This window comes from Ruminococcus bicirculans (ex Wegman et al. 2014) (assembly GCF_000723465.1).
In the GTDB taxonomy this organism is placed as follows: domain Bacteria; phylum Bacillota; class Clostridia; order Oscillospirales; family Ruminococcaceae; genus Hominimerdicola; species Hominimerdicola aceti.
Genome location: NZ_HF545616.1, coordinates 288,357 through 346,027 on the forward strand (window position 1 = coordinate 288,357; position 57,671 = coordinate 346,027).

The following is a 57,671-nucleotide window of genomic DNA, read 5'->3' on the forward strand; positions in this document are numbered from 1 at the left end:
AATACATAAAGTCTTTTGCTTTCACCGAAATGTGCAAAGCTGTATCTTGTGTCAGAACCTTGACAAGTGATCCTGAAACTATTGCCGTAAGAATTTGTTGAACGCTTGCTTGCCTGCCTTGGAACGCCGTTCTCATCAATTCCTACAAACACGGCATTGTGATGTTCTTTATCCTCGTAAAGTGTGTGTTGCTTTGCAAAATGAGTTATGACCTCGGGAGCGATAAACCTCTGTTTTATGAGGTAGGCATAGACTCTGTGCATATTTGTGTTTGCTTGGGGCAGTCTGAACTCTTTCTTTTCTTCCTTTGCGATAGCTTTCGGCGGACTGTGGGACAGCGGAGTTACCCTCTGTCCCAGCAGTTCCTGAACGGCTGTCTGAAAGTCCATATCATAGAATTCCTGCATAAATTTTATTGCACCACCGCCAACCTGATTTTTATGGTCGAACCATTTTGACCCACGGATAGTTATACTGTCGTGCTTGCCTGAGCTGTCGTAATATATGAGCTTATGCTCTATGCCGACACGCTCAAGCTTTTCACCTCGCACACGCAGGTATTCTGCCAAGTCTACGCTGTTAGCAAGCTGTTTTTGTTCGTCTGTGAATGGAATGTAGGGCATTACATCACCGCCTTAATACTTTACATTTTCCACAAACTGACTCATCAGCTGCGAAAAACTCTGCCTCTCCATCATATCCGTACTGAGAAAAGCACCCGACACAACGGTCAGCTTGTTTTCACTCAGCACAGCGTAGGTTTCCGTGTATCCGAACTGCGTCGCCATACCATCGGATTTCTGAACAGAGCCGTACTGCTGATACTTGCCCTTTGAAACAACACTGCTTGTCATTCGGTAACTCGAAACAAAGTCATCTTCGGTGATACCGCTCATCTGTGCGGAGGTCTGTCCGAAGTAATAATCTCCGAAGTTTTCAAGGATATATTCCATATCGTGATCAAGATCACTCTGACTTAGATCAATACACAGAACATCGATCATACCGCCGCCGTTTGAGCCTTTCAAAGTAATTTTATTCACACCGTTTGAGTTATCAATTTCGTTCTCAAAGGAACTGCCTTTCATTGCTTCTGTTACCAATGCGCTTATATCTGCAAAGCATATATTTGAATCGAAAAACTCCGCAATAAAGGTATCATATTTTACCTGTTCTTCATCGACGGTACTTTCAGCCTCCGAAGAGGCAGCCGCACTTACTGTCGGAGCGGCTGTTGTGACCGTTGTCTGCTCGGCTTTGAACGGCGGCGAGATATTTCCGCAGCCTGTAAGGATCACCGCAGACAGTACGGCGAATATAAGAATATTCTTCATTTGTCATACCTCCTTACACAATGGACCAGATATACAGCGGAGCGGTAAGTGTGAATATGAGGCAGGCGAAGATTATCGCAACAGGAGTCCATTCTATCTGTCCGTGCTTGCGGTAGTCCATATACATCGCACCTATCTTCACAAACAGCAATACCGCAAGGATAACATCAAGGCACGGAAAAACAACATTGTTCACCACCGACACTATCTGCGATCTGGCTGTGTTCCAAGTGCTTGTGACCGCTCCCGCAACATCGCCCGAAGCGTAGGCGGTGGTCGTAGGCATTGCGGCAAAGCAAAAAGCCCCTGCAAATGCCGCAGCCATTCTCTTTGTTTTGGCTCTTCTCATTACACATCATTCCTTTCATTATTCTTTCTGCTTGCAAATATTAAGGACAAAAGCATTACAGAGCCGATCATAAGATAGATACATATGCCATTGTCTGGTGACACACCTGTGTGAGGGTTGTCTGTTGTGACTGTGTGAGGCGTGTCAGGCAAGCTTGGCTTAGCCTCGTCCACCATTATGACTATGGGCGTGCCGTCTTCAGCAATCACTGCCGCATCTGCATTTTCTACGGTAACATTGCCGTAAACATCAACGCTGAACTTAATGTCCGCAGCGATAACATAACCGTCGGGTGCGGCAATTTCTTTAAGCACATATTCACCCGCACCAAGCTTTGAAACAACATGATTTGTGCCGTCGGAAACCCATTCATCAACTACATTATCCTCAGAGTCAATAAGCTGCATTTCTGCGCCGATAAGTTCCTCGCCGTAAACATTGACCTTTGAGATCTCGATTGTGATTGGCTTGTTGACAGCAGTTATTTCAACCACATCGCCGTCCTCAGAAACAGTAACAGGATAGCTCTCATCACTAAAAATATATCCTGTGGGAGTTTCGATTTCATGAATAATATACTCGCCATAGGGGATTTCGTCGAACACAAAATATCCGTTTTCATCTGAAGCGGCAGTCATTACTGCAGTATCTCTGCTGAACTTCACGCAATCGGCAGTAAACAGCCCGAACACCGCATTTTCAAGAGGTTCGCTCTTGTCATCTACCTTGTGACCCTCTATCCTGCCACGCTTGAGAAGATTTACGAATTGTCCGCAGTCAATATCCACAGTCTGAATGTCCTGTCCCATATATTCGAAGTTTACAAGATACTTTTCGCCGCTGAGAACATAGTGTTCATCGGTTGCAATTTCCTGAACATAATACCTGCCGAAAGGTATCTGTACATCAAATTTTGCGGTCATATTTTCATCAAGTGAAACTTCTGAAATCATTCCGTCCGCAGGAATAACCGTACCGTCAGCGGCAGTAATATCTTCTGCGGTGAATAGCCCGAAACGAACGCTCGTATAGTAGTCCTTGCCGTAGATCCCGAACAGTTCATCACTTTCCATAACCTTAGAAAGCGATATCCTCACGCTCTGATACTCATTTTCAAAAGCTGTATTCACAGTATCTCTCACCTCAAATTCCTGCCCTGCATATGTCAGCTCAACATCTTTAGGCTTATTGTTCAACACATAACCGTATGGAGCTTTGGTCTCTCTGACCTCATACTTGCCGAGATAAAGCGGCTCGGTTTCGGCATAGCCGTTTTCGTCTGTCGTGATCTCCGAAACAACATCTCCTGCATAAGCTCTTGTTGTACCGTCGAGTGTAACGATATCCTCTACAGCGATCACCTGAAATACTGCGTCGCTGAGATCTCCGTCTGCAAACACGGGAGTGTAAGTTGTTGGATTCACGATCATTTCACCGTTTTCATTGGTGTATGCGGAGGAAGCCGTTGCCACGCTTGTGAAAATATCGCCTGTTTTCCGAACGCTGATTTTTCCTTTCTGAGCGGTGTTTTCTTTGCGGACTTTAATAACCGTCAGGGCATTTTCTTCCTCTGCGTTATCAGCAGAAACTGTGAAAGACACAGGCGTACTGTCCAGAACATAACCCACAGGAGCCTGAACCTCAACAAGCGAATATTCACCGTAGGGAAGAACTTCGGGAGTGATCAGATAGCCCTCGCTGTTTGTGTAGAAAGTGTCGATTGTGGTTGGGGTAGGGTATGCAAAAGTCATTGAGATCTTCTGACCGTTTGAATCATAGATCTCAAAGCCTGCACCCTCGTAAGGAATGGTTTTTCCCGTTTCGGAATCCACTTTTACTACCTTGATATAGCTTTTAAATTCTGCATTGTTGATGAGGTAGCGATAGGTCTGACCGTCAGCCGAAATTTTCACATCAAAATCAGCCATAAACTCAGTACCTTCCCAGCCCTTGGTCTGATGCACGGTGTAAATTCCGTATGGCATATCCTTGGTTTGTGCAAATCCGTTTTCATCGCACGTCAGGTAATCACGTTCTGTTTCAACAGCATTTGCATAAGACCCCGAAGATTTCAGATACACCTCAAATTCAGCTCCCACTTCGGGAGTTTCTATCTGAGTAGAGCCGTCATCGGAATGCTTGATCATTGCGATATTTCCCTTGATAACGTCCTCAGTCACTGTCATAGAAAGTGGGTTATGCTCAATGAAATAATTCTCAGCTTCTGCACCAACTGAGTAAACTGTTTCATCAAGCAGATAGCCCTCGCTTGGCGAAATTTCCTGAACAGTGTAGTTTCCGCAGACATACTCTTTTGTCTTGAAATATCCGTTTTCATCGGTCGTATAGGTATCTACGAGCTCGCCGTCCTTGTACAGTCCGTAAACTGCTCCTGCAAGCGTTCCATTGCCCTGTGCTGATGCTGTTTTGGAATCCTGCTTTTTCACCTCTACAGTAAATTTCTTGAGGATATTTTTGAATGTCTTAGTTGTGGTTGCGTCAGCAGTAAGAGTTGCTGTCTGATCCGCAGGAACTACATATCTTATTGGAACATTTTTCTCGGAAATGGTGTACACGATCTTCTCGTTTCTGCTGTTGTAAACGGGAATATCGGAAAGAATTGCAACACCGTCCGAACCTGTTTTAATTGTGTAGGTCTTACCGTTGCCCGTAATAGTGAACTCCCTATCACCGTTCTGATTATCCTCAGACTGCTTATTTATCTTTATCGAGCCCGTTTTAAGTTGATTGTTGAACTTTACATTCACAGTCAGATCAACATCTCCGCTTGTAAGCGTAACATTCTGAGCCTTAGGAACTTCGTATCTTGTATCTACATTGATCTCGGATACGGTGTAGGTGATCGCTTTGCCCGTAGATGTGTTGTATACCTTTAATCCGTTAAATTCGGCAACGCCGTTTGCATTGGTTTTCTTGGTGTAACTGCTGCCGTCGTTTCCTGTGACCTTGAACTCTCTGCCGCTTACGATTCCATCTTCGGCGGTCTTGTTGACCTTAATTGTGCCTCTCGTAAAATCTTCGGTCACAAATATATTTTCGTCAGCCTTTAATGCGAACACTTCTTCAGAGATACTGTAACCTGTCGGTGCGGAGATCTCCTTAACGTAATACTGCTTTTCGGGTAACTGAATGGAGCCTGTTCCGTCCTTGCCGATAGTGATCTCGCCGACCTTGTTTTTACAAGCCTTATCGGTATATACTCCGTATTTTGCAACCGTGCCGTCCACCTTGCTTGTACCTGAAATTTTAACCGTTTTGTCCGAAGCAAGAACCTTGGTTATTTCAAATTTCACATCATTTTTTGTGATCCTGAACGCCGACATATTCATAGCGGTAGCGGTCTTACCGTCAGTCTTGTTGTTGATAACAACGCCCTCAGAACCGTTTGATTCGATTCTCCAGTGTGTACCTCCTGCGCCTGTGCCGTCCCCGACTGTTTTGGAATTGATAAGACTTTCCGAAACGCCGATAGACTTAAGGTAGCTTACCACATCGTTTCTTGAATCAAATTCGCCCATATATATCCAAGCGTGATCCTCACCACTCGGATTCTGAGCGACCACCACAGAACCTGCTGTAATAACCGAACCATCAGCACACTCCCAATATGGGCGGTCTGTTGTTTTGATGTTTTTCTTTTCGACTTCAACCTTTGAAGTCTTTCCGTCGTAAGTTATGGTGCAGTTATCATTGACTGTAAGCCAATGATCTGTGTCAACAGGCACAGGGTTGTTCCATGAAAATCCCGAAGTTTTGTATCCGAGCTGTGTAAGCGTGTAGTATACAAGACCCGAACAGTCGATGCCAAGATTATTTATTGTTTCGACCGACAGCGGAGTGTACTGTCCCTGATTGTATGCGTACCAGTAGCCTTTGTTTCCAAAGGTATACGGCGAGCCGAGCAAGGTTGCCGCTTTTGCAATCACCGTATCTGCCGACGGAAAAGCTGAGTTTTCAGTCGAAGTACTTGCCGCATTCGCTGTGATAACTCCGCTCATAGATGAGCCGAGCATAGAAAAAGCGCAGAGTCCTGCCATGAACCCTGCACCGAGTTTCTTTAATATTTTCGATTTTTTGAACATAAAGTGCATTTCTCCTTTCCATTTTTGCAAAGAAAAAGAGCCGGATTTCGGCTCTTTTTTTATCTTATTTATCACAATGTTCTTTTGCTTTCAAATAGATTTCCTGAAACATCTCCGTATCTCTTATTTCATCATACACACTCCAATTCAGATAGCCCAGAAGTTCTTTGCAGCATAACGTGGGCGATGAAACACTTATGTCATACATATCATATATAAGCTTGTTTACCGCAAGCGAGGTGTATGGCTTTCTCTCAGGCAGTTCATCAACGGCAATGGAATAATTCAAGGCTTTTCTCAGATTTTCAAATGCCTCATCGTAGTCCTTTGCCCGTACTGCAACCGCAGCAATGTGAGTGCATACCAAACACATAAGCCTGTAATGGAAATTATAATCTTTATTTTCAAATATCACCTCAGATACATCAACGATCTTGTTCAGAATTTTTAACCTGTCTGTATCTTCAAGCTGCGGATCATTCTCACAGTTCACATCAGCTCTGGTAAGCAGAGAATAGCAAAGCTCCTGCAAATGAAGGATAATATTTTTCTGAGAAAGCACCATTTTTTCATCACCTGCTAAAAGAAATTCTTTGACCGTATTTTTTTCAGCAGCAGGCAACTCCTCAGCACGCTTCAACGCCTTTTCCTTGTTCCCTGCCCAATAGTAGTAATAGCATATATCCACTCTCATCCAGTCAGTGATCTTTCTGTCAGTACAATTTGCCAGAATATATTCCGCAATTTCAGCAGCCTCCGACGATCTCGTCTTGCTTGTTTCTTCGCCCTTACTCTCAAGACAAAACAAATTTGCCGCAAGCTTGGCTGACATCATATAGTTATTCGGAAATCTTTTCACCGCCTCGTGCAGCAATGCTACATTTTCCGCACGCAGACCCTTGCTCTCGTTCTCATCGACCTGTGCTAATATTTTTTCAGCCTCTTCGTTGCTGCATATTTTCTGCATACCCACCAGCTCATCAAGGGACACGCCAAATATCTGAGCAATCGAAGGCAGCATTACGATATCGGGATAACCATCTCCGCACTCCCATTTAGACACCGCCTGAAAAGACACATTCAAACGTTCAGCCAGCTGCTCCTGCGTAAGACCCTTTTCTTTACGAAGCCGTTTCAAGTTTTCACCTATAAATAAATTCATAATAACCTCCTGATATTCAAATAATATTCAACAGTACTGCTATGATTTTATTATAAAGGAGAACCGCCGAAAAATCAATAAACCGGTATTTGAATATTGTTCAACGTAAGGTTGAAATTTTCGATAATACGTTTAATTTTGTTTCAGAACCTCACTTTCACAATACTCTTTCAGCGGACAATCGCCGCAGTCATCAAACATTGCACAGGTACGCTGTATCTCCTCTTCGGATATCCCACAGTCAAAATGCTGCTTTTTCTGCTCGTCCTGCCACACGATAAGTGAAACACCGTTGCTGTCACGTTCGACCTCCACTATTACAGCATTTCCGTGCCTGTCATAAAGCCCTGAAAATTCTGTTTTGCCTTTTGCTGTTAAAACCTGTGCCAATATTATCTTCTTCATAAAAACCTCCTAATCAAAAAGCGAAAGCTGTTTGATAGCTTTCGCACGTTCGCTTGTGTCATAATTTGATATGAGCAACTCTGCATACTGACAGCCGCCGTCATACCGCTGTGCCAAATTGTTCAGCCTACTTATCTCTTCAATGTGAATGTTTGGTTTATGCCATATCTCACGGATCTCAGGGCAATCGTTATACGAAACCAAAAATCTGCCTTTGATGTCAAGCAGAGCGTCACGCAGTCTGATATGGTCTTTTGCAGTAAAACCTACGTCCTTGTAGTAATTTTCAGTCGCAAAATACGGCGGATCACAGTAAAAAAAGCTGACGGGTCTGTCATACTGCCTGATAAGCCTTTCAAAATCCTTGTTCTCAACAACTACTTTCTGTAATCTTCTTGCGGCAAGGTCGATCATAGGGAAGTCCGACCACATCGAATGTGGCTGACTTCCAAAGCTGTCAAGACCGCTTGCATAGCTGTAACGTATAAGCTGATAAAACTTAGCCGCTCTGTCAACATCACGAAATCTGCTGAACAGACCTCGCTTGTGCAGACTTGCGATCCAGTCAAAATCCTCACGGGAATTGAGGACATACCGCAACTTGTATTTCAGCTTATTCGGTTTATCCCGCACACACCGATAAAGATTTGAGAGATTTCCGTTAAAATCGTTATACACCTCAAAATCCATACCCGGCGGTTTATGAAACAGCACCCAGCCTGCTCCGCCGAAAACCTCTATATACCTTTCATAGTAAGGTGGAAATCTTGCAAGAACCTCGTCACGAAGATTCTTCTTTCCCCCTACCCATGACATAAAACTGTTCATGTTTTTCCTTTCTGCCGTTAGAACCAACAGCAGAAAAGTCGCTTTGCAAGCACCAGATTTTTGATCTGCTGTTGGCAAAACGACCTTAATAAATATTAGATTTTACGCTGTTTTCAGCCCTTGATTATCGGGTCAACATAGCTGAATATTATGCGTTTCTGTTCAAGGTAGCCGTCGGCTTTGTTTACCTCATTACACAGCTCCTTGTATTGCTTTTCCGAAAGCACAGGCTTTGTTGCTCTCAGCATTGCAGGAATATTACCCATACAGAACTTGAAGTCTACTTTCGCTTTAACTCTGTTTGTGTGCATCTTTGACCTCCTTATCAAGACGTGCGATCTCTTTTTCCGCAAACTTAAAAGCAACGGCAAGAGAACCTATCGTTGTTCCGATGATAACGCCTATCATCATTCCAATGAACAAATACGTCATTTACATCATCTCCATTTCAAAATCTTCGGTTTCTTCCTCATCAACCGAAGTAATTTCCACGTACTCGTCAATAATACTCAGCGCCTCATCATAGCTTCCCGAAGAGGTGATTCGGCTGCACATTTCCTTGGATTCATTCGACATACCATTTCTTTTCAGTGTTCTTGAAGCAATGCCCATAAGATTAAAGATATTTCCGTTCTGACCTATGAGCGGACATTTTGGCTTTTCGTACATTACGCAAGCTCCTTTCCGTAATACTTTTTCAGCAATGATATAACGAAGAGCTGCCCCTTTCCGGTCACAAACGTCTGCTGATAGGTCTTTTTCATGCCGTCAACCTCAAACACTGATTCCTTAACTGCAAAATATCCTCGGTCGATATATCTCTGATACGGCAGATTGTTTGACATAAGCACTCCCATTTCTTTCAGCCAGCGAAACAGTCTTGTTCTGCCGATATTGAAATTTTTATCAGCCGCAAGCTTTGCCATAGCATTCATATCTATGAGATCCTCGCTGTCGGCAACGTGCAGAGCGAAATCCACGAGTGGCTTATCATTTCTGATCCGTTCATTCAATTTGCTGATAAACGTCATCTGCAGACGGAAAAGATTTTTGTACGGTTCGTCGAGGAAGGGCAGGTAGTTTTCAATAAACATTTCTTCGTTTGAAACATAGCCGCCTGTTCTGCGGATAGTTGGGAGGATATCATCAAATATCCAGCTTTCAAATTTTTCAGCAGAGGGAAGTCTGGAGTGGGATATAAGGCGGTACACATCACCTTCGGATATCATTTTCATTTCCTGTGCACCGCCATTTGTAAGGAGGCGGCGTTTTACAGCCCCCTTACAATGAGCATTTATCGCATCTTTTGGCCTTCTGTACCCTAATGCCTTTGCAACATCAGAGCCGCAGAAAAGTATTTTCCCGTTTTCCTCGATAGTTCTCACCGAGCCAAACTCCTCATTCACAAATGTTTTCACCATATTATCCATTCGCATTCTCCTTATCAATGTCTAAAATATACTTTGCCAGAGCCTCAATAACATTAGTTGTCACCGCATTTCCTGCTTGCTTGTACAGCTGTGCATCGGACATTCCTGTGGCTTTCACCCTTTCAAACTGCTCATCTGTAAAGCCCTGCAGCCGCCAGCATTCCAACGGCATAAGCTTTCTGATATACCCGCAGTACACAACGCCGTGTCTGTCGGTAACGGTCAAAGTAAACATCGGCTCGTTGGGAAGTTTAAATCTTCTGCCTTGCTGACGGACTTTTTCCTTTTCGGGAGTAAGCACGGCTATCGGGTCTGTTATGAGGACAACTCCGGATTTTTCGCCTTTGTGATGACCAATACCGCTGTCCTGCCTTGCGGTGATACATCTTGCAAGCTCTGTGACTTTCGGCTCGGGATTCATATCTATCCCCAATGCGTAATATCCCTGATTACAGCTTGTTGTAAGGGTATGGGCTATCTCCTTGCCCACTCTTCCACGCCTTGAATTCATATCGGGATAGGCAAGATCTATGCTGTCGCCCGGCAAGGCAATCTGATAGCCTGTTTTGGTTTTGACCTTTATAGGCAGTCCTAAAATTTCATAAAGCCCTGTTTTTCCGCCGAAACCTCCTGCCTGGCTTGTAAGCGTTATGCTCAGTCCCTCAACGGAGTAGACTCGGTTTCCTTCCTTTCCGGGAATTCTTTGGACAAGAGTTTTTGGATTTGCTTCTGTGAAAGACAATACTTTTCCGGAACACTTTTCTCTATGAAATCCGACAATGAACACTCTTTTTCTTGACTGGGCAACTCCAAAATTTGCGCTGTTAAGCACCTGCCATTCGACATCGTACCCCAGTTCATCCAATGTACCGAGGATGGTCGCAAACGTCCTGCCGCCGTCATGCGATAACAGTCCGGGAACGTTCTCAAGCAGCAGATATTTAGGTTTTTTGACGGCAGCAATTCTGGCAATTTCAAAGAAGAGAGTTCCTCTTGCATCGTCAAAGCCGCCCCTTTTTCCAGCGATTGAAAAGCTTTGACAAGGGAATCCTCCGCAAATAAGGTCGAGATCGGGCAGTTCGTTTGGGTCAATTTTTCTTGCGTCATCGTAATACACCTCGTTTTCCGTATCATACAACGTTTCGTATGCTTTTTTAGCATACTTATCTATTTCGCAGTATCCGACGCACTGAAAGCCGCCTGCTTTTTCAAGTCCTGAGCGAAATCCGCCGATACCTGCGAAAATATCAAAATATTTTATCATTTACCACGTTCCTTTCTGCAATAAAAAAAACGGCCAAGCTTTTTTCAAAACTTGACCGTCACATTGATATATTCATTTCTTCAGATTCTTCAATATCCTCAGTTTCCGTAATTTCTTCTGTTTGCTCATCGGTCTGAGTCTGTTCCTGATCAATTTTATGGAACTTATCCACATCGGGAATAACTCCGAGCGTTCTTCCGTTATCGAATTTGCAATGGAGAGTACCTGCATCATCCACAAACTCAACCGTACAACAGGTTCCGCTTTCAATGGGACAGTAGTCGTCCATCGAGTCAACGCAGATCCTTGTTCCTTCCGGATATCTCTGTCTCAGTATTTCTACCTTGTTTTGGTTGTATATCATATTGCCTCCTGTTGAATTAATTTTTGCTCTCTTTTAATGGTATACCTGCCACATTGGAATCACCCTCTCTCTTGTGCTAACAAAAAAGACTGTTTCGTTTAACATCACATTAATTCGTGATATTAGACAAAACAGCCTTTAAAACTTTGTGAATTTTTTTCATAACAAAACGGCAGGCTCAGAGCAAAATCTGCTCAAAGTCTGCCGTTTTGTTTGACGATGTTTAATTGTTGAGGGTTCAGATCCTTTTTTAACGAAAAAGCATCTACCGTTTTACACCTGAAATTTTTACCCTCAAAACGCAAAAAAAGCTCGTAAATACGAGCTTTTCGAGGTGTGCATCTATTTTATTGCACAAGTATGAACTGTCTGTACGAAATTGACTGCGTGAGAAAAATAGATTAAGAAAGCCGCATCATGGGATTGTTATCTGATGCGGCATTTCATTGTAATTCTGATAAATTTAAATGCCGATTCCGTAAGTAATTGTCATACATTAACTGCGGATCAAGCATGCGTACTTCAACGACACCAAGACCGAGTTGTTTTAATATGTCTATTTTTACAAATCCCGGGATTTTATCTTCGCCTTTGCGTTTGGGCATCAAGAAGTAATTTCTTACTTCGCTAACCTTATATCTTTCCAATACATCTCGGTAGGCAAGATAATATAAATATTGTTTTGAAACATCTTCAACGCTCGGTTGCCCTGAAATTGAATCATCTGTCCAATTTGGACAATAGTACTTAGCATCAAGGATATAAAAAACATAGTAATCGGGATTTGCTTTGCGTTCAAAGCGCAGATAATCTGGTTTAAATGTGTCTTTTGGAATTCCGCTAGCACCTTTACGATATCTTTTCCATATAGGTTGTTTTATTAGTTCAACTAGGGTAGGGGTCTTACCCTTGAAATTTTTGTTTATCATTGAGTGATCAATGTAAGGTTCGATCTTGTTTAGAGAATCATTTTTTTGGCTTGTAAATACTTTCGCACAAACTTCTTCCCATATAGTTTCAAAAGATCGCGTACCAATAAGTTGTAGTTCATTTTCTCCAAGCAAGACTTTTCCGCTGTTGAAATATAATTTCAATGCTGTAAGCACCGAAAGTTTTCTATCATCGAATGTTTGCGATATTGTGCTTTCAAGCACATTTAAAATCTGTTCTTCATCTCCAAATGCACTCTCATCTTCATCAGAAACATAAACGGATGGAAGGCTAAAGAAATTTGTTAGCGAAGTTTTTTCTATTTCTTGAGAACATTTTGTAATAACGAACTCATGTAGACGTTTTAAATAATCGAAATCATTATTAACATTTCTGCGAGTGTATAGTTCTACATAATATGGTCTGTTGTTAGATAGTATGGGATAAGTCTCATCAATTGTTTTTTGCCAAAGGATTTCGTCGCTTCCGTTAATTTCAATTATTGTCTCATCCGTTTCGTATGCACCATTTGATGCATAATCTTCCAAAAGAAAGAGCATGACTGAAAGAAGTTTGTCTCGATTATGATTTCCTTCATCAGCAAAAAGGTCTATGTTATAGATATCCTGTTTTGATTTCTCTCTACTGTACTTTTCAATTACTCTAAGAACCTGTGCCAATTCTCTTTGCGGATTATATGAAGGGAGCTTTTGGTTTTCACCAATATATTTTGGGTACACATAAATAAGCCTATTATGACAGATAACTATACCAACAAATGTAAATTTATATACCGCATTTAAATAGGTTTTGTCATTATAATTATTGAAATCAACATCTTCGTCTTCATCGACATCATTATCCAATTTGCTCTTGAGTTTTATGATTTTTCGTGCAAGTAAATCCTTAACGAATCTAACAAAACTATCTTCATCACTTTCAAATGAAAACATATTCTTGCTTCTTAGATCGGTAGCAGGATATAGCCAGTCCTCTCTAACGTAAGCGGATATAATACTCATAAGACTATACCTCTACAGATTAACATTCTTTTTCCATTTTTGCGGCATCACGCTCTGCTATCTGATTTGCATATTCTCTTGATCTGAAATCTGAACCAAATATAGCAAGACCTCTTGATTTAAACTCTGCACAAATGTAAGAAAAACGATTTAATTTATCGCTATCGCACCCTTCAAAAAGTTCCTTATGTTTTGTCTTTGCTGCATCCTCAAATAAATACATAATAACTTTTTCACAGAATAGTGTACTGAATTCTTCATCCTCATGACCTAGTGTGAATAAACACGTTCCGGTAGAATCTTGTGTTTTCATAAAAAATGGTCCCATCAGCTTATCTTCATGAGCTTTTATTCTGTCATTTGACAACTTAGCATTTATCGCACGACGTAAAACATTCCACTCAACGGCTCCGTCGGCAAGATTAAACGTTCCACTTTGACATTCTGTAGCAGTTTTTACACCAGTTGAGGGATCAATATTTACCTTGAATTCTTCATCATCAATGCCAATATAATTAAAGTTCCACCTACGCTTAAATGCTGTATCCATTGGGAATACACCCTGATCCGCACTATTCATAGTTGCGAAAATATACATATTATTTGGAATCGCCAATTTGGAATAAGCGGAAGCTGCACCGCCAAAGTGTTCAGCTAAATATGCCCGTATATCCTCACTTGCGTTTATTGAGTATTCACTTCTTCCGGTATCATCCCTGTCGAGCAATTGAAACATATCGCCAAAAACAGCCGCAGCCTTAGCTCGGTTTAATTCTTCAATAATAAGATAATGTTTGTGAGGGGCTGTGGTTGAAGCATTTTCCAACGCCGCGACAAGCGTTCGCATAAATGGACCAGGAACGAATTTATAAGTTATCATACCACCAACGTCTACTGGCTTATATGTTCCTATAAACTGCGAATACGAATAATCTGAATAAAAGGTTACTCGTTCATAATCATCAGATGAAACATGATGTTCATCTAAGTATTTCTTAAAAAAGTAGCTTTTGCCAGTTCCTGGAGCCCCGAAAGCAATCACATTGCGCTTGTCCCTTTCGTCAAGAGGGGTATAATTAAATGTCACTAATGACGGGATAAAATACGGTCGCATATCAAAAATATTTAGATAATCTGTTACTTCTGCAGGAATTATAGCAGTACCACCATTTGATATTCTGAGAAAAGATGCCTGATATATGCCACAAGCATGATCACCATTATTACAACGAATACAATTAATGGGCGCAGAGGATGCTGCAACTTTCCCATCTAGCCACTCATACATGCTTCTTATGTCCATGCGTCCAGATATAGATGAGACATTGGTTTCAAGCGAAACAATGTACTCAGAGGGGGTTATATGTCCCAAATAAGAAACATACGCTGCTGCCTTACTATATATGGTAAGGAAAAAGAATCGTTTTTTCTCGCTTCGAGCAATGTGATATCCATTTGTAGCGTTATCAGTAAATATCCTAATCTGAGGTCGAGCTCGCTCCGTTCCAGTGATTGAGATATCAGCATATGAAATAATTATTGTTTCTGTTGAGGGTAGTGTAACCTCATCTATGTCCCCAGCTCGATTTACTCTGGGATAGTGAAGTTGATTATCAATATAATTGCGAATAATTTCTGTAGAATTCATAATGTTCTCCTTTTAGTAGTTTGTAACAACAATATGGGAGGCATCTCCTGTAAATCTATTTCTAATATTTACCGAATATCTAATTGGATATTCAGCCACCACATTTTGCCCATAGAGTTCTGTAGTAAGAGGTGTTCTACTAATTACCATTAGTGCTCGACAATTCAAATTATAGAACGCTCCTGCTAACCGTCGTTGTTCAGCTTCATTGAAATCATCTGTTAAATTTCCATATTCATGAAACGTACAATCATATGGTGGGTCTAAGAAAATAAAATCATTCGTTTGTGCCAAGTTGAATACATTCTCAAAATCATCGTTTAGAATGTGCGTTCTTTGGAGCAGATCTCTGTGACCTTCGGTAATAATGTTTACATTAAAATGCTTGTATCGCCCATATGGTACATTATATTGCCCTTGAGCATTAAAACGTAACATTCCCGAATAAGCTGTCTTATTAATGAAATAATATAATGTTGCAGGCAAATATTCCGAAGGGATAATGCTGTTATACATATCTCTTAATCTGTAATAGAGTGGTTCGTTCCCATTTTCTATTCTAATTTCTGGATTGCGCATTTTTTTTGTACTGTATACATCTTCATTATGCTCATAGATTTCATGCAGAGTTTGTAATTCATCCATAACTCGATCATACTGAGTTGCCAGCTGCCTATAGAAATTTATAAGAGGTTCATTTATATCATTGATAATGGCATTGTTGGGTTCCTGTTGAAAAAAGACAGCGCCTCCACCAAGAAAAGGCTCAATGTAAGTATCGTAATCAGCGGGAATAAAATTTATGAATTGGGGGATTTCCCTTCGTTTCCCTCCACGGTATTTGATAATAGCATCCATTGATATTGCTCCTAATTACTATTCTTTTAATTCATTATCATGAACCGACTGGTTTGGCTCTGGTAAAAACTCTACGATATCATCTATCTTACAGTTTAGCACCTGACATATTTTTTCAATCGAATCGAGGGACACATACTCATCACGGTGCATACGTGTTGAAATATTAGTGCCATACATACATTATATCATATCTTTCATACATACATTATATCATATCTTTGTCGAAAAAGCAACCTCAATCCCCGATTTTACGCTATTTCAAACTTCGACTCCACTGGAATCAAAGTACCTCTCAAAAAAGAAAAGAGCCAAGCAGCAAATTCCTCAGCTCCATAATCTTATTCTATCCCCGTAAACATCACCTGATAATTCAGCCCTAATCCTGTATAATAAAACTTGACACATACAAGACAATCAAAGTATAATAAAAAACAAAGGAGTGTGTCATCAATGGGAACAGGAAAACAATATGATGAAGAGTTTAAAAAGCGGGCAATAAAGCTCGCAAGCTTCAGGCAGCAAACAAGCGGATCAAAGAGCTCGAAAAGAAAAACCGTGAGCTTGAAGAGCTTAATGAATTTCTGGAGGAAGCATCTGCTTTTTTCGCTGCGAACCGTCGGAAGTCAGGAAAGAAGAACGGTTAAAGTTCATTTCCAAAAAGACTGATGACGGTAGGATCACAGGAAGGATCAGTTTTTACTGCAAGGCTTTAGAGGTTACAAGACAAGCATTTTACGATCATCTCAGCCATAAAAACGCCCCCTGGAAGTATCAGGCACTTGCAGATGAAATGATGAAGATCCACGAAGAAGACCAATATAATGACTGCTACGGCAGAGAGCGTATGTATCTTGCATTGCAGCAGAGAAAGGATGCCGGGAAAACTGACATTGACATTCCATGTGAAACTACTGTACGCAAGGTCATGGTGCAGATAGGATTGATACACAAGCCTCGCAGAAAGCCAAACGGGATAACCAAAGCTGATCGGCTTGCTCAAAAATCGGATGATCTTCTCAGACGTGATTTTTACGCAGACAGGCCTTTGAAAAAAGCTGTGACCGACATGAGCGAGGTGAAGGCAAAGGATGGAAAGCTCTATGTTTCAGCGATATTTGACTGCTTTGATCTGATGCCGCTGGGGATAGCTATTGAAGATAATATGAGAGCTTCGCTCTGCTGCCATACTCTTGAAAACGCAAACAAATCATATCCTGATATAAAAGGCTGTATCATACATTCGGACAGGGGCAGTCAGTATACAAGCGAAGAGTACCGAGCTGCTGTAAAGAAATATGGGATCATTCAAAGCATGAACAGTGCCGGTGGAAGATGTCATGATAATGCACGCTGTGAAAGTATGTGGGCAAGAATGAAAGAAGAGCTGTTCTACAGCCGTGAGGACAAGCCGGAGAACTACACTATGAAAGAGTTGAAGACCATGATCTGGAGATATTTTATGAGTTACTGGGCCAACAGAAGAATCTGCACCGCCAACGGTGGTCTGCCTCCGGCAGCCCGAAGAAAGCTCTACTATGATCATATCTTTCTCGTTGCATAATTCTTGTTCGAATAAAATGTGTCAAGTGATATTGACAAAACCAAATATACACTCTTTTTCTGGATTGGGGTACACCAAAATCTGCGCTGTTAAGCACTTCCCATACGACATCGTACCCCAATTCATCCAACGTACTAAGGATGGTCGCAAACGTCCTGCCTTCGTTATGCGATAGCAGTCCGGGAACATTTTCAAGGAGCAGATACTTAGGTTTTTTAATGGCGGCAATCCTGGCGATCTCAAAGAAGAGAGTTCCTCGGGTATCGCTGAATCCTTTCCGTTTTCCAGCGATCGAAAAGCTTTGGCAAGGGAATCCTCCGCATATAAGGTCGAGATCGGGCAGTTCGTTAGGGTCGATCTTTCTTGCATCATCGTAATACACCTCGTTTCTTGTATCGTACAACGTTTCGTATGCTTTCTTTGCATATTTGTCTATTTCACAATAACCGACGCACTCAAAACCTCCTGCTTTTTCAAGTCCTGAACGGAATCCGCCGATACCTGCAAAGATATCGAAATATTTTATCATTTACCACGTTCCTTTCTGCAATAAAAAACGGCCAAGCTTTCTTAACTTGACCGTTACATTGACATATTCATTTCTTCTTCCTCGGTTTGTTCCGATCCTTCTCTGATAACGTGAAAATCGTCCACGCCTGGGATCACGCCGAGCGTTCTGCCGTTGTCAAAGATACAATGCAAAGTGCCGATGTCATCAACGTGATCGACCCTGCCAAGAGTACCAGACTCAACAGGGAATGGATCATCATTCATTCTGTTAAGGCAGATGCGAGTCCCTTCGGGATACCGTTCTTTCAGCCATTCTACTTTCTTGTGATCGTAATACATTATATATTCCTCCTTTTTCTACAAATGAAAAAAAGGCTGTTCTATCATCGTCACTTAAATTCGTGACAATAGACAAAACAGCCTTTAAAACTTTGTGAATTTTTTTCATAACAAAACGGCAGGCTCAGAGCAAAATCTGCTCAAAGTCTGCCGTTTTGTTTGACGATGTTTAATTGTTGAGGGTTCAGATCCTTTTTTTACGAAAAAGCATCCACGGTTTTACACCTGAAATTTTTACCCTCAAAACGCAAAAAAAAGCTCGTAAATACGAGCTTTTCGAGGTGTGCATCTATTTTATTGCACAAGTATGGTGGGAGAAGGTGGATTCGAACCACCGAAGCTAGAAGCAACAGATTTACAGTCTGCCCCCTTTGGCCACTCGGGAATTCTCCCATATGAATGAAAACAAAATAATGGAGCTGGTGGACGGACTCGAACCCCCGACCTGCTGATTACAAATCAGCTGCTCTACCAACTGAGCTACACCAGCTTGTATTGCTTGATCTGTCGAACTGACGGTATCTATTATATCATATCTCCAAGCACTTGTCAAGCACTTTTTATTTTGTTTTCATTTTTTTAATAAAGTGGTCGAGGCGACAGGACTTGAACCTGCGGCATCTTGGTCCCAAACCAAGCACTCTACCAAACTGAGTTACGCCTCGTAGTTGACGTTGCACACGGTGGGGAAAAGTCTCCAGCCACGGAAAAGTTCCAAGCTTTGTGTGCCTTGAGCTTCATAGATGTTTCTGTGAAGCATTTGTCTGCGTCATCAGACAGCTTAATTATTATACTCCCCAATGCCCGTTTTGTCAATAGGTTTTTTATCACTTTGTATACTTGCACAATTACACCCTGCTCAAAAGCGACACAAATGTCATTCTTCAACAAATTATACCGTGATATCATACGAAAACATCAAAAATAATGTCCATAAAAGAGCCTTTTTTTAAAAGAATGGTATAATTTGATGATATTTTGGTGAAACCTGTTGATTTTTAAAATGGTTTGTGTTATCATTATATTTAACAGATAATATTCGGGAGGAAAGTAAAAATGAAAACAAAGGAATGTCCTTTTTGCCATAAGGAAATATCCGAAGAAGCAATACTCTGTAAGTATTGCCATAACCTGCTTATAGACGAAAGCACGCCTGTTACGGAAGACAGCAAGCAGGAGGAACAGAATTTCACCTCTGCTGACGATGCTGACAGAACAAGAGTGTTCACAAAGCAGGAGGCACAGGAGTATGAAGAGAAAACAAGAGCCTTTACCGTGCCTAAACAGCCGGAAGAGCCTACAGAGTTTTTCTCCACACCAATAGCTGATAGCCATGATAATAATGACGGCTCTGAGAATTATCAGGATAATTATGATAATGGCGGTTATTCTGACGATGAAAACGATTATTCCGATGATGATACAGAGGATAACGATGACGCTTCCAGAAAGAAGCTCTTTGCAATTACTGCCACTATCACAGTGGGTATACTTGTGGTGGTCATTCTTGCTATAGTTGCAGGCTATAAGATCTTCGGTTTTGGCGGAACAAATAATAAGACCACTACTACTACAAAGCCAAAAACAGCTGTTGCCGCTGATGACGACAGTAAGGGAGGCGTGTTCGTCGATACCGAGAGCAGTGCAGTTTCTGCTGACACAAATACCACTACCTCACAGCCGGCTGACGAAAGCTCAACACCAGCCACCGAAACTTCTGCACCTGATACAGAAACAACGACAACTACCACAACAACTGCCTCAGATACAGAAACTACAACAACTACCACAACTACAGCAGACTCAAAGCCTGACGAAACTACAACAACTACATCAGCCGAGAGCGGAGATTCTGCAAAGGCTGTCGCCGCTATCACAGCTCAGATAGACGGCAAGGTGTCTTCATATGAATACAGAACTGAGGACGCAGGCTTCATGTACTATTACGTCTTTACAGAAGACGGTCATGGCTACAGCGCCGCATATAATAAGGCAGACGGCTCAGTTGTACTTGTACAGAGCTACTGATTTTAAATAGAATATCACCGATTTTACAAAGTGCGTTTTCCTTGTGAGAACGCACTTTTTGTTTATACAAAAGTATTTTACATTGTGCATAGCAGTGTAAAGCCCGTTTTTGTGTGTAAATTCCTTTGCAAACATCTTACAATGACTTTACTTTACTTCGGTTACTGATTTTACAATGCTGATGTATCATAAGTATATCACCTGAATAGAAATAACATGAAGACCTGCACACAGGGTGCAGAGAGAAAAGGTGCAAATCAAAAAGCCCAAAGGGCAAGTATAAGAAAGAGGTTTTATATCATGAAAACAAGAACATCAAAACTGGCAGCGATCTTTACATCAGTTGCACTTGCAGCCACAATGCTCGCAAGCTGCGGAGGAAGCTCAGATAAGATCACAGTTATCTCCCGTGAGGACGGCTCAGGAACAAGAGGCGCATTCATCGAGCTGACAGGTATCGAGGAAAAAGACTCTAACGGCAACAAGACCGATAACACAAAGAAAGACGCTCTTATCTGTAAGTCAACAGACGTTGTGCTTACTCAGGTGTCAGGAGATAAGAACGCTATCGGCTATATCTCATTCGGCTCACTGAACGATACAGTAAAGGCTCTTAAAGTAGAGGGCGTTGAGCCTTCTACGGCAACTATCGAAAGCGGTGATTATAAAATAGTAAGACCTTTCAATATCGCTGTTAAAGACGGACTTTCAGACGCCGCTCAGGACTTTGAGAACTATATCCTCAGCTCAGATGGTCAGGATATCATCGAAAAGGCAGGCTATATAAAGATCGACAAGAGCGCAGCAGCTTACGCTTCAAACAACGCTTCCGGTAAGATAGTAGTCAGCGGTTCATCATCAGTAACACCGGTTATGGAAAAGCTTGCAGAAGCATATCAGAAGGCAAACACAAACGTAACAGTAGACGTTCAGCAGTCAGACTCCTCAACAGGTATCAAGGATGCTATCAACGGCACATCTGATATCGGTATGGCTTCAAGAGATATCTCAGACGACGAGCTTTCACAGGGTATCAAGTCTGTAACTATCGCTCAGGACGCTATCGCAGTTATCGTAAATAAGGATAACGCAGTTGAAGATATCACAATGGACGAGATAAAGGCTATCTATACAGGCTCAAAGACAACATGGTCTGACGAAAGCAAATAAGCTATCAAGTTAATTCTCCATAAAGATTTGCACAAGACAAAACTTTGGGCGGCACAGCAAATTGTCGCCCCCTTTGTCTGAGCAAAAAACAAGTGAAAAATTTTCAGAGGTGATAATTACGTTGACGGAAAACACAGCGGTGTCAGCGAATACAGCCGCTCAGAAGCCAACAGCAAAACAAAGTTCCCACCTGCTTGAGAAAGCGATGAAAGCATTGTTTTTCCTTTGCGCCTGCGTTTCAGTTGCGGCAGTAATAGTAATATGTATCTTCATGTTCGCTAAAGGCTGTCCTGCGATCGCAAAAATAGGTGTTGGAAACTTCCTCTTCGGAACAGACTGGAGCCCAAGAAACGTCCCTGCTTCATATGGTATCTTCCCTATGATAGTCGGCTCTCTCTACTGCACCGCAGGAGCAATAATGATCGGTGTGCCGATTGGACTTTTAACAGCGATATTTATGGCAAAATTCTGTCCTAAAAAGCTTTTCAAGTGGCTCATGCCTCCAATAAATCTTCTTGCAGGCATACCGTCCATTGTATACGGCTTTTTCGGCATGGTAGTTGTAGTTCCTATCATAAGAAACCTTTTCGGCGGAACAGGAAACAGCGTGCTTACAGTTTCCATTATCCTCGGTATCATGATACTTCCTACTATCGTGGGCATGAGCGTGAGCGCACTTAAAGCCGTTCCTGACAGTTACTATGAGGGCGCAGTCGCCCTTGGCGCAACACACGAAAGAGCAGTTGCAACAGTCGTTTTCCCTGCCGCAAAGTCAGGCATACTCGCAAGCGTTATCCTTGCAGTGGGCAGAGCAATAGGCGAAACAATGGCAGTCATCATGATAGCAGGAAACTCCACTATCATTCCACACTCCCTCCTGGACAGCGTCCGTACCCTCACAGGCAATATCGTAATCGAAATGAGCTACGCCGAGGGACTTCACTATGACGCTCTTATCGGAACAGGCGTTGTGCTGTTCGTGTTCATTCTTCTTCTGAACCTTTGCTTTAACCTTGTCACAAACAGAAAGGATAAAGGGTGATAAAAATGTCAGACAGAATGAAAACCTATAAAACACACCCCATGTCATTGGTGTTTAATATCCTAACCAAAATAGCAGTTGTGCTTACCATAAGCGTGTTCGTTCTTATCGTGGGCTATGTGGTGATAAAGGGCGTTCCTTATCTGAAACCGTCCCTCTTCGCAAAGACCTATACCACCGAGAATGTGTCAATGCTCCCCGCTATCGTGAACACCTTTGAAATGCTTCTGGTGTCCCTGGCAATAGCCGCACCTCTGGGCATATTCTGCGCAATATATCTCGTTGAGTATGCAAAGAAAGGCAATAAATTCGTCAGAGTCATAAGACTTACTACAGAAACACTCTCAGGTATCCCGTCCATAGTGTACGGACTTTTCGGAAATATGTTCTTTGTGCTTGCCCTTAACTGGAAGCTCTCCATGCTCTCAGGCGCTTGCACATTGGCAATAATGGTGCTTCCGCTCATAATCCGTTCTACCGAGGAAGCGCTGAAATCTGTAGACGACAGCTTCCGTGAGGGCAGCTACGGACTTGGTGCAGGAAAGCTCAGAACTATCTTCGTTATCGTCCTGCCTCCTTCAATAAGCGGTATCCTCTCAGGCGTTATCCTTGCAATGGGAAGAATTTTCGGCGAAACAGCCGCCCTTATCTATACCGCAGGAACTATCGCCAAGTATGCAGGCCTTACAGACTCAGGACGTACCCTTTCTATCCATATGTATTCACTTTCAAACGAGGGACTTTATATGAACGAAGCAAGCGCTACAGCAGTTGTCCTGCTGGCAGTAGTCCTGCTTCTTAACGGACTTGCGTCCCTTGTTGCCAGAAAGCTTTCCAAAGGAGGAAACTAATAAATGATACAGCCAAAATTGCAGGTGAAAAACTGCGATCTCTTTTATGGAGATTTTCAGGCTCTCAAAAATATAAACTTGTCCATAGCCGAAAAGGAAATAACCGCATTCATAGGCCCTTCAGGCTGCGGAAAATCCACTCTTCTTAAGTCCCTCAACCGTATGAACGACCTTGTAGAGGGCTGTAAGATAACAGGCGATTTTACCCTTGACGGGGAGAATATCTATAAAGATATGGAAATAACCGAGCTTAGAAAGCGTGTGGGAATGGTTTTCCAGAAACCAAACCTCTTCCCGATGTCTATTTACGATAATATCGCATACGGCCCAAGAACTCACGGCATAAAGAAAAAAGCCGACCTTGACGAGATAGTCGAAACAACTCTCCGTCAGGCTTCCGTGTGGGACGAAACCAAGGACAGACTTAAAAAGTCCGCCCTGGGTATGTCAGGCGGACAGCAGCAGCGTATCTGTATCGCCAGAGCACTTGCCGTAAAGCCGGAGGTGCTTCTTATGGACGAGCCTACATCAGCCCTTGACCCTATCTCCACTATCAAAATAGAGGAGCTTGCCACAGAGCTTAAAAAGAATTACACTATCGTTATCGTCACCCATAATATGCAGCAGGCGACCCGTATATCCGATAAAACAGCCTTTTTCCTCCATGGCGAGATAGTCGAGTTCGACGAAACTCAGCGTATCTTCTCCAATCCTAAGGAACAGAAAACTCTCGAGTATATCACAGGACGTTTCGGATAAACGCTTTGGAAATATAGGTGAAAGGAAGAAATATCTATGCGTGCGAATTTTGACAATAAGCTCAGCGAGCTTAATAAAAAGCTGCTTTCTATGGCAGCAATGACAGAGCAGATAATCGCAATGTCAATAAAATCTCTTGAAGAGCAGGATACAAAGCTTGCCCGTGAAACGGTGGAGTTTGACGCCAAGATAAACGAGGCGGAGCGTGAGGTAGAGAGGATCTGTCTTAACCTGCTCTTGCAGCAGCAGCCTGTTTTTGCCGAGGATCTCAGACGTGTGTCCGCTGCACTTAAAATGATAACCGATATCGAGCGTGTTGGCGATCAGTCAGCAGATATTGCAGATCTGAATATCCAGCTTATAAAGAAAAAGCAGAAATGGGATCTTAGCGATATCAGTGAAATGGCAAGAGCCGCCACACAAATGGTGAACGACGCTATCGACGCCTATGTGAACGACGACGAGAACCTCGCCCGAAAGGTCATAAGCTCTGACGATAAAATAGACGAGCTTTTTGTAAAGACCAAGGATAAGATAATCGACGAGATAGCAGCCGATAAGGCAAACGGTGAAAAAGCTATAGATACCCTCATGGTGGCAAAATACTTCGAGCGTATCGGTGACCATGCGGTAAATATCGCAGAATGGGTGGTATTCTCCGTAACAGGCGTCCATAAAACAGAAAGGATCATGTAAAATATCATTATAAAAGGCGGAAATACCGCCTTTTTGCTCTTCTTGTACGATTTTACTCAGATTTTACTCAGCCTGATTTGTTATTTTACAATTATGTTGTATAATGTTCATTGTAAACATTGTAACAATAGTGTAAAATTATTATCAGGGAGTGTCAGTATGACGATTTTTAATGTTCTGACCCTTATAGGCGGTCTTGCAATGTTCCTTTACGGAATGAATGTAATGGGTAACGGGCTGGAAAAACTCGCAGGAGGAAAGCTTGAAAAAATATTTGAAAGGCTCACCTCAAACCCTATCAAGGCAATGTTGCTTGGACTTTCTGTAACAGCGGTCATTCAGTCCTCCTCAGCCACTACAGTAATGCTGGTGGGCTTTGTAAACGCAGGCATCATGAAGCTCCATTCCGCCATAGGCGTTATAATGGGCGCAAATATCGGTACTACCGTAACAGCGTGGATATTGTCTTTGTCAGGACTTAACGGCGACAGCTTTATTATCAATATGCTCAAGCCGTCCTCGTTCTCGCCTATCCTTGCGATAATAGGCGTTGCAATGCTGACGTTCTCAAAAAACGATAAGAAAAAGGATATCGCATCTATACTCGTGGGCTTTGCAGTGCTCATGTTCGGAATGGACTCAATGAGCGGTGCAGTCGCACCTCTTAAAGACGTTCCTGAGTTCGCAGAAGTGCTTCTCTGGTTCAAAAACCCTATTCTGGGCGTTCTTGCAGGCGCACTTCTTACCGCTATCATTCAGTCCTCATCTGCTTCCGTTGGTATCCTTCAGGCTCTCTCAGCCACAGGTGCGATAACCTTCGGCTCAGCGCTTCCTATAATTTTAGGACAGAATATAGGTACTTGCGTAACAGCACTGCTTTCATCAATAGGCACAAGCAAGAACGCAAAGCGTGTGGCAGTCGTACATCTCTATTTTAATATAATAGGAACACTGCTTTTCCTGACAGTGTTCTATCTGCTCAATGCCTTTATCGGCTTCTCGTTCGTTGACGGAGTTGTTGGCGCAAAGGAGATAGCTATTGTGCATACTATATTCAACCTGTCAACATCTATCATACTTCTGCCATTTATCAAAGTCCTTGAAAAGCTTGCCTACCTCACTGTCAAAGACAAAGAGGGGGAGGAAAATAAGAACAATATCGAAGAGCAGTTCAAGCTTCTTGACGAAAGATTTCTCCAGTCACCTTCTTTTGCAGTTGAAAAGTGCAGAGAGCTTACAAACCGCATGGGCGAGATAGCAAAAGAAAGCATAGACATGGCAATGAGCATCTGCGTCGATAAGTACGATAAGGAAAAGGCAGAGCAGATAGCCGCAAATGAAGCAGCTGTCGACCTCTATGAGGATAGACTCGGCACATATCTTGTAAAGCTTTCGAGCCGAGATCTTTCTGCAAAGGATTCTCAGTCAGTTTCAACTATACTTCATGTTATAGGCGACTTTGAGCGTATCTCCGATCACGCCATGAATATGGTGTCCGTTGCCGAGGAAAAACAGCAGAAGGATCTGAATTTCACATCACAGGCAACAGCCGAAGTAAAAGTCATGTGCAGTGCCGTAAGAGATGTTTTGGATATCGCCATGGAAGCCTTTGAAAAGCACGATCTGGAGCTTGCCACAAGAGTTGAACCGCTTGAGGAAGTGGTGGATAAGATAAGAACAAAGCTTAAAAACCGCCATGTCAAAAGGCTTCAGACAGGCGAGTGTACCATAGAAATGGGCTTTGTGTTCTCCGACCTGCTCACAAATTTGGAAAGAGTTTCAGACCATTGCTCAAATATAGCGGTCTGCCTTATACAGGAAAACGACGAAAGCTTTGACGTCCACGAGTATGTTCAGATGCTTAAAAATTCAGGCGAGGGCTTTGACGGACAGGTCAAGCGCTACAGCGAGAAATACGCTCTGCCTGCTAAAGAGTTTTAACGAAAAGGGGTAAGATCTATGGCACTTATATATTGTGTAGAAGACGATGACGGAATAAGAGAGCTTATATCCTGCGCGCTTAAATCAGGCGGATATGAGGTGAAAGCATTTCCAAAAGCAAAACCGTTTTATGAAGAGATAAGAAACAAAGAGCCTTCGCTGGTGCTCCTTGACATAATGCTTCCTGACGAGGACGGATATTCCATACTTTCAAAGCTCAAAAAAGACAGCCACACTCAGGACGTCCCTGTTATAATGCTCACCGCAAAATCAAGCGAGCTTGATAAGGTGTCAGGTCTTGAAATGGGCGCAGACGACTATATAACAAAGCCGTTCGGCGTAATGGAACTGCTTTCAAGAATAAAAGCCGTTTTAAGACGTGCAGGCAAGCAGAACGCCGAAGCCGATGTCATAGAAGAACAGGGCGTATCCCTTGACGCTTCAAGACGTATATGCTCTTATAACGGTCAGGAGGTCGTTTTGACCTATAAGGAATTTGAGCTTTTGATGTATCTTATGCGCCATAAGTCCATAGCCGTGAGCCGTGATAAGCTTATGGAAATGGTCTGGGGCTATGAGTTTGCAGGGGAAACAAGAACTGTTGATATGCACATCAAGACCCTCAGACAAAAGCTTGAATCCGCAGGCTGTACGGATCTTATCAAAACAGTCCGTGGCATAGGCTACAAAATATAAAAATTTTCAGATAAGGAGGAACAGCATATGCAGAAAAAACTCTATAAAGTCATGACGATACTTGTTTCATGTACAGTGCTGTTTTTCCTTTTAGTAGCAGGCTCTCTTGGATATTCTACCTATCAGCGTTTCACTAAAAATGAGCTTAAATCCGCTGCAAAGCTCGTTGCCGCAGGAAACAATAAACCCTCAGAAATGGCTGATATTTTGGAAAGATCAGTAGAATATGATGTCCGTGTCACCTTTATCGACGCACAGGGCAATGTAAAATATGACTCTGAAGCAGATCCCGCCAAAATGGAAAACCACTCCGACCGTGAAGAGTTCAAAGAGGCTATGGCAAATGACGAGGGCGAATTCACAAGATTTTCCAAAACCCTTGGATATACTACATATTATTATGCCATAAAATATGACGGCGGTGTGCTGAGATTTTCTACAGATAAGGAAAACCTTGCAGGGGTGTTCCTTGCAGTGATACCAATGCTGGTGGTGTTCGCAGGAGGAATAATCTTTATCACCACCATAATCTCCATAAAGCTTTCAGAAAGCATGATAAAGCCGATAAATTCCCTTGTAAAACAGCTTGACCTGAGGAACGAGAATATCGGTCAGTTTGAAACGCCTTATGAAGAACTTGAACCTATCATAAAAAATGCGGACGTTCTTATGGGACGAATACATAAGAACATGAATAAAATAAAGGCAGAGAGAGAAAAAATATCACTTATCACTGAAAATATGGTTGAGGGCATGATACTTCTTGACGAGGACATGACAGTGCTTTCGGTAAATAAGAGTGCCTTGAAAATTCTCGGCAACAGCTTTGATCCTACGGAGCATACCAAGATAGACCATATGACAAACGATCAGCAGATCATAGGTCTGCTTGAAGAAGCCAAGGAAAGCGGTGCAGCAAAAGGTATCATCACAGAAAAAAGCCGTTTTTACCGTACCTTTGCAAATAAGGTCTACAGCGAAAATACCCTTGATTTTGGTATCATAATCTTCTTTGTTGACGTAACAGAGGAGATACAAAGCGAGCAGATACGCCGTGACTTCTCAGCCAACGTATCTCACGAGCTTAAAACTCCGCTTACCACCATAAAAGGCTTTGGCGAGCTTCTTGAAAACGGCATTTTCACCAAGGAAGAGGACGTGAAGAAATACGGCGGTATGATATATCGTGAAAGCGAAAGACTTTTGTATCTTATAAACGATATTATAAGGCTTTCCCAGATAGAGGAGCAGGAACACGTTTTAAACGATAAGATAGACCTGCTGAAAACCGCCCATGACGTAGAGGAGATACTCCGTCACAAGGCAGATAATAGAGAGGTCACAATGACCATTGAGGGCGAACCTGTTCAGATATACGGCAATCAGAGCTACATCACAGAACTGTTTTTAAATCTCATGGACAACGCCATAAAGTACAATCATGAGGGCGGAAGCCTGAAAGTAACGGTCGGCATAGAGGACGGCAAAGCCGTGGCAGTGTTCAGCGACACAGGCATAGGTATATCCGACGAACATCAAAGCCGAATCTTTGAACGTTTTTACCGAGTTGATAAAAGCCGTTCCAAGAAGATAGGCGGCACAGGCTTAGGGCTTTCTATAGTAAAGCATATAGTCGCATATCACAGCGGTGAGATATCCCTTGAAAGCGAGCTTGAAAAGGGAACTACCATAACAGTGAAGCTGCCTTTCAACGAGCCTGAAACTCAGCAGGCTGAGGAAACAGCGGTAACAGAATAATAACCACGCCGTTCTGACGAGAAGTCGGAACGGCGTTTTTGTCAGGTACATGGTATACAAATTATTAAGGGGAAGGGCGATAAAGAAAGGACAAAAAAAAATCATCGCCGCAGGCGATACCATAATTCCTCATTCCTCACTCCTCATTCCTCATTTACCTCCCCCTGTTGCATTTTCTCCCCAAGTGTGCTATAATGACCTCAACAGACTTTATCTTATGGAGGTAACAAAATGTCAGAAGAAAACAAAAACGTTCAGGAAACCAAGGACGATAAAAAGGAAGGCAACGTCCTTGCAGGCTTCGTTCTCTACACAGACGCTAACATGGATTGGCTCAGATTTAAAAAGTTTCTGAAAGACGATTGGAACATCGTTCCGCAGGACGATGTAAAAGACAACGCTATGGTATTCAAGGTTGGCGATATGGTGGTCGCTTGCTCACTTATGCCTAACCCAGTTCCTAACAAGGAAGCTGAAAATGCGGCAAAGTATAATATTCTCTGGAAAGAGGGCGCAAACGAGGTCGCTAAGCATCAGGCGCACGTTATGCTCGCTGTAATGAATAAAACAAGCGCTGTTGAGCAGGCTATCCTCTTTGCAAAGGTGGCAAGCTCTCTGCTCAAGCTCGATAACGCTATCGGTATCTATAAAGACCCGACAGTTTATGAGAAGAATTTCTATGTGAACTTTGCTGAAACTATCAAAGACGGCGAGTATCCGATGCCTATTCTTATCTACACAGGTATGTATCTTGCTAAAACAGGTCTTTGCGCTTTCACATCAGGCATGAGATTTTTCGGATATGAGGAAATGGAGATAGTTGACTCTCCAAAACAGCCTAACGACCTGCTTGGATTTTTGCTTTCTATCTCCGAGTATGTGCTTTCTGAGGGCGTTGAGCTTAAAGACGGCGAAACTATCGGCTTCTCTGAGGAGCAAAAGCTCCCTATCACTCTGTCAGACGGCGTGAGCGTTCCGGGCAAGACCCTGAAAATAAAGTATTGATAAATACTATCAATGTTATTGTAGGGGAGCGGTGCAATTTCTGCTTTGCAGAAATCCGACGTCCCGTTTGTGCTTGCCCTTTCAATTTGTAAAGAATAAATTTTCATATTATTCTAAGCCGTACAATTTGTGCGGCTTTTTTTGTGCATAACCGAAAAACTTTCCGCAGACCTCTGTTTTAATTGACTTTTAGTGTGTTCAGTGATATACTTAAATGTGTATCGCCTTTTGTCGGAATAAGCCGACAATGGCTGTTTTATCAATTTTTGTTAGGAGTTTTGTTGTGGTATTTGCAGATCTATTTTTCTTGTATTTTTTCCTGCCTGTGTGCCTGATATGCTATTTTATCACACGCAGTACAGCCATAAGAAATGCAGTGCTGGTGGTGTTTTCACTTATCTTTTACGCATGGGGCGAGCCTGTCTGGGTGAGTATCCTCATAGTTTCCTCCCTTGTGGACTACATAAATGGTCGTGTGATAGAAAAACACCCCGAAGGCTGGCAGGCAAAAGCGGCGCTTGCATGGTCGCTTGTCTTTAACCTTGGAGTGCTGTTCGGTTTCAAGTATACGGCGTTCTTTGTGGAAAATCTCAACAATTGGTTCGGTCTAGGCATACCGGTGCCTAATATCGTTTTGCCTATCGGTATCTCTTTCTATACGTTCCAGACTATTTCCTATACCGTCGATTGCTATTGGGGCAAGGTCAAGCCGCAGAAAAACTTCGGCAGATTTCTTTTGTATGTATCCATGTTCCCACAGCTCGTTGCAGGACCTATCGTAAGATACTCCGTTATCGGCGAGGAGATAAACGAAAGAAAGACCACCGCCAAGGATATCTCCGACGGCTTTTCAAGAATAATCCTCGGACTTGGTAAAAAGGTCATTATCGCAAATAATCTCAGCACCATTGTAACAGCCCTTTTCGGCTCTGCTTCAAACGGCTATGAAAATATAAAGACCCTCTCTGTGGCAGGCACATGGCTTGGCGCAATTCTTGTGGGTCTGTGGTATTATTTTGACTTCTCAGGCTATTCAGATATCGCTATCGGTCTTGGCAGGATATTCGGCTTCCACTTTGATGAGAACTTTAAATATCCTTTTATCTGCAAAACTATCTCAGAGTTCTGGCAGAGGTGGCATATCTCCCTTAGCTCATTTTTCAGAGATTATGTGCTTTATCTCCCTATCTTCGGCAAAAGAAGAAAATACGGAGGACTTTTCCTTGTATGGTTCTGCACAGGACTTTGGCACGGCGCAAGCTGGAACTTTGTTTTCTGGGGACTTTACTATGGAATGTTCATATTCTTTGAAATGCTCATAGGCAAAAAGCGCATGAAGAAAATGCCTGTACCCCTTGCACATATCTATACAAAGCTTGTTATTTTCATAGGCTTTGGAATATTCTATTTTGAGAACCTTGGCTCGCTGGGTACGTTCTTCAAGGCACTTGTTGGAGCAAATGGAAACAAGCTGACCGACACAGTTACACAGCACCTTTTCATGAACAATATCTGGCTTTTTGCAGCGGCAGTGCTTTTCACAATGCCTGTTATACCAAAGATCAAAGAAAAGGCGCTCTCTGCAAATGGTACAGCCTATTTTATGCAGTCAGCAGGTATCCTATGCAATGCGGCGATACTTGTTCTCTCAAGCGTTCTGCTTGTGAACACAACAAACAATCCGTTCTTGTATTTCAGATTTTAGGCAGGTGAAAGAGTATGGCAAATAATAAAGATTTTGAAAAGGACTTCAAACTGCCTGATACAAAGGCTCTTTCAGAAGCCTATACAGAGTATCTTGACAGCGTTACTTTCGGTGGAAAGCCTATAGGCGAGGAAAAGAAAAAGCCTGAAGCTGTCAGCATGGCAAAAGTTGACGAAACGGAGAAAAGCTCCACTGTCCATGACGAGATAGTAGAAAAGATAGTCAGAAAAAACAAGGCTCTCAGCCACAGCATTTGGACGGACGAGCCTGTTTTGAAGCCAAAGAAAAGCGTATGGCTAAATACTGATGATGATAATGAAGAAGCATTGAAAAAAGCTGAAAAAGTTGAAAATTCTCAGTCTGTACAAAAAGCTCAGGAGAAAAATGCTGAGGAAAAGGCTTCTGATAATGAGGTCATTATTCCATTTTCCAAAGAGAAAAATCACATAAACGGCACTAAAAAAGAGATATCTGTGGCAGTTTCAGCAGACGGAACTGTGAAAAAGCTGCCGAATAAGAAGAATTTCGTGCTGAAGATCCCTGACAGCTATTATAGGGAATATGACGCAGCGGCACAGGATAAAGGCCCTGTTATCGCAGGAAAAAGGGTCGAGATAATCGACAAGAGAAGCCCTGAGAAAAAGCCTGAGAATGCTCAGAAGCCCAGCAGGGTAGAGGCAACAATAAATGTCAGAGTGCCTGTTCAGAAGCAGGAGCCTGTCAGGAAAGCTGAAAAAAAGGCTGAACCTAAATCTGAGCCGAAACCTGATCCTGTGGAAAAAGAAGAAAGCGACGCTAAGGCAGAGGAAGCTTACAGAAAAGGCATCGAAAAGGCAAAAAAACGTCGTGAGGAACGTGAAAAGGCTAAGAAAAACAATATTCATGAGCTGGAGTTTAATGTTATAAATTCTGTTGTTTGCCTGCTTATTGTTTTCGGCGTGTTTGCGGCACTGCTTGTGATGAAGCGTGAAAGCGGTTTTATACAGTCAGAAAACAGAAACCTTGCGACTTTTCCGAAATTTTCGCTGTCATCATATTTTGACGGTGACTTCACAAGCGGAATAACCGAATATTTTACCGACACTGTTCCAAACAGAGAAAAGCTTAAATCTTTCTGCTCTGATTTCACGAATATGCTTGGAATAAAGCTCAACGATACTGTTATAACGGGCGACTTCAAAACGGTGGAAAAAGAAGAGCTGGATCAGGATAAGATCGCAAAAACAACAACTGTAACGGCTTTTACAGGTTCGAGGACCACCACCACTGCGGATACAAAGGCCACCGACACAAGCACAACTACGAAAAAATCAACTGAAAGCGAAAAGGTAGTTGACGTGCCTGATAATCTTGACGACGGTCAGTGGGAGGGTGACGTTATAGTATCCGGCAAGGGCGAAAACGTCCGTGCAATGGGTGCATACTATGGCACGTTCGAGAACGGCGACAAGTATGCGAACACCATAAACAAATGGAAGGCTGACCTTGGGGACAGCGTGAACGTATACAATATGTCTATCCCGACTTCGGCGGCTTATTATATGCCGAACAATCTCAAGGACGCTGTTTCAGATCAGAAAGACAATATCGACAACATTGCCGCAGGTCTTAACGGAATAATCAACACCGATGTTTATGACGCTCTGGCTGAGCATACAAAGGAATATATCTACTCAAGAACGGATCATCACTGGCAGCCTTTGGGAGCATATTATGCGGCGCAGGTTTTTGCCGATCAGTCGGGAATAGATTTTCCAGACCTTGATACCTACGATAAATGGGAGATAGACGGCTTTGTGGGAACGATGTATGCTTACAGCAATTACAACAGCGAGCTTCAGAAATATCCTGACAAGTTTATTTACTATAAGCCTGACAATAATGATGACCTGACGGTAAAGTATTATGATACGGAGTTTAAAAACCCTGTGGAGTCTACGCTGTTTTTTGACTATGCAGAGGGCGTGAACTGCTATTCTGCGATACTCAACGTGGATCAGGAGATAGCTGAGATAGATACGGGCGTGGATAATGGCAGAGTGCTTGTGGTGTTCAAAGACAGCTTTGGAAATGCTCTGATACCATTTTTCACCCATGGCTTCTCGAAAATTTATGTTTGTGATTTCAGATATTTTGATATAAACGCTATTGATTTTTGTAAAGAAGTGGGTTGCACAGACCTGCTGTTTGCAATATCGTTGACGAGCTGTTCAACGCCTAGTAAGGTGGATTGTTTGAATAATATTAGGATACAGTAGAGTTAAGTGAGGAGTGGATTAAGTGAGGAGTGAGGAATGAGAAATGAGGAATGAGCATAGCAGACCAAAGTAAATTACAAGCATAAAGTAAAATAAAGCACCGAGCGAAGCGAGAGATAAAGCGCACGCTCAAGCCCGGCGCTAGAGGGCTTGTGGGGTCTAGGGGCAAAGCCCCTAGCGGAGTATGAGGCAGAGCCTCATTCGGCGCAAGCCGACAAGGTGCAGATTTAATGAAAAATAGCATAAAGAAGTCAGATATTAGATGAAAGTGATATTGGAGAATTAAATCTGCACCGCCTTTCTAGTCCATAGCAAAACGTAGGTACGCAAAGAGCGGAGCGATTTTGCGGAGGAATAAACTATCCCGAATATCTGTAGGGGTGAACAGCGTTCGTCCGTGTTTAGAATTTGTTATAATTTCAGAATTGTAGGGGGACAAAGGCTGTCGAGGGGTCGGGACGTCGGGGGCGCCGTCCCCTACATGGTTTGTGAAAACATAAATGTTGTTGGGGATAACACACATTGTTGACGTATGTTGTACGGATAACGCAAGGTTTGTCGGGCGACCAGAGGTCGCCCCTACAGGTGTGTAGCCGTAAGATTGTGGGTTTAGTCGTTTTTTTATTCAATTTTCAAGTTACGTTCGGGGTGCGACATTGGGTATTATGCCCTTGGTTGCGTATACACAAAATACCGCAATGCACACCCACGTTTTGACACAAGTTCTCTACAGCCTGTTCCAGAAACTCACCTCGGTTTCACTAAGTCGCAGGGCTTGTACGTGCCCGCAAGTATCAAAACGCTTTCTACTTATCCCGAAAATCACCACTTTTGTTGCATAAAAAATGCAACAATTGCAGAAATGTTGCCAAATTAAAATATAAATCATTTGTTTGCACAAATTTGCGGGGCGATTTTTGTGCAGGATGATGATAAAATGTGAGTTATCAGAAAATAAAAAATAGATGCTTTTGGCATAGGGGGTATGCTTATGAAGAAATTTTTGGCTATAGCGGCTCATGTTATCAGCGGTCTGGGAAATGACCTTTTGGGCTGGGTGGTAATCATTAGCTTTGAGCTGACAGGCAGTGAGGGGAAGTTTCAGGACGATGTTTTTCATTGGATAATTTTTGCTTGTGGTTTGATACATATTGCGGTGAGCGTGCTGTACAGTTTGTTGGTTTGGAAAAAGGGTACGGCGAATGGTCATGCTCTGTCGGGAAAAATTCTTGCAGTTTATGATATTGTTATGACGCTGGTACCTTATGTGTACTGGTTTGTGGTTTGTGTGCTGTAGGTTTGGGTAAGGTGAAGCTAACGGACGAGGTTTGCCGTATGGCTTTGGATAATATGAGATAGGCTGGAGGTTGAGCGTTATGAAAAAATTTAGGACGGTGGCGGCTGTTGTTATCATGTTTTTTGCGGCTATGGCTGGCTATTTTGTTGGGGCAGCATTGCAGGAGGAAATGGGCGGTGCGATACTGTTTGCGGTGATAGCCGGGTTTGCTTGCGTTATTTACAATATGGATAATCGGGAATAGAGTTGGCGTTGTTTAACGGATAGAAAGGTGAAAATATGGAAAATACGTTTAGTGTGAAGATGATATTTCACTTTATGGCTTTGGATAATATGAGATAGGCTGGAGGTTGAGCGTTATGAAAAAATTTAGGACGGTGGCGGCTGTTGTTATCATGTTTTTTGCGGCTATGGCTGGCTATTTTGTTGGGGCAGCATTGCAGGAGGAAATGGGCGGTGCGATACTGTTTGCGGTGATAGCCGGGTTTGCTTGCGTTATTTACAATATGGATAATCGGGAATAGAGTTGGCGTTGTTTAACGGATAGAAAGGTGAAAATATGGAAAATACGTTTAGTGTGAAGATGATATTTCACTTTATGGCTTTGGATAATATGAGATAGGCTGGAGGTTGAGCGTTATGAAAAAATTTAGGACGGTGGCGGCTGTTGTTATCATGTTTTTTGCGGCTATGGCTGGCTATTTTGTCGGGGCAGCATTGCAGGAGGAAATGGGCGGTGCGATACTGTTTGCGGTGATAGCCGGGTTTGCTTGCGTTATTTACAATATGGATAATCGGGAATAGAGTTGGTGTTGTTTAACGGATAGAAAGGTGAAAATATGGAAAATACGTTTAGTGTGAAGATGATATTTCACTTTTATCACAGTGTGGTAAAGGCGGAGCTTAAAAGGAGAGGCTTTCCTAAAGAGGTGGCTAAGAAGATAGAGGAAGAACATGGGAAGATAGTTGCGAGGGCTAAGGATATTGGTAAGTCAAAGCTTTTGAGTTCGTACATTATGGCGAGCTATTACATTGCGATGAACAGGAGCACCGGGAAGTCTGCGGAGGAGAATTACGAGATATTCCGTGACGGGCTTTGCGCTTCAAAGCTTTTTCACAAGGTCATGGGTGATGTGGACAGCTATCTTGACCCTAAGAAGATGCCGGGGCGTTTGAAATGGTCGGAGGACAGTCACAAGAGGTTATATGAAAACGACTGGGTGGTGGATATTCTGCCGGGCAATGGTGAATATGACCTTGGGTATGATTATCACGAATGTGGGGCGTGCAAGCTTTGCAAGGACGAGGGGTGTCCTGAGCTGGCGGCTTACATATGCAGAATGGATTTTGTGCTGGCGGACATGATGAACATGAAACTCGTTAGGACGGGAACTATTGCTGAGGGTGCACCATACTGCGATTTTAGGTACAGCAGGAAGAAGTGATAGGCTCATAGGGGCTGAGAGTTATTTAAGAGAAGGTAAAAAAGAATGAAAGAGTTGGAGTATCCATTTGACAATGGGTTTATAATGAAAAAGAAAAGGTCGCTGAAAAGGCAGCTTTTGGGCGACGGAGCGGTGCGGCTGAAAAAGAGGGTGGCTGTGCTGGGCGGCTCGACTACGGACGATATCGTGTCGGTATTGGAGCTGTTTTTGCTTGACATGGGCTTTGAATGTGAGTTCTATCGATCGGAATACGGACAGTTCTGGCAGGACGCTGTGTTCTCAAACGAGGAGCTTGACCGCTTTAAACCTGATATCGTTTATATACACACGAGCCTTAGAAACCTCAGCTTTTCACCTACCCCCAGGTCGGGTGAAGAGGAGATAGAGCAGGGGTTGAACGCTGAGCTTGACAGGCTTTCTCAGGCTTGGGACGGAGTGAAAGAGCATTTCGGCTGTCCTGTGATACAGAACAATTTTGAGCTTCCGTTTTTCCGCCTTATGGGAAACATGGATGCTTCCGACAGGCGTGGAAAGGTGAACTTCGTCACAAGGCTCAATTCGGCTTTGTATGACAGGATAGCCCAGAGGCCTGAGGTTTATCTCAATGATATAAACTGGCTATCAGCGGCATATGGGCTTGAAAAGTGGAGCGAGCCGAAGTATTGGTATCTCTACAAATATGCCCTAAATATCGAGGCTATACCTGAGCTGGCTTTTCAGGTGGCGAGTATTATAAAGGCTATCTTTGGCAAGAATAAAAAGGCGCTGGCTCTTGACCTTGACAACACTCTTTGGGGCGGCATCGTTGGTGACGACGGTGTGGAAAATCTCGAGATAGGCAAGGAAACGGCTGAGGCAATGGCTTATTTTGAGTTTCAGCAGTATGTTAAGGCGCACAAGGACTTGGGCGTGCTTTTGACGGTATGCTCCAAAAACGAGGAAGAGAACGCTTTGGCTGGGCTTTCCCACCCTGAGGGCATGCTAAGGCCTGATGATTTTGTGGCGATAAAAGCCAACTGGCTTCCAAAGGACAAAAATATCGTTGACACGGCGGAGGAGCTTAACATTCTTTCTGAGGCGTTTGTTTTTGTGGACGATAACCCTGCGGAGAGGGAAATAGTCAGGGGACAGCTTGGGGGAACGGCTGTGCCTGAGATAGGGGAGGTCACGGACTACATAAGAGTGCTTGACCGTTCGGGATATTTTGAAACTGTTACGCTGTCGGAGGACGATCTCAAACGCAATGATATGTACAGGGCGAACGCTCAGCGTGCAAAGGCGCAGAGCAGGTTTGCGGATTATCATGATTATCTTTTGAGTCTTGAAATGACGGCGGAGATAGGGGATTTTTCGCCTTTGTATCTGCAAAGGATAACTCAGCTCACCAACAAGAGCAATCAGTTCAATCTCACCACAAAGAGATACACTGCGGAGCAAATGGAGGCGGTCTATAACTCTGATGAATACATAAGGCTGTATGGAAAGCTTTATGACAAATTCGGTGACAACGGCGTTGTGGCGGTGACTATCGGAAAGACAGACAGCGAGGACAAGGGCAGGCTTGATATCGAGCTTTGGCTGATGTCATGCCGTGTGCTGAAAAGGGATATGGAGCTTGCTATGCTGGATAGTCTGGTGGAACAGGCGAAAAAGCGTGGCATAAGAGAGATATACGGGCATTATTACCCTACGGCGAAAAATAAAATGGTGGCAGGGCTTTATGAAAGCTTCGGCTTTGAGAAGATATCTCAGGACGAAGAGGGCAACACGGCTTGGCGGCTTTTAGTTGAGGGGTATGAGGATAAAAATACTGTTATAAAGGTGAAGGAGGAGCATTATGCTTAGCAAGGACGAGATAATTGAAAGACTTGATGATGTTTTCAGAGATGTTTTTGATGATGATACTTTGGAGGTAGACGAGAACACCACGGCTGATGATATCGAGGATTGGGACTCTATCGAGCATATCACTCTTATCGGTGCGGTGGAGGACGAGTTCAAGATGAGATTCAAAATGGGCGAAGTTTCGGGTATGAAAGATGTGGGCGAGATGATCGGCATTATTGAGCAGAGAGGCAAGTAACAGGCTGTTTGCGAAATATGCGTGAGAACGCTGTTCTTTTTCTGGATTTTGTGATTTCTAGCGGCGGTATGGCTGAAAGGCTGTACTGCCGTAAACTTTTAATGTAAATTCATAGGTTATACTTGAAATATCTGCGAAAATGGTTTATACTATTGGTAATAAAACTATTTTACGGAGGATATTATGGAAGATAATTTTACCCTCTGTCAGGGCGTATCTGTGGGCGGAGCGGAAAAGCTGAGGTCCTGTTGCCACATTCAGGGGGATAATATAAGGGGTGTGCTGAGTTGTGACATCATGGCGAAGGTCGCCTGCGGTGTGATAGAGAAGCTCGCTGAGCCTATATTCTTCTTTCTGGAGCTTCCTGACAGCGAGAGAGATGGATACAAGACCTATTATCTTGATAACTGCACGAAAGAGGTCGTCCTTGCCATAATGAAGCGTTACGGCACTGTGCTTGTAAATGACGGAGTATCGAGATTTGGATTTGGCTCGCACAAGAATGACGAGGAGATATATTTCACAGACTATCAGGAATTTCAGATATACTCACGCAATCCAAAGAAGCTTGAGAAGCTTTTTGACAGACTTGGGATAGACGTTGTGGGTGAAGATGAAGTTGTAACACTGTGGGACTTGATAAACGAGGACAACGCCGGTTGTATCTCATGCGTTGAGGCGGACGGCGAAACGGTTTTTGACATACCTGAAAATCTGAAGTCTGAGGGTATGTACGAAGCTGAATGAAAATACAGGAGGAATGTACATGAACATCTGGCATGATATTTCACCAAAGGTGATAACAAAGGAAAAATTCACGGCGGTAATAGAGATACCAAAAGGCTCAAAGGTAAAATACGAGCTTGACAAGACCACGGGCCTTCTGAGAATGGACAGGATACTTTACACATCGACCCACTATCCTGCAAACTATGGTTTTATCCCTAGGACGTATGCAGAGGACGGCGACCCGTTGGACGTACTGGTGCTTTGCTCGGAAACGCTTGCACCTTTGTCTTTGGTTGACTGTTATCCTATAGGCGTTATCTCCATGCTTGACAATGGTGCGGCTGACGAGAAGATAATCTGCATTCCGCTCAATGATCCTACATACAACATATATAAGGACATTTCAGAGCTGCCTAAGCACATTTTTGATGAGATGTGTCATTTCTTCTCGGTATACAAGGCACTTGAACACAAGGACACTGTGGTCGATGATGTTAAGGATCGTGAACACGCTACTGAGATCGTGGCACAGTGTATCGACAGATACATTGAGAATTTTTGCAAGTAAATAACTGAGGCTTGGCGGACGCACCGAGGTGCGTCCGTTTTTTTTGTTTTCTGATACAAGGTTGTGAAGCCAACGGGCGAACGATGTTCGCCCCTACATTTTGGTGCTATGGTTTGCTATGCCGCAAAATCGCTGCGCTCTTTGCGGATTTACATTTGCTAAGGGATAGGGAAAACGGTGCAGATTTTATGCTCCAATATTACCTTTATTTGATATCGGGCTTTTGTGTGTTTTTTGTACCTTAATCTGCACCGCTTGGTCGGCTGTCGCCGAATGAGGCTCTGCCTCAAACTCCGCTAGGGGCTTTGCCCCTAGACCCCACAAGCCCTCTAGCGCCGGGCTTGAGCCTGCGCTTTATCTCTCGCTACGCTCGGTGCTGGGGGCACGACTTTGGTTAGCTATGCTCATTCCTCATTTGAACGTCGCTTTCCACTGCATATTGTATCTCGTGGTTTGTTGTTGCCTTTTTTGCCACTTTATTTTGCGGTTTTGTGCAATTTTACTATTATTTTTGGCTGTTTTAACGTTAAAAACCCTCTCTCATGCTCCATTCCTCTTCAAACTTTATTTTCTTTATCTAAGCAATGAAAATTTACAAAATCGGATAGTGTAATAATTAAATTAGAAAACAAATTTCCTTGTTACCGAATTTTAACCTTTTTGCGACACTATATTCTACCGTTCATCACCCTTCTTGCTTTTTCTGTCACAGCGTAAGAAATAATTGTGCTTTTTTTCGCAAAACCTATTGACGTATACTATATGTTGTGTTACAATAACTTTATAAGGTCAATACGATGTGAATGTATGGGAGTTTTGCGGAAATATCTGCTATCTTTATACAGGTGCAAATGTTTAAAGTGCCACAAGATATTGTATGACGTAAAATTAATTAAAAGTTTACAAATTACAAGACGGTGACAAATTAAAAGGTGAAAGTTACAAAATCCCCCTAAAATCTCTCTTAAATTGACCAAGTGTCCAAGAAAAATCCCTTGCAAAAATTCACTTTGGGAAATATTACTGTTGCAATTTTCTATAATATAGTGTATAATTATTGTACGGTGGTTAAAAGTGCAAAAAAGTGGTGATGAGTGCTTCAAATGTGGCATTTCATTGCTTAACTCGGTCAAGGGAGGTGAACGGCTTGCTGGCGTGCTTGCTTAAAGGAACTTACAATCAGACTATGGACGCTAAGGGAAGAATGACTTTTCCTACTAAGCTCAGAGAGCTTATCGGCGAGCGGTTCATTGTAACTAAAGGTATAGACGGCTGTCTGTTCGTTTATTCTCTTGAGGATTTCGAGAAAAGAGCCGAAAAGATCAGAAGTCTGCCTATGGCTAAGGCGAGAGCTTTACAGCGAAGCTTTATGGCGTGGGCATGCGAGGTCGAGCCTGACAAGCAGGGCAGGATACTTGTTCCGCAGTCACTGAGAGAGGTGGCAGGGCTTGAAAAGGAGATCGTTGTGGCCGGAGTATCTGACAGATGTGAGATATGGGATAAAAAGCGCTGGGACGATTTCAACAGCAGCATTGATGATAACGAGCTTATGGAAGCTCTGGAGGGGCTTGATTTTTAATGGAATTTAACCACATTCCCGTACTGCTTGATGAGTGCTTGGAGGGTCTGAACATTCGGCCTGACGGCATTTACTGCGACGGCACTGCCGGAGGAGCAGGACATTCGAGAGAGATCGCTAAAAGGCTTGACGGCGAAAAGGGCGGCAGGCTTGTGGCTATAGACAGAGATCCCGAGGCGGTGAAAACTGCGACTGAACGGTTGGCAGGCTATCCTGCGACTGTTGTGAGAGGGAATTACTCTGAGATAGACGAGATATTTGAAAGGCTCGGCATAAGCGGTGCTGACGGCATTCTTATGGATCTGGGTGTTTCTTCTTATCAGCTTGACAATGCGGAGAGAGGTTTTTCCTATCACAATGACGCGCCTCTTGACATGAGAATGTCAGGGGAGGGGCTTTCCGCCAAGGACGTTGTGAACGGATATGATTATCAGAGCCTTGCGAGGATAATTTTCGAGTACGGTGAAGAAAAGTTTTCAAGAAGCATTGCTTCTAAGATAGTAAAATACAGAGAACAAAAACCGATAGAGACAACTATGGAGCTTGCCGAGATAATAAAAAGCGCAGTTCCGCAGAAGGCAAGGCGTGAGAAAAACCCTTGCAAAAAGACTTTTCAGGCTATCAGGATAGAGGTAAATAAGGAGCTTGAACATTTGAATATCGCTCTTGACAAGGCATTCGATTGTCTTAACGTGGGCGGCAGGCTTTGCATAATCACTTTCCATTCGCTGGAGGACAGATTGGTAAAGCAGAGATTTCAGAGCTTCTGCAAGGGCTGTATATGTCCGCCTGATTTTCCCCAGTGCATATGTGGAAGAACGCCTAGGGGAAAGCTTGTGAACAGAAAACCTATAGAGGCTGATGAAAAGGAGCTTGCGGAGAATAACAGAAGCCGCAGTGCTAAGCTCAGGGCGATCGAGAAGATCAAGGACTGAGTGAAATTTGTGTGAAATTGGGAATGTGTAAATAACGGGCTTGCCCGTGGATCGTGAGAGGTGTTTTACCGCAATGGCAAAGGTACATAACTTGGCATTTGATTACAGTGCCTATGACAACGCTCAGGAGGCGGAGGCTCAGAGAGCCATAAAATATAAGAAAAACCCTGCACTAAAGCAGAAAACCGTATCGGTAGTAGCTGTGATAGGTATTTGTCTGCTGGTGGCTGTTGTTCTTGGAACGATGATATACGGCAGAGTCGAAATATCAAGCCTATGTTCGGAGCAGACCAGACAGGAGGAACAGCTTGCTCAGCTTCAGGGAGAGAATGTAAGTTTACAGTCAGAGCTTGCTCAGAAGACCAATATGTCAAAGGTCGAGGAGTATGCTGAGAATGAGCTGGGACTTAAAAAGCTGGATAAATCTCAGATAGAGTATGTTACTGTGGAGTCAGACTCGGTGGCAAAGGTGGTAAAGGCCGAGGACGACAATGTGTTCGTTAAGATAAAACACTGGTTCAGCTCTGTTCTGGAATATATCGGGGCTTAGTGAATAAAATAATTATGGGGAAAGTTAGGGACAAGATATTTGTGCTTAGCTTTCTTGTTCTATTAATTTGTATGTGTGAAAATACGATATTTGCCGTATTGTGCTAAATTATTGAAGATTTTGTATGTGCGGTGATGTCCTGAGAGGAGATATTTATGACCGACAGACCAAGTGCCAGAATGAAACAACGTCTGAATATTTGGCTGAGCCTGCCTGTGGCGGCGATACTTATATATACGGTTGCGACCATCTTTTCGGTGTCTATAAAGGACGGCAAGAGGTGGCAGTCCCTTGCAAACGCTCAGCAGCTTAAAAGCACGGCTGTTTCAGCGTCAAGAGGCACTATTTATGATTCAAACGGAACGGTGCTTTCTCAGAGCGCAACGGTCTATACTGTTTATGCAGACCCTCTTATGCTCAAAGAAAAGCTTGATGACAACGACAAGAAGATAGAGGAGCTTAAAGGATATATAGCCAAAGAGGACGACGCGTCCAAGAAGGCTACATATCAGCAAAGACTTGACGCAACGAAATCAGGGGACGAATGTCTTGACGAGCTTGTGGAGTTTTTAGCACTCAATCTTGAGATAGACACTAACACTGTGAGAGAAAAACTAACTAAGACGGATACTCAGTACATCGTGCTGAAAAAAGAGGTGGAAAAGACCGTTTCCACGGCTATCGAGGATAAGCTCACGGAGCTTGGCATTGACGGCGTAAGGTGCGACCCTACCACAAGGCGACTTTATCCACAGAATACTCTTGCTTCTGTTGTTCTTGGTCACACGGACTATGAGGGCAACGGCATATATGGTCTTGAAGCTTACTATGACGATTATCTCAGCGGCATTGACGGCAGGATAATCACTGCAAAGGCAAGCGACGGAACTGAGATACCATACAGATACAAGCAGAGCTATGACGCTCAGGACGGCGACGATCTTAATCTGAATATCGACGCCAACATTCAGTATATCCTTGAAAAAGAGCTTGCAAAGGCTGTTGAGGAAAATCAGCCTACTGACAGAGCCTGCGGTATCATAATGAATCCTAAGACAGGTCAGATATACGCAATGGCGACTTCTGATCCTTATGACCCTAACGAGCCTGCGGCTATCTCCGATGAAAAAACGGCGGCGGAGCTTGCGGGGCTTGATGAAGATTCAAACGATTACAAGCAGAAACAGCTTGACGCATGGTCCCTTCAGTGGAAGAACAAGGCGGTTTCAGAAACATACAATCCGGGTTCTGTATTCAAGGTCATAACAGGTGCTTCGGCTTTGGAAGAAAAGGCTATCACTCTTAATGATACTTTTGGCTGCGGCACTCAGATACAGGTGGAGGACACGACTTTCCACTGCTGGTCAACTACCGACCACGGTTCGCAGGATTTTGCCCAGGCAATGCTAAACTCATGTAACCCTGTATTCATTCAGATAGGCATGAAGCTTGGCTCTGAAAAGTTCTGTCAGTATTACAATGCGTTCGGTTTCAACGAGCTGACAGGTATCGACCTGCCTGCGGAATCAAATTCTATCAGTATGCCGCTTAGCAACATGGGCCCTGTTCAGCTTGCTTCATCTTCATTCGGTCAGACAAATAAGGTAACGCCGATACAGATGATAACAGCTTACTCGGCGGCTATAAACGGCGGTTATCTTGTTACACCACAGGTAGTGAACAGTATAACTGACGAGAACGGCAACATTGTAAAGAAAATGGACACTGTTGTAAGACGTCAGGTCATTTCTGAGGACACCTCAGCATCTATGAGAGAGATACTCGAGGGCGTTGTTGAAGGTCAGCCTGGCTCTAACTGCTATATAAAGGGATACAGGATAGGCGGTAAGTCGGGTACTTCACAGAAAATGGACGAGGACTCAACCGGTCAGACGTATGTTTCTTCATACTGTGCATTCGCTCCTGCCGACGATCCGGAGATAGTAATGCTCGTAATGGTAGACCACCCGACGGGCGAGAAATTCTACGGAAGCCAGGTGGCAGCACCTATATGCGTGAACGTGCTTTCAGACGTTCTGCCTTATGTGGGGATCTTCCCTGAGTATGACGAAAGCGAGCTTGCAGACTTGCAGGTATCAGTACCTAGCGTTCAGTATTATACTGTTGAGGAAGCCAAAAAGACACTTGAAGATCTTGGACTTGAGGTCAAGGTCAAGGGCGAGGGCGACACTGTTGTTAAGCAGACGCCTGTTGCCGCAAAGATAGAGCATGGCGGATCGGTCGTGCTTTACACAGAAGCAAACGCCAAGGAAGAAACTGTTACGGTGCCTGAACTTAAAGGACTTACAAAGGAGCAGGCAAGGGCTACGCTTGATATGTATGGTCTTAACTTGACGGCAGAAGGCTCAGGCTATGAGGAGGAGGGTGCAGTTGCACAGTCCGATCAGAGCGTGGGAGCAGGACAGAGCGTTCCAATGGGAACGGCTGTGTCGGTAACATTTGCAGTGACCTCGGTAGGCTCACAGTAAGAAACCATGATAAGGAATGATAATTATGAAACTATATGATATCATAAAGGACGTTGCGAAAACTTCTCTGCCTGATATGGAGATAAGCGACGTTACGAGCGACACAAGAAAGGCTGTCAAGGCAGGCTCGATGTTCGTGTGCATAAAAGGAAAGACCTTTGACGGACATGACGCTGCTAAGGACATGATAGAAAAAGGCTGTGCGGTTGTAGTCTGCGAAAGAGATCTGGGGCTTGACTGTCAGATAATCGTGGAGAATACAAGAGAGGCTTTCCCTCTGCTGTGTGCGGCATTTTTCGGTCACCCTGAAAAGGAGCTTACTCTTATCGGTGTAACAGGCACTAACGGAAAGACGACTATCACAACTGTTATAAAGAAGGTGCTTTCTTCATTCGGCTGTAAGGTCGGTCTTATCGGCACTTGTCAGAACGAGATAGGCGACGACGTTTATCCTACTGCAAGAACGACTCCTGAGCCTTATGACCTTTATGAGCTTTTCAGAAAAATGGCTGATGAGAAGTGCGACTATGTTGTTATGGAAGCTTCCTCGCAGGGATTGGAGCAGAAAAGACTTTCAGGCTGTCATTATAAGGTAGGCGTTTTCACTAATCTGACGCAGGATCATCTTGACGTTCACGGCACGATGGAAAATTACTATCAGGCTAAGAAGATACTTTTCACTATATCTGACAACGCTATCATCAACATAGACGATGAATACGGCAGAAGGTATCTCAAAGAGATAAGCTGTCCTGCGAAAACTTATTCATGCTGTACAAAGGCTGATTTCAGAGCAGAGGATATCCTGCTTTCAGCAAGCGGTGTGAAGTATGTTTTCACTGACGGAAAGATAAAGCACAATGTTTCATTCAATATGCCCGGACTTTTCAACGTTTCAAACTCACTGGCTGTTATAGCCTGCTGTGAGACCCTTGGATTTGACGTTGACAAGACTATCAGAGCTTTGGGCACTATGCAGGGCGTAAGAGGAAGAGCGGAGATAGTTCCGACGGGCAGAGATTTCACTGTTATATGCGACTATGCTCACACTCCTGACGCACTTGTGAACGTGCTTTCGGCTATAAAGAACAGTGCAAGCGGAAAGGTAAAATGCCTTTTCGGCTGTGGCGGAAACAGAGACGCTTCAAAGAGAAGCCTTATGGCTGCGGCTGCGGCGGACAATGCTGATTTTCTTATCGTCACTTCCGACAACCCGAGGAATGAAGATCCGCAGGATATCATAAACGATGTTCTGGTAGGTCTGGAGGGCAAGACGACCCCTTACATAACTATCGTTGACAGGCGTGAGGCTATCCACTGGGCTATACATCATGCGGAAAAGGACGATATCATCGTGCTTGCCGGCAAGGGTCATGAGGATTATCAGATACTTGCAGGTGGTGTGAAGATACATTTTGACGAGAGAGAAGTCGTTGCGGACGCTCTTAAAGAGCTTGAAGCTGAGGGCAGATAAGAGAAAAATGTAGGGGTGAACAGTGTTCGCTCGTGATATGCAAAGTGGCTGTGGGCGGTTTTGCGATAAAGATATATTTATAAGATAAGGGAAAGGAGACACTGCCGAGAAATTGGCGGATAAGAATTAAAATGGAAAAATTAAGCTTACAGGAGATAATATCGGCGGTTCACGGAAGCTACGGCTATCCTGCTGACGTTGAAATTTCCGATATCTCCACCGATACGAGAACAATAAAGCCAGGCTCGCTTTTTATTGCACTAAAGGGTGAGAATTTTGACGGACACAACTTTGCCGCAAAGGCTATGGAGCTTGGTGCGGAGGCTGTTGTCACGGAAAGACCTGTGGAGGGTGCAAGATGTATGATAGTTGACTCCACTGCAAGGGCATTGCTCGACATTGCGGGATACTACAGGTCTAAATTCGATGTTAAGGTAGTTGGCGTAACAGGAAGCGTGGGAAAGACCACCACTAAGGATATGATAGCCCTTGTTGTGGCGCAGAAATACAAGACGCTGAAAACTCAGGGCAACCACAACAATGAGATAGGTATGCCACAGACGCTTTTCGGTCTTGACAGCAGTTATGAGGCGGCTGTTATCGAAATGGGTATGTCACATCAGGGCGAGATATCGAGAATGTCAATGTCATGTCAGCCTGACGTGGCTGTTATAACAAACATCGGCATTTCACATATTGAAAATCTCGGCACGCAGGAAAACATTCTCAAGGCGAAGCTTGAGATACTTGACGGTGCGGCTTATGACGCTCCGCTGATACTTTGCCGTGATGATAAATTGCTTGCAGGGGTGCAGTTACATTCTGACAGAAAGGTTTATTACTATTCTGTATCAAAGAAGGACTGCGATGTTTATGCAAGCGGTGTTAAGACTGTTGACAACAGCATAACATTTACTATAAACTATGAGGGCGGAAAGATAGCCGCCCAGATAAACTGCTTGGGCGAGCATAATGTAAAGAACGCTCTTGCGGCGTTCTGTGTGGGCCTTGCACTGGATATTCCTCCTGAGGATATTGTAAAGGGCATTGCTCAGTTCAAACCGGAGGGTTTAAGACAGAATGTTACCGTCATTGACGGAGTTACATATATAGTTGACTGCTACAATGCTGCGCCTGACTCAATGAAAGCGAGCCTTTCGGTGCTTTCGCAGGCACAGGCGGAGGGCAAGCGCATTTGCGTGCTTGGAGATATGCTGGAGCTTGGCAAGAACTCAAAGACCTATCACAGAAACGTGGGAGAGTATGTTGCGGCTTCAAAGGCTGATCTGCTTTACTGCTTTGGCGAGGACTCAAAGTGCTATATAGAGGGTGCTGAGAAAAAGGGCTTTGCAAAGGAAAGTTGCAGGCACTTTGAAAGCAGAGATGACCTTGCGGCGGCTTTGAAAGAGGTAGTTGCAAAGGGCGACGCTGTGCTTTTCAAGGGAAGCAGAGGAATGAAGCTTGAAGAAGTGTTCAATGCACTGACAAAATGAGTTGGAGCGTGCAGGCGGTGATACTGGGGTGTGAAATGGTGCTGGGATATGTTCTCGGCAGAGTTTTCATACCATATTTCCGCAGGATAAAAACAGGTAAATTCGATTTTTATATAGGCGACAGGTTCGCAAAGGACGGCTCTGAGCCGAAATTCGGCGGAGTTGTCATAATGCTCTGCGTTATATTCGGCATTGTTACGGGAGTTATATTTTATGACTCGCAGGCGGTGCTGAGTTTTGAGAACGGAGAGTTTTCAAGGCGTGTGTTTATTGTTTTGGGCGGAGTTTTGATGCTCACGGCTATTGGGCTTTCGGAGGACTATGTTAAGGAGAAAAAGCTTGGCATAGGCATGAAGCCTTTTTACAAGATATGTATGGAGTATCTTATATGTCTTGGAGTATGCGTGGGGCTTGGATACTGCGGAGGAGTGCAGACGGCTGTGCTTATGCCTTTTCACTTGGGCTATGTGCAGTTCGGCAGGCTTTTTTATCCGCTTTTTCCGCTGTTTATGACAGTGGGGATAAACATGGTGAAGATACACGACTGCGCAGGCGGTAAGACCGACACGGGTGCTGACGGGCTGTGCGCTGTAACAGCTTTGATATTTTCGGTAGGCATTTCAAGCGGTCTTGCGGCAGGGGCAGGCTCTGACGCCGCTCAGCTTTTTGCTGTTTGCACAATGGGTGCGGCAGGAGGCTTTCTCTTTTGGGGGTGCAGTCCTGCGAAGCTTTATTTGGGCGAGTCGGGTGCGCTGGCACTTGGGGGCCTTATGACTATGGCGGTGCTGCTTTCGGGAGAGTATTTCGTTTTCCTGCTGGCAGGGGCGGCGGTGGTCGTTGACGGGATATGTGCGCTTTTGCAGTATGTGGTTTTTAAGATAAGAAAAAAGCTGCTTATGAGAGGTTACACGCTTCATGAGCATTTGCAGAAAAAGGGTCACGGGGATCACGCTGTGATAGGGATATTCGCTGTGATATCTGTGGCAGGGGCTGCGGCGGCGATAGCGTTTTTGATATATTCGGGAAAGTTTTTCATATAGAGATTTTGTTGGGAGGTTGTTTGTTTGGCTATAAGAGGTCCTAGACGTGAACGTGACGGAAGCATAGTGTATAATAGTCACGTTCCTCTTAAACAACCTGTGGCACAGGCAAAAAGAAAACATAGATTCAGATTTATACTTGCGGAGATAGACAAGCCGTTTTTCATTCTTGTAATGGTATTGCTTGTATTTGGACTTCTGATGATGTTTTCTGCAAGCTATGCGTGGGGTCTGAGTGAATATAACGATGGATATTATTATTTGGTGAGCCAGCTCAAGTCTGCCGGACTTGGTCTTCTTCTGATGTTTGCCACGAGCTATCTTGATTATCACTTCTTTCAGAACACTAAGATAGCATATATTGCATTTATCGCCACCTATCTTCTTACGTTTTATACAGCTCTTTTCGGAATAGACGTTGCCGGTGCAAAGCGTTGGATACAAATAGGTCCGATCAGCTTTCAGCCGTCGGAGCTTCTGAAGGTAACGTTCATTATTATTTTCGCATACATAATGTCGGTGAACTATCCTAAGTTCAAGGATTGGAAATTCTGTATTATACCGTTTACTGTGATAATGGGCGCGGTGGCGCTGGTGCTTATTTTTCAGAGGCATATGTCGGCTGTTATGCTGGTGGGTATCATGGGCGTGTCTATGATGTTCATAAGCGGTATGCCAAAAAAGACTTTCTGGAAATTTATCGGTGTGTGTGCTGTTTTCGGGGTGCTGCTGCTGATATATAAAATGGCGTCAGGCTCAGGCTTTTCTTATATTTCAGATCGTATACAGAGCTGGAAGAATCCTGAATCCGACCCTAGCGGAAAGACCTTCCAGACCTATGAATCTCTATTGTCTATAGGATCTGGCGGCTGGTTCGGTCTTGGATTTGGAGAGTCAAGGCAAAAATACTATCTGCCTGAGTCGCAAAACGACTTCGTTTTCGCTATTATCTGCGAGGAGCTTGGCTTCGTGGGTGCAATGGTAGTGGTACTGCTGTTTGTGCTTTTTATAATCGAGGGCTTCATGATCGCTTCAAGAAGCAAGGATCGTTTTGGTATGCTTCTTGCGGCTGGTATAACAATACAGATAGGCTCGCAGGCACTTTTCAACATTATGGTAGCCTGCAACGCTTTCCCTAACACGGGTATTTCACTGCCGTTTTTCAGCTACGGTGGTACTGCACTGATGATACAGCTTGCAGAAATGGGTATCATGCTCAACGTTTCACGTCAGTGCATCAAAAAAAAGTAAAGAGGTATTAGTTCTATGCTCAGAGTTTTACTTGCAGGCGGAGGTACGGCAGGTCATGTAAATCCTGCTCTTGCCATTGCGGAGATCATAAAAAAACATTATCCTGACGCTGAGATAAGCTTTGCGGGAAATCCTGAAAAGCTTGAGGCTAGGCTCGTGCCTGCGGCAGGATATAAGTTCTATCCTATAAAGATAGAGGGCTTTCAGAGAAAGCCTAACTGGGTAAATCTCAAAAGAAATATCCATGCGGCAGGGTGTCTTGTAAAGTCAGGAAGCACTGCAAAGAAGATAATAAAGGAAGCAAAGCCTGATCTTGTTATAGGAACCGGAGGATATGTTTCAGGACCTATAGTTAGAAAAGCCGCTAAAATGGGCATAAAGACGGCTATTCACGAGCAAAACGCTTTTCCGGGCGTGACAAACAAGATACTTGCAAAGTCTGCGGACGTTGTTATGCTCACTGTAAAAGAGGCAGAAAAGTATATGCCCGAAAATGCTAAGACGGTGGTGACAGGTCTGCCTGTAAGGGGAGCTTTCAACACCATGTCAAAGTCGGAGGCTAAAAAACAGCTTGGCTTTGATGAAAATGAAATATGTGTGCTTTCAACAGGCGGAAGTCTGGGTGCGAGAGTGCTTAATGAGAATATCGCAAAGCTTTTGAAATGGTATCAGGACAATGATGTTAAGGTGTGTCATATACATTCCTACGGCACTTATCAGGGATATAAGGACTATCCTGAAAAGCTGGAGGCTATGGGTATAGATATCAACAACAGCAGACGTATCATAAAGGATTATATCAATATGCCTGTGGCAATGGCTGCGGCTGACCTTGTTATATCAAGGTGCGGAGCAGCTTCGCTGGCGGAGCTTGAAGCAATGGGCAGAGCCTCTGTGCTTATCCCGTCGCCTATGGTGGCTGAAAATCATCAGTATTACAACGGCATGGTATTGCAAAACGCAGGAGCAGGCTTTGTTATCGAAGAAAAAGACTTGACGGAAAAGCTTTTCATTGATACTGTAAAGGGGCTTATAGAAGACCCTGAGAAGCTCAGACAGTGCTCGGAAAACGCTGCAAAGCTTCATGTTGCCGATACTGAGGACAGGATATTCAAGGCTTTAGAGCCACTTATTAAGGGATAAGGAACGTAAAATTTAAGGGGATAAAATAATGGATAAGAATTACAGACAGTATAACAAGAGGGCTTCAATGGATAGCATTGAAGTGCCTGATGTTGACAAGATAAAAAAGCTGTCAGATAAAAAGTTCAAGGGCAGCGGAGTGAACCGCACCGCCGACGAGATTTTTGACGGAGAAAAGTTCAACAAGGCAGGGGAGTTCGACCGTGCCACAAAGACTTACGATGACCCTACCAAGCACAAGGAAGAGGACGATGAGGACGATTTCCTTGAGGACGCTGCGGCTATGCCTGCGCAGGCGGTGAAAGGTCTTAGCAAGGGAGTAAAGGTGGGAGATTCATATGTAAAGCGTAGCAAGATAATAAAGACAGTTGTGGCTGTTATTATCGTGCTTGTGCTTATGGTGTTCTTCTTCCCTCCGCTGTTTTTCAACGACGCAGACAAGAGCGTGGTTAGATATGACGACAACGTGTTCAAAACAATGGGTATGACGGATTTTAAAACATATGCGCTGTCAAATTATTCTGTATACAACGAAGAAGCTTTTGGTTCTGAGTTGAGTTCAAGCTACCGTTTTGCAGATATAGTGTTTAATATTAAAAACCCGTCTCCTTTTGAGATAAAGATACCGCAGTATGAGATCAGCCATGTTTCTTCTGAATATGACAACGCGGTATGCTATGCGACCAGCGTTACAACAAACAGCGACGGTGAGGTCATAGGCGACACTGTTCCTCCGTTTTCCAGTAAGGAGGTCACTGTAAGGATACTTGTGAATATCACTGATATGGACGATAGTACGTTTGACGATTGCGTTACTGGCATGATACTTTCAACTAAGGATATGAAAAAGAAGATAGGCAAGGACTCCTATCTGCCTTGTTTGCCTGCTTTTATGCCTGTTTCAAACGCTACAGAGATATATATCAACAAATAGCTTTAACCTATATGGGCGGTCCTGCATAAGATAAGTCAAAACCTTAAAAGGAGCGACGCTTATGCAACGGCTTATCATTCAGGGAGGAAGCAGGCTGAACGGAGAGATAACCGTTCAGGGAGCAAAAAACGCAGCTCTGCCGCTGCTGGCAGGGTGTGTTCTTATAAACGGAGAGATCAGGCTACATAACTGTCCTGCACTTTCGGACGTATTTGCGGCTTGTCGCATTCTGTCGGTGCTTGGGGCAAGGTGCAGCCGTGAGGACGGCTGTGTTACTGTGGACGCAAGGGGCGCTGTAAAGACCTTTGTGCCAGATGAGCTTATGAGAGAGATGCGTTCGTCTATCGTTTTTCTGGGAGCTGTTCTTGGAAGAACAGGTGAATGCAGGCTGTCATTCCCGGGAGGGTGTGAGCTTGGTCCGAGACCTATAGATATGCACCTGTGCGCACTTAGAAAAATGGGCGTCAGGATAAACGAGGAGTATGGCGTGCTTAGCTGCACCTGCCCGAGAGGGCTTAGAGGGGCTAGGGTAGACCTTTCGTTCCCCTCTGTGGGAGCAACTGAGAACATCATGCTTGCGGCTGTTCTGGCAAAGGGCGACACGGTGATATACAATGCGGCAAGAGAGCCTGAGATATGCGATCTTGCGGAGTTTCTGAACTGCTGCGGTGCAAGGATAAGTGGCGCAGGGGGCGGAACGATAACAATAAGCGGTGTGGAAAAGCTACACGGCTGTGAATACTCTGTCATGCCCGACAGGATAGTTGCGGCGACTTTTATGAGTGCGGCGGCGGCAACAGGCGGTGAGATAGGTCTGCTTGGGGCAAGGGCAGGGGATATCCGTGCGGTCATACCTATATTTGAGCAAATGGGCTGTCAGGTATTTCTATATGAGGACAGGATATTTATAAAAGCACCTAAACAGCTAAAAGCTGTGCGGACGGTGAGGACTATGCCTTACCCGGGATTCCCTACGGACGCTCAGGCGATAGTCACGGCGGCACTTGCTAAGGCAAAAGGCACCAGTGTGGTGGTGGAAAATATTTTTGAAAACCGCTACCGCCATGTTGACGAGCTTGTGAGAATGGGTGCGGATATAAAGACAGAGGGAAAAGTGGCTGTTATCGAGGGCGTGAAGGAGCTTTACGGAGCAAAAGTCCGTGCGCCTGACCTTAGAGGCGGTGCGGCGTTAGCTGTGGCGGCGCTTTCGGCAGAGGGAGAAACATCTCTCACTAATATAAAGCTTATGGACAGGGGCTATGACTGCATTGAAAATGCTTTTACGCTTCTGGGCGGAAACATAAAACGTGTAAATTACTAGCAGTTAGGAAAGAGAAAAATGAACGGAACTTACAAGGAAAACAGAATGAACTCACAGCGGCCTGCGGCACGTCGGCAGACAGTGAATATGCGCAATGTGTATGTTGCCAGCTTTTTTGCGGCTGCGGCGCTGCTGCTGGTGCTGAGTATGTTTTTGTTTTTTAATGTGTCGGAGATAAAAATAGAGGGCGTTACCCTTTACGAGCAGGATCAGATCCTTGGCGTGGGCGGCGTTTCAACGGGACAGAACCTTGTGAGGACGAATACGGATATAGTTGAAAAGCGTTTGAAAGATACTCTTGTGTATCTTGATGATGTCAAGGTCACAAAGAAATTTCCGTCAACACTTGTTATAACCTGCACAGAGGCCGAAAAGGCGGCTGATATCGAGTATAAAAATTCATACTATGTGCTGTCTGCTTCGGGAAAGATACTTGAAACGAAAAATCCTGCTCCGACAGGGGATATACCTGTTGTAAAGGGCTTTGAGCTTAAAAGTCTTAGTCAGGGCGACAAGCTTGCTTCTGAGGATTCATTTAAGGCGGATATCCTTAAAGAGCTTCTGAATGAACTTCATGACCTGAAATTTAAAAATATAGACTCTATTGACCTGACCACCCGTTCGGATATTAAGCTTATGTATGACGGCAGGCTTGAAATAAAGCTTGGAAGCTCGGTGGATATGGAATACAAGCTTACATATCTTAAGGCGGTAATTGACAAGAGCATTACTGACGATTACGAGGGTACGCTTATTTACAATGGTGCTGACAGCGGCATTTCGGCTATTCCGAAATCGCAGGACGAGTCGTCAAAACCTGACGACACAAGCTCTGCAAAGCCAGATGACAGCAGCAGTGCGGTATCGGCTGATACTAATATTGATGACGGCAACACATGGGACAGTGATAACTCATGGTCAGGGGACGATAGCCAAGGCTACAGCGACGATACCAACGCATGGGACGGCAATGATGATGCTGACAATGCAGGCACAGATCAGTGGACAAACGAGAACGGAAACACCGACTGGGAATATGATAATGGCGGCGATCAGGGCTATACCGACAATGGATATGCTGACAACGGCTATGTGGACGATCAGACGAACACAGATTGGTAAGGGTCAGGATAACTAATTGTATAGTATACACAAATGAAACTGAAAAATCAGTCGTTTTATTGATAATTAATAAAAAGTTTATAATGGTTTCATTTAAGTTCTTTACTTTTTGACAAAAGTATGATAATATATTATTGTATCTATTTATGTGCATATTCGGCACATAGGCTTTTTTGCATTTTATTTTTGATTTGATAAATTGATATGTAAAAATACGGAGAAGTATGAAAATTCGCTTTTAGGAGGAGTTCTATTATGGGTTACGAGTATGTTGAAGAGCCAGTCGTAGGCGCAAAGATCAAGGTAATCGGTGTCGGTGGCGGCGGTGGAAACGCACTTAACTGTATCGCACAGGCCGGTATCGAGGGAAATGTTGAATATATCGCTGTTAATACTGATATCCAGGCACTGCATAAGTCAGCTGCACACACACAGATCCAGATAGGTGAGAAGCTTACTCACGGTCTGGGCGCAGGTGCAAAGCCTGAGATCGGCGAGGCTTCCGCTCAGGAAAGCAAGGACGAGATCGAGAACGCTATCAAGGACGCTGATATGGTATTCATCACAGCAGGTATGGGCGGTGGAACAGGTACTGGTGCTGCACCTGTAGTTGCTGAGATCGCACAGTCACTTGACAAGCTTACTATCGCAGTTGTTACAAAGCCTTTCAAATTTGAGGGCGCTAAGAAGATGGAGAGAGCGGAAAAGGGTATCGAGGCTCTTATCAAGCACGTTGACGCTCTTATCGTTATCCCTAACCAGAACCTTATCACAAACGAGATGCGCCTCACTATGAAGCAGTCTTATGCTATCGCTGATGAAGTTCTTAAGACAGACGTTATTGCTATCGCTGAGATCATTACAAGACATGATGAGATCAACGTTGACTTCGCTGACGTTACTACTATTCTTAAGGGTGCAGGTAGAGCGCATATTGCTATCGGTCACGGCGAGGGCAAGGATAAGGTACAGGATATCATCAATCAGGTCATTTCTTCCGACCTTCTTGAAACTTCTATCAAGGGTGCGAGAAGACTTATCGTAAACGTTACAATGAGCGAGGATCTCCTTATCAGTGATATGGACGAGCTTACTGCTGCTATAGCAGACGCTGCTGACGATAACGTTGAGATCATCTTCGGTAACGGTACAAATCCTGATACCAAGGACGCTATGGACGTTACTGTTATCGCTGCTGACTTTGTTGACAGAGATGACGTTCCTGAGACTGCTGCACCAAAGGCTGCGACAACATATACTGCAAATTTTACTCAGAAGGCTGACGACGCAAAGGCTGACGCTGAAGCGATGCACAAGGCTGGCGTTAAGGCTGCTGATAATCCGAATTATTACGACGATATCTTCAATATCTTCAAGAACAAGTAATAATGCTTTCAAAGGCGGATCGGCGTTTACGCTGTCCGCCTTGTTTGAACCAAAATCGGAAAACGTTTACATAATTAAAGAGATTTTCGTATTCTCAGAAAATTATCATGATATTGAAAATTTTTCGCAAAAGCACTTGAAATCTTACGGAAAATTTGATATAATTATTCTGTGATAAATATGATTTTAAGACATTTTGTATAAATTTCAGTTGCTATTTTGTATGGAATAATGAAATTTTTGAAAACGGCTTAAATCAGTTGAAAAATAACGTGGTTTATTGTATAATAGAGATAATCACTAATGTGGAGGGATTGAAATGGCTAGTAATGGTTATTTAAGAACGGTTAGAGTCGGCGGATTTGATAAGCAGGACGTTCTTGCTTATGTAGACGACCTTACTTCTAAAATTTATACTCTTGAGGCTCAGGTCAATGACCAGAACGAAACTATCAAACGTCTTGAGAAACAGGGCGGCGCTCAGAAGCAGGACTTCGAGGGCAAGAAGGAACTTGAGAAAAAGGTAGAAGAGGCTAAAAACAAGATAGCCGAGCTTATGGCTAATACTGATACAATGAAGGTTCGTATCGCTGACTATGAGCAGCAGGTAACTGAAAAGGATGCTGAGCTTGAAAAGCAGAAGCAGGAGATCGAGGATCTTAAAGAGAAGCTCGAAACTGCTGAGGCTAATGCCGGCACAGCCACTCCTGCATTCGATCTTGGAAGCGTGTTCATGGAAGCTCAGAACACAGCTAATAAGGTCGTTCAGGAAGCTAAGAAGGCAGCTAAGCAGATGGAAGATGAAGCTAAGCA

General features: G+C 43.7%; 56 protein-coding genes and 3 tRNA genes (2 of these 59 cut by a window edge). 37 read left to right on the plus strand and 22 right to left on the minus strand.

The window, feature by feature from the left end; genetic code table 11:
• The 17 genes from RBI_RS01290 to RBI_RS14415 all read right to left on the minus strand — a co-directional run.
• Positions 1 to 623 carry the 5' portion of a DUF3991 and toprim domain-containing protein gene (locus RBI_RS01290; RefSeq protein WP_038670473.1) on the minus strand. It extends 778 nt beyond the left edge of the window, so the window shows 623 of its 1,401 coding nt (coding positions 1-623); it begins with the start codon at positions 621 to 623; the stop codon falls past the left edge of the window.
• A gap of 12 nt (positions 624 to 635) precedes the next feature.
• Complete coding sequence (locus RBI_RS01295; protein ID WP_038670475.1) at positions 636 to 1,334, minus strand: hypothetical protein; 699 nt, start codon at positions 1,332 to 1,334, stop codon at positions 636 to 638.
• Between the two features lie 13 nt (positions 1,335 to 1,347).
• Positions 1,348 to 1,683: a DUF3852 domain-containing protein gene (locus tag RBI_RS01300; protein ID WP_081855900.1), complete on the minus strand. Its 336-nt coding sequence runs from the start codon at positions 1,681 to 1,683 to the stop codon at positions 1,348 to 1,350.
• Positions 1,683 to 5,786, minus strand: a complete 4,104-nt coding sequence (locus RBI_RS01305) for a SpaA isopeptide-forming pilin-related protein (RefSeq protein WP_051706254.1) — start codon at positions 5,784 to 5,786, stop codon at positions 1,683 to 1,685. The genes RBI_RS01300 and RBI_RS01305 overlap by 1 nt, the downstream gene beginning before the upstream one ends.
• A gap of 64 nt (positions 5,787 to 5,850) precedes the next feature.
• Complete coding sequence (locus tag RBI_RS13865; RefSeq protein WP_051706256.1) at positions 5,851 to 6,948, minus strand: helix-turn-helix domain-containing protein; 1,098 nt, start codon at positions 6,946 to 6,948, stop codon at positions 5,851 to 5,853.
• A gap of 132 nt (positions 6,949 to 7,080) precedes the next feature.
• Positions 7,081 to 7,353: a hypothetical protein gene (locus RBI_RS01315; RefSeq protein WP_038670477.1), complete on the minus strand. Its 273-nt coding sequence runs from the start codon at positions 7,351 to 7,353 to the stop codon at positions 7,081 to 7,083.
• 9 nt (positions 7,354 to 7,362) lie between these two features.
• Positions 7,363 to 8,169, minus strand: a complete 807-nt coding sequence (locus tag RBI_RS01320) for a DNA adenine methylase (protein ID WP_038672891.1) — start codon at positions 8,167 to 8,169, stop codon at positions 7,363 to 7,365.
• 125 nt (positions 8,170 to 8,294) lie between these two features.
• Positions 8,295 to 8,492 carry a hypothetical protein gene (locus RBI_RS01325; protein WP_022288247.1) on the minus strand — a complete coding sequence of 66 codons (198 nt, stop codon included), beginning with the start codon at positions 8,490 to 8,492 and terminating at the stop codon, positions 8,295 to 8,297.
• A complete protein-coding gene (locus tag RBI_RS14870) occupies positions 8,473 to 8,613 on the minus strand; it encodes a hypothetical protein (protein ID WP_158455038.1) in 141 nt (46 codons plus the stop codon). The genes RBI_RS01325 and RBI_RS14870 overlap by 20 nt, the downstream gene beginning before the upstream one ends.
• Entirely contained in the window at positions 8,614 to 8,850 is a 237-nt protein-coding gene (locus RBI_RS01330) for a hypothetical protein (RefSeq protein WP_038670479.1), read from the minus strand. It lies immediately after the preceding gene.
• A complete protein-coding gene (locus RBI_RS01335; protein WP_038670481.1) occupies positions 8,850 to 9,611 on the minus strand; it encodes a phage antirepressor in 762 nt (253 codons plus the stop codon). The genes RBI_RS01330 and RBI_RS01335 overlap by 1 nt, the downstream gene beginning before the upstream one ends.
• A complete protein-coding gene (gene dcm, locus RBI_RS01340) occupies positions 9,604 to 10,875 on the minus strand; it encodes a DNA (cytosine-5-)-methyltransferase (protein WP_038670483.1) in 1,272 nt (423 codons plus the stop codon). The genes RBI_RS01335 and dcm (RBI_RS01340) overlap by 8 nt, the downstream gene beginning before the upstream one ends.
• A gap of 58 nt (positions 10,876 to 10,933) precedes the next feature.
• The gene (locus RBI_RS01345) at positions 10,934 to 11,239 is read right to left on the minus strand and encodes a DUF4314 domain-containing protein (RefSeq protein ID WP_038670485.1); all 306 of its coding nucleotides are present in this window, start codon (positions 11,237 to 11,239) and stop codon (positions 10,934 to 10,936) included.
• Between the two features lie 443 nt (positions 11,240 to 11,682).
• The gene (locus RBI_RS01350; RefSeq protein WP_038670487.1) at positions 11,683 to 13,191 is read right to left on the minus strand and encodes an LlaJI family restriction endonuclease; all 1,509 of its coding nucleotides are present in this window, start codon (positions 13,189 to 13,191) and stop codon (positions 11,683 to 11,685) included.
• A 19-nt stretch (positions 13,192 to 13,210) separates the two neighbouring features.
• Entirely contained in the window at positions 13,211 to 14,839 is a 1,629-nt protein-coding gene (locus RBI_RS13870) for an AAA family ATPase (RefSeq protein ID WP_051706258.1), read from the minus strand.
• Between the two features lie 12 nt (positions 14,840 to 14,851).
• The gene (locus tag RBI_RS01360; RefSeq protein ID WP_038670489.1) at positions 14,852 to 15,697 is read right to left on the minus strand and encodes a DNA adenine methylase; all 846 of its coding nucleotides are present in this window, start codon (positions 15,695 to 15,697) and stop codon (positions 14,852 to 14,854) included.
• An 18-nt stretch (positions 15,698 to 15,715) separates the two neighbouring features.
• A complete protein-coding gene (locus tag RBI_RS14415; RefSeq protein ID WP_081855902.1) occupies positions 15,716 to 15,877 on the minus strand; it encodes a helix-turn-helix domain-containing protein in 162 nt (53 codons plus the stop codon).
• 273 nt (positions 15,878 to 16,150) lie between these two features.
• On the opposite strand from RBI_RS14415, the gene RBI_RS01365 reads away from it, so the two are divergent.
• Both RBI_RS01365 and RBI_RS01370 read left to right on the plus strand, forming a co-directional pair.
• Positions 16,151 to 16,366, plus strand: a complete 216-nt coding sequence (locus RBI_RS01365) for a hypothetical protein (RefSeq protein WP_038670491.1) — start codon at positions 16,151 to 16,153, stop codon at positions 16,364 to 16,366.
• 10 nt (positions 16,367 to 16,376) lie between these two features.
• Positions 16,377 to 17,261, plus strand: coding sequence for an IS3 family transposase (locus tag RBI_RS01370; protein ID WP_367576857.1), 885 nt, complete (start codon positions 16,377 to 16,379; stop codon positions 17,259 to 17,261).
• On the opposite strand, the gene dcm (RBI_RS14420) is transcribed toward RBI_RS01370, so the two are convergent.
• From dcm (RBI_RS14420) to RBI_RS01395, 5 genes are all read right to left on the minus strand, one after another.
• Positions 17,158 to 17,790, minus strand: a complete 633-nt coding sequence (dcm, locus tag RBI_RS14420; RefSeq protein ID WP_437436333.1) for a DNA (cytosine-5-)-methyltransferase — start codon at positions 17,788 to 17,790, stop codon at positions 17,158 to 17,160. The genes RBI_RS01370 and dcm (RBI_RS14420) overlap by 104 nt on opposite strands.
• Positions 17,791 to 17,843: 53 nt before the next feature.
• Positions 17,844 to 18,110 carry a DUF4314 domain-containing protein gene (locus RBI_RS01380; RefSeq protein ID WP_038670496.1) on the minus strand — a complete coding sequence of 89 codons (267 nt, stop codon included), beginning with the start codon at positions 18,108 to 18,110 and terminating at the stop codon, positions 17,844 to 17,846.
• A 308-nt stretch (positions 18,111 to 18,418) separates the two neighbouring features.
• Positions 18,419 to 18,503 (minus strand) — tRNA-Tyr (locus tag RBI_RS01385).
• Between the two features lie 21 nt (positions 18,504 to 18,524).
• Positions 18,525 to 18,600 (minus strand) — tRNA-Thr (locus tag RBI_RS01390).
• A 98-nt stretch (positions 18,601 to 18,698) separates the two neighbouring features.
• Positions 18,699 to 18,775, minus strand: a tRNA-Pro gene (locus RBI_RS01395).
• A gap of 391 nt (positions 18,776 to 19,166) precedes the next feature.
• Between RBI_RS01395 and RBI_RS13875 the strand changes: the two genes are divergently transcribed.
• The 35 genes from RBI_RS13875 to RBI_RS01555 all read left to right on the plus strand — a co-directional run.
• Positions 19,167 to 20,138, plus strand: coding sequence for a hypothetical protein (locus RBI_RS13875; protein WP_051706264.1), 972 nt, complete (start codon positions 19,167 to 19,169; stop codon positions 20,136 to 20,138).
• Positions 20,139 to 20,438: 300 nt separating this feature from the next.
• Entirely contained in the window at positions 20,439 to 21,308 is an 870-nt protein-coding gene (locus tag RBI_RS01405) for a substrate-binding domain-containing protein (protein WP_038672899.1), read from the plus strand.
• Between the two features lie 205 nt (positions 21,309 to 21,513).
• On the plus strand, positions 21,514 to 22,350 hold the full coding sequence (gene pstC, locus RBI_RS01410) for a phosphate ABC transporter permease subunit PstC (protein ID WP_038672900.1): 837 nt from the start codon (positions 21,514 to 21,516) through the stop codon (positions 22,348 to 22,350).
• Between the two features lie 5 nt (positions 22,351 to 22,355).
• Positions 22,356 to 23,201 (plus strand): phosphate ABC transporter permease PstA, encoded by an 846-nt coding sequence (pstA, locus tag RBI_RS01415; RefSeq protein WP_038670498.1) that lies wholly within the window; start codon positions 22,356 to 22,358, stop codon positions 23,199 to 23,201.
• Positions 23,202 to 23,204: 3 nt separating this feature from the next.
• Complete coding sequence (gene pstB / locus RBI_RS01420) at positions 23,205 to 23,960, plus strand: phosphate ABC transporter ATP-binding protein PstB (RefSeq protein WP_038670500.1); 756 nt, start codon at positions 23,205 to 23,207, stop codon at positions 23,958 to 23,960.
• Positions 23,961 to 23,996: 36 nt separating this feature from the next.
• Positions 23,997 to 24,656 carry a phosphate signaling complex protein PhoU gene (gene phoU / locus RBI_RS01425; RefSeq protein WP_038670501.1) on the plus strand — a complete coding sequence of 220 codons (660 nt, stop codon included), beginning with the start codon at positions 23,997 to 23,999 and terminating at the stop codon, positions 24,654 to 24,656.
• A 159-nt stretch (positions 24,657 to 24,815) separates the two neighbouring features.
• Complete coding sequence (locus RBI_RS01430) at positions 24,816 to 26,597, plus strand: Na/Pi cotransporter family protein (protein ID WP_038670503.1); 1,782 nt, start codon at positions 24,816 to 24,818, stop codon at positions 26,595 to 26,597.
• Between the two features lie 18 nt (positions 26,598 to 26,615).
• On the plus strand, positions 26,616 to 27,293 hold the full coding sequence (locus RBI_RS01435) for a response regulator transcription factor (protein WP_038670505.1): 678 nt from the start codon (positions 26,616 to 26,618) through the stop codon (positions 27,291 to 27,293).
• Between the two features lie 27 nt (positions 27,294 to 27,320).
• Complete coding sequence (locus RBI_RS01440) at positions 27,321 to 29,051, plus strand: ATP-binding protein (RefSeq protein ID WP_038670506.1); 1,731 nt, start codon at positions 27,321 to 27,323, stop codon at positions 29,049 to 29,051.
• A gap of 231 nt (positions 29,052 to 29,282) precedes the next feature.
• Positions 29,283 to 30,056, plus strand: coding sequence for a DUF4261 domain-containing protein (locus RBI_RS01445; RefSeq protein ID WP_022287580.1), 774 nt, complete (start codon positions 29,283 to 29,285; stop codon positions 30,054 to 30,056).
• 283 nt (positions 30,057 to 30,339) lie between these two features.
• The gene (locus RBI_RS01450) at positions 30,340 to 31,761 is read left to right on the plus strand and encodes an MBOAT family O-acyltransferase (protein ID WP_038670509.1); all 1,422 of its coding nucleotides are present in this window, start codon (positions 30,340 to 30,342) and stop codon (positions 31,759 to 31,761) included.
• A 14-nt stretch (positions 31,762 to 31,775) separates the two neighbouring features.
• Complete coding sequence (locus RBI_RS13880; protein WP_051706265.1) at positions 31,776 to 34,019, plus strand: DHHW family protein; 2,244 nt, start codon at positions 31,776 to 31,778, stop codon at positions 34,017 to 34,019.
• A gap of 991 nt (positions 34,020 to 35,010) precedes the next feature.
• Complete coding sequence (locus tag RBI_RS01460; RefSeq protein WP_038670511.1) at positions 35,011 to 35,316, plus strand: hypothetical protein; 306 nt, start codon at positions 35,011 to 35,013, stop codon at positions 35,314 to 35,316.
• A gap of 79 nt (positions 35,317 to 35,395) precedes the next feature.
• Complete coding sequence (locus RBI_RS15005; protein WP_167539803.1) at positions 35,396 to 35,560, plus strand: hypothetical protein; 165 nt, start codon at positions 35,396 to 35,398, stop codon at positions 35,558 to 35,560.
• A gap of 115 nt (positions 35,561 to 35,675) precedes the next feature.
• Positions 35,676 to 35,840: a hypothetical protein gene (locus RBI_RS15010; protein ID WP_167539803.1), complete on the plus strand. Its 165-nt coding sequence runs from the start codon at positions 35,676 to 35,678 to the stop codon at positions 35,838 to 35,840.
• A gap of 115 nt (positions 35,841 to 35,955) precedes the next feature.
• Positions 35,956 to 36,120, plus strand: a complete 165-nt coding sequence (locus tag RBI_RS15015; RefSeq protein WP_167539803.1) for a hypothetical protein — start codon at positions 35,956 to 35,958, stop codon at positions 36,118 to 36,120.
• A 35-nt stretch (positions 36,121 to 36,155) separates the two neighbouring features.
• Entirely contained in the window at positions 36,156 to 36,761 is a 606-nt protein-coding gene (locus RBI_RS01465; RefSeq protein WP_038670513.1) for an L-2-amino-thiazoline-4-carboxylic acid hydrolase, read from the plus strand.
• Between the two features lie 45 nt (positions 36,762 to 36,806).
• On the plus strand, positions 36,807 to 38,606 hold the full coding sequence (locus tag RBI_RS01470; protein WP_038670515.1) for an HAD-IIIC family phosphatase: 1,800 nt from the start codon (positions 36,807 to 36,809) through the stop codon (positions 38,604 to 38,606).
• Complete coding sequence (locus tag RBI_RS01475) at positions 38,599 to 38,844, plus strand: acyl carrier protein (protein ID WP_022288344.1); 246 nt, start codon at positions 38,599 to 38,601, stop codon at positions 38,842 to 38,844. Before RBI_RS01470 ends, RBI_RS01475 begins: the two co-directional genes overlap by 8 nt.
• A 183-nt stretch (positions 38,845 to 39,027) precedes the next feature.
• A complete protein-coding gene (locus RBI_RS01480; protein WP_038670517.1) occupies positions 39,028 to 39,591 on the plus strand; it encodes a hypothetical protein in 564 nt (187 codons plus the stop codon).
• A gap of 19 nt (positions 39,592 to 39,610) precedes the next feature.
• Entirely contained in the window at positions 39,611 to 40,141 is a 531-nt protein-coding gene (locus RBI_RS01485) for an inorganic diphosphatase (protein ID WP_038670519.1), read from the plus strand.
• A 1,150-nt stretch (positions 40,142 to 41,291) separates the two neighbouring features.
• Complete coding sequence (gene mraZ, locus RBI_RS01490; RefSeq protein WP_038672904.1) at positions 41,292 to 41,720, plus strand: division/cell wall cluster transcriptional repressor MraZ; 429 nt, start codon at positions 41,292 to 41,294, stop codon at positions 41,718 to 41,720.
• The gene (rsmH, locus tag RBI_RS01495) at positions 41,720 to 42,655 is read left to right on the plus strand and encodes a 16S rRNA (cytosine(1402)-N(4))-methyltransferase RsmH (protein WP_038670521.1); all 936 of its coding nucleotides are present in this window, start codon (positions 41,720 to 41,722) and stop codon (positions 42,653 to 42,655) included. Before mraZ ends, rsmH begins: the two co-directional genes overlap by 1 nt.
• Positions 42,656 to 42,728: 73 nt before the next feature.
• Positions 42,729 to 43,205, plus strand: coding sequence for a septum formation initiator family protein (locus tag RBI_RS01500; protein ID WP_038670523.1), 477 nt, complete (start codon positions 42,729 to 42,731; stop codon positions 43,203 to 43,205).
• A 155-nt stretch (positions 43,206 to 43,360) separates the two neighbouring features.
• Entirely contained in the window at positions 43,361 to 45,694 is a 2,334-nt protein-coding gene (locus RBI_RS01505) for a penicillin-binding transpeptidase domain-containing protein (RefSeq protein ID WP_038670525.1), read from the plus strand.
• A 25-nt stretch (positions 45,695 to 45,719) separates the two neighbouring features.
• Positions 45,720 to 47,168, plus strand: a complete 1,449-nt coding sequence (locus tag RBI_RS01510) for a UDP-N-acetylmuramoyl-L-alanyl-D-glutamate--2,6-diaminopimelate ligase (RefSeq protein ID WP_038670527.1) — start codon at positions 45,720 to 45,722, stop codon at positions 47,166 to 47,168.
• 131 nt (positions 47,169 to 47,299) lie between these two features.
• Positions 47,300 to 48,661, plus strand: coding sequence for a UDP-N-acetylmuramoyl-tripeptide--D-alanyl-D-alanine ligase (locus RBI_RS01515; RefSeq protein WP_038670530.1), 1,362 nt, complete (start codon positions 47,300 to 47,302; stop codon positions 48,659 to 48,661).
• A complete protein-coding gene (locus RBI_RS01520) occupies positions 48,658 to 49,701 on the plus strand; it encodes a hypothetical protein (protein ID WP_081855904.1) in 1,044 nt (347 codons plus the stop codon). Before RBI_RS01515 ends, RBI_RS01520 begins: the two co-directional genes overlap by 4 nt.
• A gap of 24 nt (positions 49,702 to 49,725) precedes the next feature.
• Entirely contained in the window at positions 49,726 to 50,952 is a 1,227-nt protein-coding gene (locus RBI_RS01525; protein ID WP_038670534.1) for an FtsW/RodA/SpoVE family cell cycle protein, read from the plus strand.
• A gap of 15 nt (positions 50,953 to 50,967) precedes the next feature.
• A complete protein-coding gene (gene murG / locus RBI_RS01530) occupies positions 50,968 to 52,095 on the plus strand; it encodes an undecaprenyldiphospho-muramoylpentapeptide beta-N-acetylglucosaminyltransferase (protein WP_038670536.1) in 1,128 nt (375 codons plus the stop codon).
• 28 nt (positions 52,096 to 52,123) lie between these two features.
• Complete coding sequence (locus RBI_RS01535) at positions 52,124 to 53,029, plus strand: hypothetical protein (protein WP_038670538.1); 906 nt, start codon at positions 52,124 to 52,126, stop codon at positions 53,027 to 53,029.
• A 61-nt stretch (positions 53,030 to 53,090) separates the two neighbouring features.
• Entirely contained in the window at positions 53,091 to 54,350 is a 1,260-nt protein-coding gene (murA, locus tag RBI_RS01540) for a UDP-N-acetylglucosamine 1-carboxyvinyltransferase (RefSeq protein WP_038670541.1), read from the plus strand.
• 18 nt (positions 54,351 to 54,368) lie between these two features.
• Positions 54,369 to 55,472, plus strand: coding sequence for a cell division protein FtsQ/DivIB (locus tag RBI_RS01545; protein WP_038670543.1), 1,104 nt, complete (start codon positions 54,369 to 54,371; stop codon positions 55,470 to 55,472).
• A 255-nt stretch (positions 55,473 to 55,727) separates the two neighbouring features.
• Complete coding sequence (gene ftsZ, locus RBI_RS01550) at positions 55,728 to 56,858, plus strand: cell division protein FtsZ (RefSeq protein ID WP_038670545.1); 1,131 nt, start codon at positions 55,728 to 55,730, stop codon at positions 56,856 to 56,858.
• 319 nt (positions 56,859 to 57,177) lie between these two features.
• Positions 57,178 to 57,671 carry the start of a hypothetical protein gene (locus RBI_RS01555; RefSeq protein WP_038670547.1) on the plus strand. The gene runs 496 nt beyond the window's last position, so 494 of the gene's 990 nt are visible here — the first part of the coding sequence; its start codon is at positions 57,178 to 57,180; the stop codon falls past the right edge of the window.

Bases quoted from the DNA above. Each gene is read 5' to 3' on its own strand.
- RBI_RS01295 (WP_038670475.1), bottom strand. From the start codon at position 1,334: ATGAAGAATATTCTTATATTCGCCGTACTGTCTGCGGTGATCCTTACA.
- RBI_RS01300 (WP_081855900.1), bottom strand. From the start codon at position 1,683: ATGAGAAGAGCCAAAACAAAGAGAATGGCTGCGGCATTTGCAGGGGCT.
- RBI_RS01305 (WP_051706254.1), bottom strand. From the start codon at position 5,786: ATGTTCAAAAAATCGAAAATATTAAAGAAACTCGGTGCAGGGTTCATG.
- RBI_RS13865 (WP_051706256.1), bottom strand. From the start codon at position 6,948: ATGAATTTATTTATAGGTGAAAACTTGAAACGGCTTCGTAAAGAAAAG.
- RBI_RS01315 (WP_038670477.1), bottom strand. From the start codon at position 7,353: ATGAAGAAGATAATATTGGCACAGGTTTTAACAGCAAAAGGCAAAACA.
- RBI_RS01320 (WP_038672891.1), bottom strand. From the start codon at position 8,169: ATGTCATGGGTAGGGGGAAAGAAGAATCTTCGTGACGAGGTTCTTGCA.
- RBI_RS01325 (WP_022288247.1), bottom strand. From the start codon at position 8,492: ATGCACACAAACAGAGTTAAAGCGAAAGTAGACTTCAAGTTCTGTATG.
- RBI_RS14870 (WP_158455038.1), bottom strand. From the start codon at position 8,613: ATGACGTATTTGTTCATTGGAATGATGATAGGCGTTATCATCGGAACA.
- RBI_RS01330 (WP_038670479.1), bottom strand. From the start codon at position 8,850: ATGTACGAAAAGCCAAAATGTCCGCTCATAGGTCAGAACGGAAATATC.
- RBI_RS01335 (WP_038670481.1), bottom strand. From the start codon at position 9,611: ATGGATAATATGGTGAAAACATTTGTGAATGAGGAGTTTGGCTCGGTG.
- dcm (WP_038670483.1), bottom strand. From the start codon at position 10,875: ATGATAAAATATTTTGATATTTTCGCAGGTATCGGCGGATTTCGCTCA.
- RBI_RS01345 (WP_038670485.1), bottom strand. From the start codon at position 11,239: ATGATATACAACCAAAACAAGGTAGAAATACTGAGACAGAGATATCCG.
- RBI_RS01350 (WP_038670487.1), bottom strand. From the start codon at position 13,191: ATGAGTATTATATCCGCTTACGTTAGAGAGGACTGGCTATATCCTGCT.
- RBI_RS13870 (WP_051706258.1), bottom strand. From the start codon at position 14,839: ATGAATTCTACAGAAATTATTCGCAATTATATTGATAATCAACTTCAC.
- RBI_RS01360 (WP_038670489.1), bottom strand. From the start codon at position 15,697: ATGGATGCTATTATCAAATACCGTGGAGGGAAACGAAGGGAAATCCCC.
- RBI_RS14415 (WP_081855902.1), bottom strand. From the start codon at position 15,877: ATGTATGGCACTAATATTTCAACACGTATGCACCGTGATGAGTATGTG.
- RBI_RS01365 (WP_038670491.1), top strand. From the start codon at position 16,151: ATGGGAACAGGAAAACAATATGATGAAGAGTTTAAAAAGCGGGCAATA.
- dcm (WP_437436333.1), bottom strand. From the start codon at position 17,790: ATGATAAAATATTTCGATATCTTTGCAGGTATCGGCGGATTCCGTTCA.
- RBI_RS01380 (WP_038670496.1), bottom strand. From the start codon at position 18,110: ATGTATTACGATCACAAGAAAGTAGAATGGCTGAAAGAACGGTATCCC.
- RBI_RS13875 (WP_051706264.1), top strand. From the start codon at position 19,167: ATGAAAACAAAGGAATGTCCTTTTTGCCATAAGGAAATATCCGAAGAA.
- RBI_RS01405 (WP_038672899.1), top strand. From the start codon at position 20,439: ATGAAAACAAGAACATCAAAACTGGCAGCGATCTTTACATCAGTTGCA.
- pstC (WP_038672900.1), top strand. From the start codon at position 21,514: ATGAAAGCATTGTTTTTCCTTTGCGCCTGCGTTTCAGTTGCGGCAGTA.
- pstA (WP_038670498.1), top strand. From the start codon at position 22,356: ATGTCAGACAGAATGAAAACCTATAAAACACACCCCATGTCATTGGTG.
- pstB (WP_038670500.1), top strand. From the start codon at position 23,205: ATGATACAGCCAAAATTGCAGGTGAAAAACTGCGATCTCTTTTATGGA.
- phoU (WP_038670501.1), top strand. From the start codon at position 23,997: ATGCGTGCGAATTTTGACAATAAGCTCAGCGAGCTTAATAAAAAGCTG.
- RBI_RS01430 (WP_038670503.1), top strand. From the start codon at position 24,816: ATGACGATTTTTAATGTTCTGACCCTTATAGGCGGTCTTGCAATGTTC.
- RBI_RS01435 (WP_038670505.1), top strand. From the start codon at position 26,616: ATGGCACTTATATATTGTGTAGAAGACGATGACGGAATAAGAGAGCTT.
- RBI_RS01440 (WP_038670506.1), top strand. From the start codon at position 27,321: ATGCAGAAAAAACTCTATAAAGTCATGACGATACTTGTTTCATGTACA.
- RBI_RS01445 (WP_022287580.1), top strand. From the start codon at position 29,283: ATGTCAGAAGAAAACAAAAACGTTCAGGAAACCAAGGACGATAAAAAG.
- RBI_RS13880 (WP_051706265.1), top strand. From the start codon at position 31,776: ATGGCAAATAATAAAGATTTTGAAAAGGACTTCAAACTGCCTGATACA.
- RBI_RS01460 (WP_038670511.1), top strand. From the start codon at position 35,011: ATGAAGAAATTTTTGGCTATAGCGGCTCATGTTATCAGCGGTCTGGGA.
- RBI_RS15005 (WP_167539803.1), top strand. From the start codon at position 35,396: ATGAAAAAATTTAGGACGGTGGCGGCTGTTGTTATCATGTTTTTTGCG.
- RBI_RS15010 (WP_167539803.1), top strand. From the start codon at position 35,676: ATGAAAAAATTTAGGACGGTGGCGGCTGTTGTTATCATGTTTTTTGCG.
- RBI_RS15015 (WP_167539803.1), top strand. From the start codon at position 35,956: ATGAAAAAATTTAGGACGGTGGCGGCTGTTGTTATCATGTTTTTTGCG.
- RBI_RS01465 (WP_038670513.1), top strand. From the start codon at position 36,156: ATGGAAAATACGTTTAGTGTGAAGATGATATTTCACTTTTATCACAGT.
- RBI_RS01470 (WP_038670515.1), top strand. From the start codon at position 36,807: ATGAAAGAGTTGGAGTATCCATTTGACAATGGGTTTATAATGAAAAAG.
- RBI_RS01475 (WP_022288344.1), top strand. From the start codon at position 38,599: ATGCTTAGCAAGGACGAGATAATTGAAAGACTTGATGATGTTTTCAGA.
- RBI_RS01480 (WP_038670517.1), top strand. From the start codon at position 39,028: ATGGAAGATAATTTTACCCTCTGTCAGGGCGTATCTGTGGGCGGAGCG.
- RBI_RS01485 (WP_038670519.1), top strand. From the start codon at position 39,611: ATGAACATCTGGCATGATATTTCACCAAAGGTGATAACAAAGGAAAAA.
- rsmH (WP_038670521.1), top strand. From the start codon at position 41,720: ATGGAATTTAACCACATTCCCGTACTGCTTGATGAGTGCTTGGAGGGT.
- RBI_RS01500 (WP_038670523.1), top strand. From the start codon at position 42,729: ATGGCAAAGGTACATAACTTGGCATTTGATTACAGTGCCTATGACAAC.
- RBI_RS01505 (WP_038670525.1), top strand. From the start codon at position 43,361: ATGACCGACAGACCAAGTGCCAGAATGAAACAACGTCTGAATATTTGG.
- RBI_RS01510 (WP_038670527.1), top strand. From the start codon at position 45,720: ATGAAACTATATGATATCATAAAGGACGTTGCGAAAACTTCTCTGCCT.
- RBI_RS01515 (WP_038670530.1), top strand. From the start codon at position 47,300: ATGGAAAAATTAAGCTTACAGGAGATAATATCGGCGGTTCACGGAAGC.
- RBI_RS01520 (WP_081855904.1), top strand. From the start codon at position 48,658: ATGAGTTGGAGCGTGCAGGCGGTGATACTGGGGTGTGAAATGGTGCTG.
- murG (WP_038670536.1), top strand. From the start codon at position 50,968: ATGCTCAGAGTTTTACTTGCAGGCGGAGGTACGGCAGGTCATGTAAAT.
- RBI_RS01535 (WP_038670538.1), top strand. From the start codon at position 52,124: ATGGATAAGAATTACAGACAGTATAACAAGAGGGCTTCAATGGATAGC.
- murA (WP_038670541.1), top strand. From the start codon at position 53,091: ATGCAACGGCTTATCATTCAGGGAGGAAGCAGGCTGAACGGAGAGATA.
- RBI_RS01545 (WP_038670543.1), top strand. From the start codon at position 54,369: ATGAACGGAACTTACAAGGAAAACAGAATGAACTCACAGCGGCCTGCG.
- ftsZ (WP_038670545.1), top strand. From the start codon at position 55,728: ATGGGTTACGAGTATGTTGAAGAGCCAGTCGTAGGCGCAAAGATCAAG.